Annotated in this window: 63 protein-coding genes, 2 tRNA genes and 4 pseudogenes (1 of these 69 cut by a window edge); 43 read left to right on the top strand and 26 right to left on the bottom strand. The window is 50.8% G+C overall.

Annotated features, from left to right (window positions below):
* The first annotated feature begins 98 nt into the window (after positions 1-98).
* A complete protein-coding gene (locus QNN86_RS00610) occupies positions 99-1,286 on the top strand; it encodes an MFS transporter (protein WP_199994842.1) in 1,188 nt (395 codons plus the stop codon).
* Here QNN86_RS00610 and QNN86_RS00605 read toward each other — a convergent pair.
* From QNN86_RS00605 to QNN86_RS00590, 4 genes are all read right to left on the bottom strand, one after another.
* Positions 1,263-4,037: a winged helix-turn-helix domain-containing protein gene (locus tag QNN86_RS00605; protein ID WP_408575087.1), complete on the bottom strand. Its 2,775-nt coding sequence runs from the start codon at positions 4,035-4,037 to the stop codon at positions 1,263-1,265. The two genes, QNN86_RS00610 and QNN86_RS00605, sit on opposite strands and share 24 nt — an antisense overlap.
* 307 nt (positions 4,038-4,344) lie before the next feature.
* Positions 4,345-4,626: a hypothetical protein gene (locus QNN86_RS00600; protein ID WP_181829478.1), complete on the bottom strand. Its 282-nt coding sequence runs from the start codon at positions 4,624-4,626 to the stop codon at positions 4,345-4,347.
* 49 nt (positions 4,627-4,675) lie between these two features.
* Positions 4,676-5,533: a DMT family transporter gene (locus QNN86_RS00595; RefSeq protein ID WP_414210503.1), complete on the bottom strand. Its 858-nt coding sequence runs from the start codon at positions 5,531-5,533 to the stop codon at positions 4,676-4,678.
* Positions 5,533-6,417 (bottom strand): MurR/RpiR family transcriptional regulator, encoded by an 885-nt coding sequence (locus tag QNN86_RS00590; RefSeq protein WP_408575082.1) that lies wholly within the window; start codon positions 6,415-6,417, stop codon positions 5,533-5,535. Before QNN86_RS00590 ends, QNN86_RS00595 begins: the two co-directional genes overlap by 1 nt.
* 76 nt (positions 6,418-6,493) lie before the next feature.
* Between QNN86_RS00590 and QNN86_RS00585 the strand changes: the two genes are divergently transcribed.
* A complete protein-coding gene (locus QNN86_RS00585) occupies positions 6,494-7,390 on the top strand; it encodes an oxidoreductase (RefSeq protein WP_408575081.1) in 897 nt (298 codons plus the stop codon).
* An 11-nt stretch (positions 7,391-7,401) separates the two neighbouring features.
* Positions 7,402-7,632: a hypothetical protein gene (locus tag QNN86_RS00580; protein ID WP_408575080.1), complete on the top strand. Its 231-nt coding sequence runs from the start codon at positions 7,402-7,404 to the stop codon at positions 7,630-7,632.
* Between the two features lie 166 nt (positions 7,633-7,798).
* Here the strand turns inward: QNN86_RS00580 and QNN86_RS00575 are convergent, their stop codons facing one another.
* The 4 genes from QNN86_RS00575 to QNN86_RS00560 form a co-directional block, all read right to left on the bottom strand.
* On the bottom strand, positions 7,799-9,067 hold the full coding sequence (locus tag QNN86_RS00575) for a tyrosine-type recombinase/integrase (RefSeq protein ID WP_200111854.1): 1,269 nt from the start codon (positions 9,065-9,067) through the stop codon (positions 7,799-7,801).
* Between the two features lie 161 nt (positions 9,068-9,228).
* Positions 9,229-9,304: transfer RNA gene (locus tag QNN86_RS00570), tRNA-Asn, on the bottom strand.
* Positions 9,305-9,403: 99 nt separating this feature from the next.
* A complete protein-coding gene (locus tag QNN86_RS00565; RefSeq protein WP_279277989.1) occupies positions 9,404-10,891 on the bottom strand; it encodes an EmmdR/YeeO family multidrug/toxin efflux MATE transporter in 1,488 nt (495 codons plus the stop codon).
* A 19-nt stretch (positions 10,892-10,910) separates the two neighbouring features.
* Complete coding sequence (locus QNN86_RS00560; RefSeq protein ID WP_228758145.1) at positions 10,911-11,045, bottom strand: DUF5951 family protein; 135 nt, start codon at positions 11,043-11,045, stop codon at positions 10,911-10,913.
* Between the two features lie 6 nt (positions 11,046-11,051).
* On the opposite strand from QNN86_RS00560, the gene QNN86_RS00555 reads away from it, so the two are divergent.
* Positions 11,052-11,127, top strand: a tRNA-Asn gene (locus QNN86_RS00555).
* A 316-nt stretch (positions 11,128-11,443) separates the two neighbouring features.
* Here the strand turns inward: QNN86_RS00555 and purT are convergent.
* A complete protein-coding gene (gene purT / locus QNN86_RS00550) occupies positions 11,444-12,622 on the bottom strand; it encodes a formate-dependent phosphoribosylglycinamide formyltransferase (protein WP_181617192.1) in 1,179 nt (392 codons plus the stop codon).
* A gap of 131 nt (positions 12,623-12,753) precedes the next feature.
* On the opposite strand from purT, the gene yebG reads away from it, so the two are divergent.
* The 4 genes from yebG (at position 12,754) to ptrB (ending at position 16,417) form a co-directional block, all read left to right on the top strand.
* Positions 12,754-13,044, top strand: coding sequence for a DNA damage-inducible protein YebG (gene yebG / locus QNN86_RS00545; RefSeq protein ID WP_115258185.1), 291 nt, complete (start codon positions 12,754-12,756; stop codon positions 13,042-13,044).
* 119 nt (positions 13,045-13,163) lie between these two features.
* On the top strand, positions 13,164-13,517 hold the full coding sequence (yebF, locus tag QNN86_RS00540; protein WP_181617191.1) for a protein YebF: 354 nt from the start codon (positions 13,164-13,166) through the stop codon (positions 13,515-13,517).
* Between the two features lie 93 nt (positions 13,518-13,610).
* The gene (locus QNN86_RS00535) at positions 13,611-14,270 is read left to right on the top strand and encodes a tellurite resistance TerB family protein (protein WP_181617190.1); all 660 of its coding nucleotides are present in this window, start codon (positions 13,611-13,613) and stop codon (positions 14,268-14,270) included.
* Between the two features lie 86 nt (positions 14,271-14,356).
* Entirely contained in the window at positions 14,357-16,417 is a 2,061-nt protein-coding gene (ptrB, locus tag QNN86_RS00530; RefSeq protein WP_181617189.1) for an oligopeptidase B, read from the top strand.
* On the opposite strand, the gene exoX is transcribed toward ptrB, so the two are convergent.
* From exoX to QNN86_RS00515, 3 genes are all read right to left on the bottom strand, one after another.
* Positions 16,414-17,076, bottom strand: a complete 663-nt coding sequence (gene exoX, locus QNN86_RS00525) for an exodeoxyribonuclease X (RefSeq protein WP_096756686.1) — start codon at positions 17,074-17,076, stop codon at positions 16,414-16,416. The two genes, ptrB and exoX, sit on opposite strands and share 4 nt — an antisense overlap.
* A gap of 23 nt (positions 17,077-17,099) precedes the next feature.
* Positions 17,100-17,756, bottom strand: a complete 657-nt coding sequence (locus QNN86_RS00520) for a carbon-nitrogen hydrolase family protein (RefSeq protein WP_181617188.1) — start codon at positions 17,754-17,756, stop codon at positions 17,100-17,102.
* Between the two features lie 106 nt (positions 17,757-17,862).
* Positions 17,863-18,087, bottom strand: a complete 225-nt coding sequence (locus QNN86_RS00515; protein WP_181617187.1) for a DNA polymerase III subunit theta — start codon at positions 18,085-18,087, stop codon at positions 17,863-17,865.
* Positions 18,088-18,231: 144 nt separating this feature from the next.
* Between QNN86_RS00515 and yobA the strand changes: the two genes are divergently transcribed.
* Genes yobA through QNN86_RS00500 form a run of 3 tightly spaced genes read left to right on the top strand, consistent with a single transcriptional unit; the run spans position 18,232 to position 19,838 of the window.
* Complete coding sequence (yobA, locus tag QNN86_RS00510; RefSeq protein WP_181617186.1) at positions 18,232-18,606, top strand: CopC domain-containing protein YobA; 375 nt, start codon at positions 18,232-18,234, stop codon at positions 18,604-18,606.
* Between the two features lie 4 nt (positions 18,607-18,610).
* Positions 18,611-19,483, top strand: a complete 873-nt coding sequence (gene copD, locus QNN86_RS00505) for a copper homeostasis membrane protein CopD (protein WP_414210502.1) — start codon at positions 18,611-18,613, stop codon at positions 19,481-19,483.
* 16 nt (positions 19,484-19,499) lie between these two features.
* Complete coding sequence (locus tag QNN86_RS00500; protein WP_181617184.1) at positions 19,500-19,838, top strand: YebY family protein; 339 nt, start codon at positions 19,500-19,502, stop codon at positions 19,836-19,838.
* Between the two features lie 336 nt (positions 19,839-20,174).
* On the opposite strand, the gene QNN86_RS00495 is transcribed toward QNN86_RS00500, so the two are convergent.
* The 5 genes from QNN86_RS00495 to QNN86_RS00475 all read right to left on the bottom strand — a co-directional run bounded on the left by QNN86_RS00495 (position 20,175) and on the right by QNN86_RS00475 (position 25,680).
* Positions 20,175-21,260, bottom strand: coding sequence for a tyrosine-type recombinase/integrase (locus tag QNN86_RS00495; protein ID WP_414210501.1), 1,086 nt, complete (start codon positions 21,258-21,260; stop codon positions 20,175-20,177).
* On the bottom strand, positions 21,229-21,501 hold the full coding sequence (locus QNN86_RS00490) for an excisionase (protein ID WP_181640991.1): 273 nt from the start codon (positions 21,499-21,501) through the stop codon (positions 21,229-21,231). The genes QNN86_RS00495 and QNN86_RS00490 overlap by 32 nt, the downstream gene beginning before the upstream one ends.
* A gap of 64 nt (positions 21,502-21,565) precedes the next feature.
* The gene (locus tag QNN86_RS00485) at positions 21,566-21,808 is read right to left on the bottom strand and encodes a DUF4060 family protein (protein ID WP_005121071.1); all 243 of its coding nucleotides are present in this window, start codon (positions 21,806-21,808) and stop codon (positions 21,566-21,568) included.
* Between the two features lie 39 nt (positions 21,809-21,847).
* Complete coding sequence (locus tag QNN86_RS00480; RefSeq protein WP_414210500.1) at positions 21,848-22,960, bottom strand: RecT family recombinase; 1,113 nt, start codon at positions 22,958-22,960, stop codon at positions 21,848-21,850.
* A gap of 11 nt (positions 22,961-22,971) precedes the next feature.
* Positions 22,972-25,680, bottom strand: coding sequence for a RecE family exodeoxyribonuclease (locus tag QNN86_RS00475; RefSeq protein WP_414210499.1), 2,709 nt, complete (start codon positions 25,678-25,680; stop codon positions 22,972-22,974).
* 118 nt (positions 25,681-25,798) lie between these two features.
* Here QNN86_RS00475 and QNN86_RS00470 point away from each other — a divergent pair, with 118 nt between their 5' ends.
* The 20 genes and pseudogenes from QNN86_RS00470 (at position 25,799) to QNN86_RS00375 (ending at position 36,099) form a co-directional block, all read left to right on the top strand.
* Entirely contained in the window at positions 25,799-25,963 is a 165-nt protein-coding gene (locus QNN86_RS00470) for a hypothetical protein (RefSeq protein WP_414210498.1), read from the top strand.
* 279 nt (positions 25,964-26,242) lie between these two features.
* Positions 26,243-26,479, top strand: coding sequence for a hypothetical protein (locus QNN86_RS00465; RefSeq protein ID WP_414210497.1), 237 nt, complete (start codon positions 26,243-26,245; stop codon positions 26,477-26,479).
* Positions 26,476-26,796 (top strand): hypothetical protein, encoded by a 321-nt coding sequence (locus tag QNN86_RS00460; RefSeq protein ID WP_414210496.1) that lies wholly within the window; start codon positions 26,476-26,478, stop codon positions 26,794-26,796. The genes QNN86_RS00465 and QNN86_RS00460 overlap by 4 nt, the downstream gene beginning before the upstream one ends.
* Positions 26,796-27,053 (top strand): hypothetical protein, encoded by a 258-nt coding sequence (locus QNN86_RS00455; RefSeq protein WP_414210495.1) that lies wholly within the window; start codon positions 26,796-26,798, stop codon positions 27,051-27,053. Before QNN86_RS00460 ends, QNN86_RS00455 begins: the two co-directional genes overlap by 1 nt.
* Positions 27,050-29,038, top strand: coding sequence for a DNA cytosine methyltransferase (locus QNN86_RS00450; protein WP_414210494.1), 1,989 nt, complete (start codon positions 27,050-27,052; stop codon positions 29,036-29,038). The genes QNN86_RS00455 and QNN86_RS00450 overlap by 4 nt, the downstream gene beginning before the upstream one ends.
* 35 nt (positions 29,039-29,073) lie before the next feature.
* Positions 29,074-29,256, top strand: coding sequence for a hypothetical protein (locus QNN86_RS00445; RefSeq protein ID WP_175310237.1), 183 nt, complete (start codon positions 29,074-29,076; stop codon positions 29,254-29,256).
* On the top strand, positions 29,256-29,429 hold the full coding sequence (locus tag QNN86_RS00440) for a DNA polymerase III subunit theta (RefSeq protein ID WP_164562703.1): 174 nt from the start codon (positions 29,256-29,258) through the stop codon (positions 29,427-29,429). Before QNN86_RS00445 ends, QNN86_RS00440 begins: the two co-directional genes overlap by 1 nt.
* Before the next feature lie 37 nt (positions 29,430-29,466).
* Entirely contained in the window at positions 29,467-29,955 is a 489-nt protein-coding gene (locus QNN86_RS00435) for a hypothetical protein (RefSeq protein WP_164562704.1), read from the top strand.
* A 194-nt stretch (positions 29,956-30,149) separates the two neighbouring features.
* Positions 30,150-30,746 carry a DUF1367 family protein gene (locus QNN86_RS00430; RefSeq protein ID WP_414210493.1) on the top strand — a complete coding sequence of 199 codons (597 nt, stop codon included), beginning with the start codon at positions 30,150-30,152 and terminating at the stop codon, positions 30,744-30,746.
* Positions 30,746-30,952, top strand: a complete 207-nt coding sequence (locus tag QNN86_RS00425) for a hypothetical protein (RefSeq protein WP_414210492.1) — start codon at positions 30,746-30,748, stop codon at positions 30,950-30,952. The genes QNN86_RS00430 and QNN86_RS00425 overlap by 1 nt, the downstream gene beginning before the upstream one ends.
* A 2-nt stretch (positions 30,953-30,954) precedes the next feature.
* Complete coding sequence (locus QNN86_RS00420; protein WP_414210491.1) at positions 30,955-31,563, top strand: recombination protein NinG; 609 nt, start codon at positions 30,955-30,957, stop codon at positions 31,561-31,563.
* Positions 31,560-31,697 carry a YlcG family protein gene (locus tag QNN86_RS00415; protein ID WP_016156248.1) on the top strand — a complete coding sequence of 46 codons (138 nt, stop codon included), beginning with the start codon at positions 31,560-31,562 and terminating at the stop codon, positions 31,695-31,697. The genes QNN86_RS00420 and QNN86_RS00415 overlap by 4 nt, the downstream gene beginning before the upstream one ends.
* Complete coding sequence (locus QNN86_RS00410; RefSeq protein ID WP_414210490.1) at positions 31,694-32,383, top strand: bacteriophage antitermination protein Q; 690 nt, start codon at positions 31,694-31,696, stop codon at positions 32,381-32,383. The genes QNN86_RS00415 and QNN86_RS00410 overlap by 4 nt, the downstream gene beginning before the upstream one ends.
* A gap of 190 nt (positions 32,384-32,573) precedes the next feature.
* Entirely contained in the window at positions 32,574-32,822 is a 249-nt protein-coding gene (locus QNN86_RS00405) for a hypothetical protein (RefSeq protein ID WP_181695498.1), read from the top strand.
* A 172-nt stretch (positions 32,823-32,994) separates the two neighbouring features.
* Positions 32,995-33,201, top strand: a complete 207-nt coding sequence (locus QNN86_RS00400) for a phage holin family protein (protein ID WP_110497822.1) — start codon at positions 32,995-32,997, stop codon at positions 33,199-33,201.
* Positions 33,179-33,433: pseudogene (locus QNN86_RS00395) on the top strand (glycoside hydrolase family protein); the annotation flags it as partial. The gene QNN86_RS00400 and the pseudogene QNN86_RS00395, both read left to right, overlap by 23 nt.
* A gap of 57 nt (positions 33,434-33,490) precedes the next feature.
* Positions 33,491-33,823 (top strand): annotated as a pseudogene (locus QNN86_RS00390) (DUF1983 domain-containing protein); the annotation flags it as partial.
* Complete coding sequence (locus QNN86_RS00385) at positions 33,823-34,134, top strand: hypothetical protein (RefSeq protein ID WP_181617362.1); 312 nt, start codon at positions 33,823-33,825, stop codon at positions 34,132-34,134. The pseudogene QNN86_RS00390 and the gene QNN86_RS00385, both read left to right, overlap by 1 nt.
* Positions 34,134-34,790, top strand: a complete 657-nt coding sequence (locus QNN86_RS00380; protein WP_414210489.1) for a hypothetical protein — start codon at positions 34,134-34,136, stop codon at positions 34,788-34,790. The genes QNN86_RS00385 and QNN86_RS00380 overlap by 1 nt, the downstream gene beginning before the upstream one ends.
* Before the next feature lie 64 nt (positions 34,791-34,854).
* On the top strand, positions 34,855-36,099 hold the full coding sequence (locus QNN86_RS00375; protein WP_414210488.1) for a tail fiber domain-containing protein: 1,245 nt from the start codon (positions 34,855-34,857) through the stop codon (positions 36,097-36,099).
* 179 nt (positions 36,100-36,278) lie between these two features.
* Here QNN86_RS00375 and QNN86_RS00370 read toward each other — a convergent pair.
* Positions 36,279-36,428: pseudogene (locus tag QNN86_RS00370) on the bottom strand (DinI-like family protein); the annotation flags it as partial.
* Positions 36,429-36,688: 260 nt separating this feature from the next.
* On the opposite strand from QNN86_RS00370, the gene QNN86_RS00365 reads away from it, so the two are divergent.
* A complete protein-coding gene (locus QNN86_RS00365) occupies positions 36,689-38,248 on the top strand; it encodes an EAL domain-containing protein (RefSeq protein ID WP_414210487.1) in 1,560 nt (519 codons plus the stop codon).
* A gap of 114 nt (positions 38,249-38,362) precedes the next feature.
* Here the strand turns inward: QNN86_RS00365 and QNN86_RS00360 are convergent.
* Positions 38,363-38,458, bottom strand: a pseudogene (locus tag QNN86_RS00360) (SOS response-associated peptidase); the annotation flags it as partial.
* Positions 38,459-38,942: 484 nt separating this feature from the next.
* Here QNN86_RS00360 and pphA point away from each other — a divergent pair.
* On the top strand, positions 38,943-39,584 hold the full coding sequence (pphA, locus tag QNN86_RS00355) for a protein-serine/threonine phosphatase (protein WP_182269683.1): 642 nt from the start codon (positions 38,943-38,945) through the stop codon (positions 39,582-39,584).
* Here pphA and QNN86_RS00350 read toward each other — a convergent pair whose 3' ends face one another.
* The 5 genes from QNN86_RS00350 to yebS form a co-directional block, all read right to left on the bottom strand.
* A complete protein-coding gene (locus QNN86_RS00350; RefSeq protein ID WP_045444034.1) occupies positions 39,585-39,776 on the bottom strand; it encodes a YebW family protein in 192 nt (63 codons plus the stop codon). It abuts the gene before it with no gap.
* A gap of 102 nt (positions 39,777-39,878) precedes the next feature.
* On the bottom strand, positions 39,879-40,115 hold the full coding sequence (locus QNN86_RS00345; protein WP_161959030.1) for a YebV family protein: 237 nt from the start codon (positions 40,113-40,115) through the stop codon (positions 39,879-39,881).
* A 100-nt stretch (positions 40,116-40,215) separates the two neighbouring features.
* Entirely contained in the window at positions 40,216-41,637 is a 1,422-nt protein-coding gene (rsmF, locus tag QNN86_RS00340) for a 16S rRNA (cytosine(1407)-C(5))-methyltransferase RsmF (protein ID WP_414210486.1), read from the bottom strand.
* 78 nt (positions 41,638-41,715) lie between these two features.
* Positions 41,716-44,349 carry an MlaD family protein gene (locus QNN86_RS00335; protein WP_414210485.1) on the bottom strand — a complete coding sequence of 878 codons (2,634 nt, stop codon included), beginning with the start codon at positions 44,347-44,349 and terminating at the stop codon, positions 41,716-41,718.
* Positions 44,318-45,601: a membrane integrity lipid transport subunit YebS gene (gene yebS / locus QNN86_RS00330; protein WP_414210484.1), complete on the bottom strand. Its 1,284-nt coding sequence runs from the start codon at positions 45,599-45,601 to the stop codon at positions 44,318-44,320. Before yebS ends, QNN86_RS00335 begins: the two co-directional genes overlap by 32 nt.
* Positions 45,602-45,729: 128 nt before the next feature.
* On the opposite strand from yebS, the gene QNN86_RS00325 reads away from it, so the two are divergent.
* The 4 genes from QNN86_RS00325 to htpX all read left to right on the top strand — a co-directional run bounded on the left by QNN86_RS00325 (position 45,730) and on the right by htpX (position 50,152).
* On the top strand, positions 45,730-46,227 hold the full coding sequence (locus tag QNN86_RS00325; protein WP_181617179.1) for a GAF domain-containing protein: 498 nt from the start codon (positions 45,730-45,732) through the stop codon (positions 46,225-46,227).
* Between the two features lie 96 nt (positions 46,228-46,323).
* Positions 46,324-47,010, top strand: coding sequence for an RNA chaperone ProQ (proQ, locus tag QNN86_RS00320; protein ID WP_181617178.1), 687 nt, complete (start codon positions 46,324-46,326; stop codon positions 47,008-47,010).
* A 19-nt stretch (positions 47,011-47,029) separates the two neighbouring features.
* Positions 47,030-49,078 (top strand): carboxy terminal-processing peptidase, encoded by a 2,049-nt coding sequence (prc, locus tag QNN86_RS00315; RefSeq protein ID WP_181617177.1) that lies wholly within the window; start codon positions 47,030-47,032, stop codon positions 49,076-49,078.
* A gap of 192 nt (positions 49,079-49,270) precedes the next feature.
* Positions 49,271-50,152, top strand: coding sequence for a protease HtpX (gene htpX / locus QNN86_RS00310; RefSeq protein ID WP_181617176.1), 882 nt, complete (start codon positions 49,271-49,273; stop codon positions 50,150-50,152).
* A 49-nt stretch (positions 50,153-50,201) separates the two neighbouring features.
* On the opposite strand, the gene QNN86_RS00305 is transcribed toward htpX, so the two are convergent.
* Positions 50,202-51,575, bottom strand: coding sequence for an MFS transporter (locus tag QNN86_RS00305; protein WP_182269686.1), 1,374 nt, complete (start codon positions 51,573-51,575; stop codon positions 50,202-50,204).
* Between the two features lie 175 nt (positions 51,576-51,750).
* Between QNN86_RS00305 and kdgR the strand changes: the two genes are divergently transcribed.
* Positions 51,751-52,542 carry a DNA-binding transcriptional regulator KdgR gene (gene kdgR / locus QNN86_RS00300; protein ID WP_181617174.1) on the top strand — a complete coding sequence of 264 codons (792 nt, stop codon included), beginning with the start codon at positions 51,751-51,753 and terminating at the stop codon, positions 52,540-52,542.
* Between the two features lie 112 nt (positions 52,543-52,654).
* On the opposite strand, the gene QNN86_RS00295 is transcribed toward kdgR, so the two are convergent.
* A complete protein-coding gene (locus QNN86_RS00295; protein WP_003833776.1) occupies positions 52,655-52,894 on the bottom strand; it encodes a YobH family protein in 240 nt (79 codons plus the stop codon).
* 163 nt (positions 52,895-53,057) lie between these two features.
* Here QNN86_RS00295 and mgrB point away from each other — a divergent pair, with 163 nt between their 5' ends.
* The 5 genes from mgrB to ftsI form a co-directional block, all read left to right on the top strand.
* On the top strand, positions 53,058-53,201 hold the full coding sequence (gene mgrB / locus QNN86_RS00290; RefSeq protein WP_181617173.1) for a PhoP/PhoQ regulator MgrB: 144 nt from the start codon (positions 53,058-53,060) through the stop codon (positions 53,199-53,201).
* Between the two features lie 74 nt (positions 53,202-53,275).
* Entirely contained in the window at positions 53,276-53,557 is a 282-nt protein-coding gene (locus QNN86_RS00285) for a YebO family protein (RefSeq protein WP_414210483.1), read from the top strand.
* 639 nt (positions 53,558-54,196) lie between these two features.
* The gene (locus QNN86_RS00280; protein ID WP_003034983.1) at positions 54,197-54,340 is read left to right on the top strand and encodes a DUF2627 domain-containing protein; all 144 of its coding nucleotides are present in this window, start codon (positions 54,197-54,199) and stop codon (positions 54,338-54,340) included.
* Positions 54,341-54,352: 12 nt separating this feature from the next.
* Positions 54,353-54,562 (top strand): transcription antiterminator/RNA stability regulator CspE, encoded by a 210-nt coding sequence (gene cspE / locus QNN86_RS00275; RefSeq protein ID WP_001062678.1) that lies wholly within the window; start codon positions 54,353-54,355, stop codon positions 54,560-54,562.
* Between the two features lie 219 nt (positions 54,563-54,781).
* Positions 54,782-55,575 carry the 5' end (the start) of a peptidoglycan glycosyltransferase FtsI gene (gene ftsI / locus QNN86_RS00270; RefSeq protein WP_096756705.1) on the top strand. The gene runs 952 nt beyond the window's last position, so the window shows 794 of its 1,746 coding nt (coding positions 1-794); its start codon is at positions 54,782-54,784; the stop codon falls past the right edge of the window.

Below are 55,575 nucleotides of genomic sequence, written 5' to 3'. Positions count from 1 at the left end.
GCATCAGAATTCAGACGTCTGAAAAAAGCGGTCAAAGAGTTGGGATTTCCGTCTGCTTATACTCCAGACGATATTGAGTTTAGAGCCAGGAGTGGTCAATGCGAACGGACAATCATGAGCTTTCTTCTGCCAGGATTCTTATGCTGGCGATTATTTGTTGTATTGTTGTAGCTAATATTTATTTTAATCAATCTGTCCTGAATTTAATTGCCGGATCCTTTCCCAATGAATGGGGGGCTGTTTCTTTGATCCCCATGGGCACCCAGTTAGGCTATGCGGTGGGCTTATTCTTTCTGATCCCACTGGGCGATTATATTGAACGTCAGCGGCTTATCCTGCGTCAAGCGCAGGTGCTTTTCCTGGCACTGATCGGCATGATGTTATCGCCAACGGCGACAGTGTTGGTGTTCTTCTCCTTCCTTACCGGGATGGCTGCAACAGTAGCCCAACAGATAGTGCCGCTTGCCGCCTCGCTCTCCAGAACTTCTGCACGAGGTAAAACCGTGGGTACGGTGATGAGCGGTGTCCTGGCAGGTATTCTTGCTGGCCGGGCTATCGGAGGCCTTATTGGTCAGTATTTCGGCTGGCGCGGTGTATTTTTGTCCGGAGCGATCATGACATTGCTGGCTATATTTTTCATCTTGCGCATTTTGCCTGCTCAGTCGTTGCCAACGCCAAAGTTTAACTATCTGGCGGTATTACGTTCATTAGGACAGCTGTGGAAAAGCGAGCCGCAGGTGCGTGGTGCAACTCTTACGCAAGCAATGCTGTTTGCCTCCTTCAGCGTGCTGTGGACCGTGCTCCCTTTCTGGTTAGCCCATCGCTACGATTACGGTGCAGGGGTAACCGGAACCCTGGCTGCTTTGGGGTTAATCGGTATTCTGTGCGCGCCTCTGGCGGGAAGTTTCAGCGATCGTCAGGGACCATTCCGAATGGTTGTTTTTGGTGTGATACTCATGCTGCTGGCTTGGGCTGTTTTTTGGAGATGGAACAGTATGGCGGGTATGGTGGTGGGCATTCTACTACTGGATGCGGGTGAACAATGTGTACTAATAGCTAATCAGCACACGATTTACTCTTTGCGTCCGGATGCCAGAAACCGCCTTAATACACTATTTATGTGCGTTATGTTTATTGGCGGAGCATGTGGCTCACTGACTGCCACCTGGATATGGGAGACAACTCATAACTGGGCGCTGATTTCTACAGCGGGGGCAGGGCTCGTGATCCTGGGGATGTTAATAACCGTGAGACGTAAATATTCAGGTCTCCATTCGGGCACATAGTGCCATAGCATTTCTTACATCCGTCGCCCTATCTGAGACATCAACATCATGCAAAGCGTCCTGTATCAATTGTTTAGCAGCCCATTTTTCCCCGGCTTCAGCCTGCAATGTCGCCAATGAATAAGCAATACGGAGGGCCCAGCCATGGGCCTGTTGCTGGTGCGCTTTGTCTAGGGCCTGCTCCAACAGCAGGCGTTGCTCCTGAGGAGGTAATTGAGTGGCAGAAAGACGCATCAGCTCAGGCGTGCACCAGTTTTCTTGATCCTGGCGGGCGGTTCTCAGCGATAACCCGGTATCAATTTCTGACAACAAGGGGGAATATTGCCAGTCTAATCCCATCGCCCGCAACGAGCTAAACAGTGTGGTCTGACTAACATCTGTATGACTGAACTGTTTGGCCCAAACAAGAAACAGCTCGCCGTATGTCTTCCAGAAATACAAATCATGCCTTTCTGCCAGATAAATAAGCCAGTTTGCGGCCCTTATAACCCAACGTGGATTACGATCCAGTGCCGCTGTCATACAAGCGCCTTCAGCCAGTGCACAGCAAAGAGAACAGACATGCTGCAAACGAGCGGCTTTTTTAACACCGCGCCATGCCATCTGTTTCGCGGCCTTATACTCACCCTGTAACCATAGTAAACGAGACAGAAAGGCCTGACCGGCGGTCTCTTGATCAAGACCAAAACGGAAAGAGTGACTTAATTCGCCATGTTCATACCAGTCAAGAGATTGCTGGAGATAATCACGCCCGACATAATGACGTCCCAAAAAATGCAGGGATACACCGAGAATACGCAGCCCGGTTGCCATCGCCTCCTCGTCACTAATGGACCGTGCTAGCTCGCACATAGATTGCGCATGCTCAAGCGCTTTATCCAGCTCGCCAGTACGGAGATAATACAACCATAATCCGTAATGAGCCTGTAAACGTATTTCTTTGTCGTCGAGCTTTTCTGCAAGTGCCAGCGCGGTTTTCCAGGCTGAATGTGTTTCAGGCGTAGGGCCTTTTGCCCAGGTTGACGCCTTACCTGCTACAGCGCTGAGATTCATTCTCTGGTGTAGCGTTAATACTACCCGAGAAGTATTTTCATAAAGCAGAGGATAGATATAGCGCTGACATTCATCGTAGAGTGAATATTCAATCCAAAAAGGGGTCATCTCTTGTAAGATCTCAAGCCCCTTAGAGGGATCTGCCCCCTCAGTCAACGTTTGCTGTAATACACTCCGCAAATCATTAAGCATATGACTATAACGTTCACGCCACTGTCCCGTTGGCAGCATAAACCAATCACCTCGGGCTTCTTCTACCAGATCTTTATAATAACCGGCAAAACGGGCCTCAAGACCGGTATATTCACCCTGTTGCCTGAGTTTATCGCATGCGAACTGGCGCATGGTTTCCAGCAGGCGGAAACGGGTCTCTGGTACCTGAGTACTGACCTGAATCAGGGATAAAGACAGCAATCTTTGCAGATCGTCAACAACCTGCCAGCGATGCTTGTCTTTAATAAGCAGAAAGTCGCTTACTGATTTCACACTGAACATATCGGTATAGATCCCCAGAGAGCAAAATAATCTTTGTTCACGTGTGTTGAGTAACTGATAAGTCCACTCCAGCGTGGTCAGTATTTTCTGATGTCTGGGCACCAGAGAGCTGTGCGTATTGCTCAATAGCTGGAAACGGTCTTCCAGTCGGCTATAGATCTCTTTGACACTCATGACTGGCAGACGGGAGGCCGCAAGTTCAATCGCCAACGGCAGACCGTCAAGATGACGGCATAACTCGCCAATCAACGACAGTTCGCTGGCTGATGGATGGAAATTATGTCGGTTGGCCTGCCCGCGTTCGATAAAGAGGCGGACACTGTCAAAAGTCAGTAACTGGTGGGTATCAGCCTCTTCGCTCTCAGGAACTTGTAATGGCGGTAGTAGATATTGTTGCTCGCCGGCAACCTGTAACGCTACCTGGCTGGTCAACAACAGTTTTATATGGGGAGCCAGGTGCAGGAGAAACGTAATAACTGGTTCCAGTTCACTAATTACATGTTCACAGTTATCAATCAGCAGTAAACATCGACGCCGTGCAAGCTGTTGCCGTAAATCGGCATCATTATGAATGGCAGCTAATGGAAGATGGAGCGCTTGTGAAATAACAGATAGCAAGCTGGATGCTTCGGTGATATGCGCCAGTTCAGCCACACATATTCCATCAGGAAAATGCGAGTGTGTAAGGCTGACGACTTCCCATGCCAAACGAGTCTTACCCACGCCCCCTGAGCCTGTAATCGTCACCAGACGGTATTGATCCAATAAGGCGCATAATTCCTGCACAGCTTTATCACGCCCCAGAATCGACGCTAGAAAAGGGGTAACAGCGGGCTCAGGTATTTCTGATTTAGAGAGCGGTTCAGTTGGCAGTTTATTGATATTAAAGCGATAACCACAACCAAATTCAGTAATCAGCAGATGGCGGTCATGACCCAGTATGCGGCGTATAGCTGAAATTTGTGCCTGAAGATTATTTTCTTCGACGATTTCATTTCCCCACACTTGAGTAAGTAAAGATTCTTTACTTACCGCTTTACCTCCAGCACTCACCAGAACAACCAGAACGTCAAAAGCTCTGGCAGAAATTCTTACTGGCTTACCCCGATGTAACAGAATCCTTAGCTGTGGCCAGATTTGCCAGTCAGCAAAGTGAATCTCATCAATTGATATCATGGTGTTGAGATCTTCTGTTTTGAGCATCACGAACTCTCGGTATGGAGTAAGCCATTTCTAACGAAAGTGGTCATCAGAATCAGGCTACATGTTGAATGTGCTGCATCGGCGTATAACTATTCAATACCACTTTTACCGTTAATGATTATAAAGCCAATAGTGCTATGTGGCATAGCTTTGCGATCAAGCTGGTTATTGCCATCAGGCCTGGCTGGAAAAGCACCTGCATGGATAATCATTCGACCAGGGATTAACCTTCCAATAGCAGCGTGTGTCCACAGAACATTTAAATAATGGTGGTACGGGATGCCAATGCCAGGACTGCTGGCCGTTTTTACAGTCTTATCTCATTGGCGCTAACAGCCACAAACAGCGGAAGCGGACTCGATACCATTACCATAATCGGGGCATATTGACGAATGATCCGTGCTGACAATGAGGCGAAGACTGGCGCATGCATCATTATTGCAAGCACTGTGGGGGATTCCGATGCCGCCATCGCGATATCTGGTTCCATATCCGTCGCTTGCAACACATCTTCCTGGCAACATTTTCGATGGCTTTGCGTGTTTCCTGCGAAGGTATATTTCCCTGCGCTGTTGCCTTTAAGGAACATAGCAACCCTGAGCCTTTGTCACTCATAGTATTGGCATCCAACGGAGCGATCAAAGGCTAATCATTGCTATGCCGGACAGCACCACTAATGCACCGGCAATCCGGCGTGCCAGATGATTTTCACGAAACAGCCAGTACGAAAGAAGAGAGCCGATAATAATGGATGTTTCCCTGAGAGGAGCGACGAGTGCCAGTGGCATGCTCTGCATGGCTGTCAGTACAAGGATGTAGGCAAGTGGAGAGCATACAGCAATGATAAGGATTGGGATGATATCCACACGTAAAGTAGTTGAAATTCGATATCGTCGTCGCATCGCCCCAGGGGTAAGAATAAGACTCTGTAGCAGGAGTGTGCTGGCGTAATAGCTCACTGGATCCAGGCGCAGAGAGATTATCGAATAACCGTCCCAGAGGGTATAGCCAGCGATGGTGGTCCCCGTTGCTGCCCCCCATAGCATTCCCTGTAGAGGTCGGCTTCCGCTCCTGAATGGATTACCAGTAACGACAAAAATACCTGCGATAATGAGAAGCGCGCCAAGTAAAGCGTTTGCTGAAAGCCGTTCACCCATGAGCTGGGTTGCAAACAGTATTGTCAGAACCGGCCCGCTCCCCCGGGCAATCGGATAAACAATACCAAGTTCGGCTCGCTCGTAGCCAGCCTGCAAGATTAGAGAATAAGCGATATGAAGTACAGACGAAATAACTGCCGCGACAGCGAGTCGCCAGTCGAACGCGTGTTGTCCATCAACTATCAGAATGAGGCTGATAGGAACCCATAGCAATGCTGAGGCACAGCTGTAGGTCCAGACGAACACAAGTGTGTCTTCCTTCTTATATTTTGAGGCTATATTCCAAACTGCATGAGCTACCGCAGCAGTAAGAATCATCGCAACCGCGCTTAACTGCATCAAGTTATATCCGGTAAATCAATGCCCGCCCGTTCAGCCCGGCGATTTTGTTCTTTATCTCGCAGAGTGAGGGCTGCGACCAGCGTATCAATAACGACGAGCTGAGCAAGCCTACTCCCCGCAGCGGCCATCTGTGCCGGTAGTGGCACTCCGCCAACAACGAGTGAAACATTGGCGAGTGTCGCCAGTGGAGTATCGTACTGGTTAGTTATTGCGATAAGCGATGCTCCAGCCGAGGATGCAGCATCAGCGACGGCGAGTGTGGATGATGTGCAACCAGTTGAACTGACGACGATGATTACGTCTCCTGGACTGAGGAGGCGGGCAGCAATCATGGCTGATAAATAATCCTGGATACTGATGGTTATCACACCCGCCGTCCGCAACCGAAAGACCGCATCAGCGGCAACCGTTGCAGAGGGGCCAGCACCAAATGCAAATACCTGGCGTGCACCCTGGATTAAATCGACCGCCTCATCAAGGGCGGAGATTTCGATAGCACCGCTGAGCGCAGTCAGCGCGTCTACACCAGCACGAATTGATGTTTCCAGCACCGATGCCAGCGTCGCATCCGCTGTGAGGACTTCAGGCGGGGCAAAGAACCGGGCAGTACCACGAGCCCGGGCAATCTCTATCTTAAGTTCAGTGAACCCGGTGAACCCGATTGCTCGTGCAGCGCGTATTACTGTCGGCGGTGATACACCAGCACGGGTGGCAACCTGTGCTGTCGTGCTGGTACCGACAAACAAAGGATCGACAAGCAGGAGATCGACAACTTTAGCCTCACTTGCAGCAAGTCCGCCGCTTCGGGCGTGAATGCTGCCAAGCCATTGCTGTAACCGCTGCTCGCCTTCTGAAATTCCATTACCAATTTCTTTATTCATGTGTAATATATTACATACCCTTTGTGAAGGGCACAACCACCACGTAAGTAGATTTTGTTGCAAGGAGTCCGCATTCATGAACGCTGAAATCAATACGATTGTCGCTGTTGTGGGTCCAGGTGCCATCGGCACCACAGTCGCGGCGGCGTTACACGAAGTCGGCCGCACACCGCTGCTGTGTGGACGTACACCCCGCGATCACCTGACCCTGCAAGACGGCGACCACTATGTCACCGTGCCCGGTCCGGTACAGACGAATCCGGCGCAAATCACTCGCACGGCTGATCTTGTCTTTCTGGCAGTCAAGTCCACACAAATCGACGCGGCATCAGAATGGCTCAAGGTGTTGACCGGCCCGGAGACGGTTGTATGCGTGCTCCAGAACGGGGTTGAACAGTTGGATAGGCTCGCGACGTACTCTCTGCCCGGACAGATCGTTCCTGCTGTCGTGTGGTTTCCCGCACAGGCGCAGTCAGATGGCTCAGTACGCTTGCGCGGCGAGGTACGCCTCAGCCTGCCAGACACGCCAGCTTCCTGCTCAGTGGCCAAAGCGCTACAAGGCACGCGGTGCTCCGTAGACCTGGCAGCGAATTTCAGCTCACTGGCCTGGCGCAAACTATTGCAGAACGCAGTGGCTGGACTCATGGCGCTCACGCACCGCCGCTCGGGCATGTTCGGGCGTGCTGATATCGCCAGGCTTACTCTGGCTTATTTACAGGAGTGCCTGTCCGTGGCACGAGCAGAAGGCGCAGAACTCGGTGACGAAGTGCCGCAGGAGATCCTCGATAAGTTCCGGGCGGCTCCCGCAGACATGAGCACTTCCATCCTCACGGATCGAGAAGCTGCCCGACCGCTCGAATGGGATATTCGCAACGGCGTAATTGCGCGTCTCGGCCAGGTTCACGGCATTCCGACGCCTGTCAGCGACATCTTGGTGCCTCTTCTTGCGGCTGCGAGCGACGGCCCCGGTTGACCCTGGAGCCGATGATCGCGCTATTACTTCTCTTCTTCCTCGCCTTCGGTGCTGGCGTGCTCAGCGGCGTTGTCGGTACTGGCTCGTCGCTAATCATGCTGCCCGTCCTCACACGTGGACTTGCCATTGGCATCGCATTGCTCGTCGGTTCGATGATTGCGAAACGTCTCGTCCAGAAACTCCAGACGCACACGTTCGGCTTCTCATTGATGCAGTTCTCGTCGCCGGGGCAGCAGGGATGATCCTCGCTCTCAAATGAAATGGCACGCTTGGACTGACGACGTAAGTGTGTTGTTATCGTGTAACAGCTTTCTACAGGCAGCGATGGGTCGAGATGAAGGGGCTAACAAGCTATTAGAAATGAATAAAGCCGTACCAGTGTATGCTGATACAGCTTTTTGTTATGGATCATGCCGCTTCGTTCTTTTTGCCCCGCCTTGTACTAAAAGGTGGTACGTATGCGAGCCGACATGTGTCCAGATAATCCGACCACCATTGCATCATCTCCTTGCGGGCTTCCAGATGCTCAGCCTTATGAATGTAGGCTGCTCGAACGCTATTACGTTCTTGATGGCTCATCTGCCGTTCAACCGCATCCTGCGCCCACAGTCCAGATTCCATCAGCGCACTACAGGCCATTGCCCGGAATCCGTGACCGCAGATTTCATCTTTTGTGTCATAACCCATCAAGCGCAGCGCTTTGTTGACCGTGTTTTCGCACATGGGTTTATACGGATTATGGTCACCGGGTAATATCATCTCCTGATGCCCGGATATTTCCCGTATCTGTTTCAGAATAGCGATGGACTGACGGGAGAGGGGAACGATATGCGGTGTGCGCATTTTGGCACCACGCCCGGAATAGCGGACACCGGGGATGGCTTCACGGGTGGCTGGAATTGTCCAGATTCTGTTCCTGAAATCGATCTCAGACCAACGGGCGAAACGCAGTTCGCTGGAACGGATGAACAGGTGCAGGGTGAGTGAGACTGCCAGGCGGGTTAATTCTCGTCCTTGCTTGTAGTCCTCAATGCGGGTTAACAGTTCTGGTAGTTTCTCCAGCGGGAGGGCAGGGTAGTGACGTTTAACGGGAGGAGCGATGATACCGTCCAGATTGGCTGCTGGATTGTGTTCTATCAACTCTTGATGCACGGCATGACGCATGATGTTGCACATATGCTGCCGGGTACGCGCCGCCACTTCCAGCAGACCTTTTTTCTCAATCCCTTTCAGCAGCGCGATGAAGTGGCGAGTTTTCAGTTCTGTGACTGTCAGGTGTCCAATGATCGGGAAGATATGGTTATTCATGCTGGCAAGCAGGCGGGCGGCATGGTTTTCTGACCATGAGCGGTTGCTTTTATGCCACTCTAGTGCCACATGCTTGAATGTTTTATCTGGTGAGGAAGTGGTTCTTTCAGCAGAGCGCTGTTGTGCGGGGTTGATATTCTGCGCCAGCAATTTACGGATACCATCACGTTGCTGACGAGCGTCGGCCAGAGATACATCAGGGTAGGCACCTAAGCCGAGGCGTGATTCTTTTCTATTGATGCGATATTTGAGATACCAGAGACGTGAACCGCCTGGATTAACTAAAAGGTACAGACCGTGAGAATCGGAAACTTTGAAGGGTTTTGCTGATGGTTTTAAGTTGCGAATTTTAGTGTCGTTAAGAGACATTTGGGGGTCACTCCGTCATCGAACCAACTTGACCCCAAATCTGACCACCAAATTCTCCCGATGCGGAGGGAAAACTAAAAATGCAACGGGAAGATATTTCACGCTAACTCATTGAATCAGAATCACATAGGGATTCGCAGAGTGGCATGAAATCAAGAATTTGGCTCCTCTGACTGGACTCGAACCAGTGACATACGGATTAACAGTCCGCCGTTCTACCGACTGAACTACAGAGGAATCGTGTGAACGGGGCGAATATTAGCGATGCCAGTCAGCGTTGTCAAAGCCTGAATGGAGAAATGCGATCGTTTGCCGAATATTTCTTCATTTCGTTGCTTATTCAGACGCAATGGGTTGTTTTATAGACTTTTCCCGTTCCGGACGTGGATACTTCCATAACCATCGCCCGGTGATCATGCGCCAGTAAAACAGCGCAGCACGCACTGCCCAGTCGAAGAACATCCCCATCCAAACCCCGACGACACCCCAATCTAAGACGATCCCGAGGGTATAACCTGCCACTACGCGACAGCCCCACATGCCCAGCATGGAAACCCACATCGCAAAACGGACATCGCGTGCCCCCTTAAACCCGGAAGGAAGAACCCATGATGCCGCCCATATCGGCATAAATGCCGCGTTGAGCCAAATCAGAACAACTATGACCTCTTTTACATCCTGATCGCGGGTATAGAACGAGGCCATTAATCCGGCAAAGGGAGCTGATAACCAGGCTATGGCGGTTAAACCTATTGTGGATAGCCAGAATACATGCCGCAACTGAATCTCAGCCTGGGCAATCTGTCCATTTCCCAGACGCCGCCCGGTAATAATGGTGGAGGCAGACCCCAGAGCATTGCCGGGCAGGTTAATCAGTGCTGCGATAGAGAAGGCGATAAAGTTACCGGCAATGACGCTGGTTCCCATCCCTGAGACAAACATTTGAGTGAGCAGTTTACCGCCGTTAAACAGTACTGATTCGATACTCGCAGGAATACCGATCCCCATCACCTCCCAGATAATGGCAAAATTCAACGGCTTAAAATAGCTCTTCAGGGGAATCCGCAGCGCTGGGTTAAAACCAATCATCAATACCCAGATAATGGCGACAGCGCCGATGTAACGAGAAATCGTCAACCCCAGCCCAGCGCCTTCAAACCCCAGCCCTGGCCAGGAAAAAATACCGTAGATCAGGATACTACTGATGATGATGTTCAGTATGTTCATACCGCCGTTAATCAGCAGCGGTATTTTGGTGTTTCCAGCACCGCGTAGCGCCCCACTGCCGATCAACGCAATGGCTGCCGCAGGATAACTGAGCACCGTCAGTTCAAGATACGTTAGCGCCAGCGCTTTAACCTCAGGTGTCGCTTCTCCGGCAACGACATTAATGATCTGTTCCCCAAAGTAATGAATGATCGCGGCCAACACGACGGCAAAAATTGTCATGATCACCAGCGACTGTCTGGCTGCTGCTCGGGCTCGACGACGATCGCGTTTTCCCAGACTAAAGGCCACGACAACCGTGGTGCCAAGATCGATGGCGGCAAAAAATGCCATGATGACCATATTGAAACTGTCGGCGAGGCCGACGCCTGCCATCGCTTCTTTGCCCAGCCAGCTTACCAGGAAGGTACTCAGTACCCCCATTAAGAGCACGCAGGTATTTTCCAGAAAAATAGGTACGGCAAGCGGGGTGATTTCGCGCCAGAATAGAACTTTATAACTCTTGCGTTTGGCGTACCAGGGCGTGCGGGAAACGACCTGGCGTAAGGCAGCGGAGACGTTCAAAGTGGACCTTAATGAAGAAAGTTGAAACCTCATTTCAAATGATGAGGGAGAATCAAAAAAGCTGCAAAGTTTTTTCCATATAAAATGTCTGTAAATGCAACAAACTGTCGAGAGAAGCACCAATTGATACGCATTGAAGGAAATGGGGTTTGACAAAAAAATTTTCGCCGCTAAGATAAGCCTCCACACCGATTCCTCTGTAGTTCAGTCGGTAGAACGGCGGACTGTTAATCCGTATGTCACTGGTTCGAGTCCAGTCAGAGGAGCCATATTTAAGAAGCCTGCTTAGGAAACTAAGCGGGCTTTTTGCTTTTAGCGCAGTACAGTCATTTTAGTCGGGATAGCAAGCCAGGCGTCGGATTCACATATCGAAAATTGTTTATCCAAAACGTTTTGCTGTGCGAAGGGTCCGATCCTTTTTGGAGAGAATACGGTCAACTAACGTCAGTTTCGTTTCCAGAGAATATTGTGATTTAGTCAAAAAAAACTGCACCTTATTCAGTTAGATAACCAATCTTGGGGTGCAGTCCACTACGCTTTTCGGTCCGACGGAATACCTTAAAACGGGCCAGAAGGCCCGATATTTTATCCTGCGACGTTCACCTGTGCGGCAGCATTCTTCGCCCGTTCAACCGCCTCGCCAACGCTTTCAGCTGTTGCCAGCACAACGCCTAAGCGACGTGAGCCATCAATTTCCGGCTTACCGAACAGACGAAGCTGCAAACCTGCGCCAACGGCACTTTCTACGTGATTAAACGTCACATTCCGACTGGTGAGTTGTGGCAGGATAACGGCTGATGCGGACGGACCATATTGGCGGATTGCGCCGATGGGTAATCCGAGGAACGCGCGGACGTGCAGCGCAAACTCGGACAGATCCTGCGAAATTAACGTCACCATGCCGGTGTCGTGTGGGCGAGGGGAGACTTCGCTGAAAATTACCTCATCACCGCAAACAAATAGCTCTACGCCAAACAATCCGTGACCGCCCAACGCCAGCACGACCTTGCGGGCAATTTCCTGTGCGCGTTTCAGCGCCAGTTCACTCATCTGCTGCGGCTGCCAGGATTCGCGGTAATCGCCATCTTCCTGGCGATGGCCTACCGGCGCGCAGAAGTGCACACCGTCAACGGCGCTGACGGTGAGTAGGGTGATTTCAAAATCAAAATTCACTACCCCTTCCACGATTACACGTCCCGCACCAGCTCGGCCGCCCTGCTGGGCATATTCCCAGGCTTCGGTAAGCTGCTCAGCGGAGCGAATAAAGCTCTGACCTTTGCCGGAAGAACTCATTACCGGTTTCACGATACATGGAAAGCCGATTTGAGCCACCGCATCTCGAAAGCGGGCTTCGCTATCGGCGAAGCGGAAAGAGGATGTGGGTAATAACAGCTCTTCAGCAGCCAGACGACGAATGCCTTCACGGTTCATGGTCAACTGTGTGGCGCGCGCGCAAGGCACGACGTTCAGACCTTCCTGTTCCAGTTTTACCAGCATATCCGTCGCAATAGCTTCAATTTCTGGCACGATATAATGGGGTTTTTCGCGCTCAACAACCTCGCGCAATGCCTCGCCATCCAGCATATTAATCACGTACGCGCGGTGGGCTACGTGCATCGCTGGCGCGTCGGGGTAACGATCCACGGCGATGACTTCTACACCCAGGCGTTGGCATTCAATCGCCACTTCTTTACCCAGTTCCCCTGAACCTAATAACATCACTCGCGTTGCTGCCGGACGCAGCGCTGTGCCTAATAACGTCATAAATTAATCCCCTGTTTTATCTGGGCGCAGTATATACGAAAACGTTTGCGTCTGTCTTTATTACCAGGTTGATTTTACGGCTGAAAAAGAATATACTGTACATAATTACAGGTAATTTGAGAGGCTGCACAATGGCGGTTGAAGTTAAATACGTAGTCATTCGGGAAGGTGAGGAAAAAATGTCGTTTACCAGCAAAAAGGAAGCCGATGCGTATGACAAAATGCTGGATACAGCAGACCTGCTAGACACCTGGCTGGAGCAGTCGCCGGTCGCGCTGGAAGATGAACAGCGTGAAGCGCTTTCTCTGTGGCTGGCCGAGCAAAAAGACGTGCTAAGTGCGATCCTGAAAAACGGCAAACTGCCGTCGCCTCAGGCAGTAGAAAACACGGCGTCCGACGGAGATGACACACAAGCAGCCTGATCCGACTTGCGCTCCCGGCGTTTTGTACCATGCTTTTCCCTGAATCATTGTGCTGTACCCAACTGATTTCGCGTTGCATTTCTGCGGCCTGAAGGACGAAGGGGATAAAGGAGAAAAGAATGAATAAAAGAAAAACGCTGTTAAGCCTGCTGCTGTTATCCGCCAGCGTATCGGCCTTTGCTGCAAATACGGAAAGTAAGACCGTTCAGTTCCCCAAGTGTGAGGGACTGAACGCCGACGGTATTGCGGCGAGCGTGAAACGTGATTATCAGCAAAATCGCATCGTGCGCTGGGCTGACGATCAGAAAAAACTGGGACAACTCGATCCCGTTGCCTGGGTTAATCCGCAGGACATTGTCGGCAAAGACGGGCAGTGGACGGTACCGCTTACCGTGCGCGGCAAGAGTGCGGATATTCGCTATCAGGTGAAGGTTGATTGCAAAACGGGCAGCGCAGAGTATCTGGCGCAGTAACCTGGTATTTGCGCATCTTTTGCTACAATAGACACTTCCTGACATCCCCTCGGGTACGCTGTGATAATTAATCGTCAGTACTTGAGGGGCAAAATGGCTAACTGGCTGAATCAACTGCAATCTCTTCTTGGGCAAAAAGGATCTTCCACGTCTTCTTCGGGCGATCAGGGACTGAGCAAATTGCTGGTTCCCGGCGCATTAGGCGGACTGGCGGGATTACTGGTAGCCAATAAATCCTCGCGCAAATTGTTGACCAAATACGGCACCAGTGCGCTGCTCGTTGGTGGCGGCGCGGTGGCTGGCAGCGTGCTATGGAACAAATACAAAGATAAAGTCCGCACAGCGCATCAGGATGAGCCGCAGTTTGGCGTGCAAAGTACGCCGGTGGATGAGCGGACTGAACGCCTGATCCTCGCGCTGGTCTTTGCGGCAAAAAGCGATGGTCATATCGATGCAAAAGAGCGTGCGGCCATCGATCAGCAGCTGCGTGAAGCGGGAGTAGAAGACCAGGGGCGTATCCTGATTGAACGCGCCATTGAGCAACCGCTGGATCCTCAGCGTCTGGCACAGGGGATCCGCAACGAAGAAGAGGCGCTGGAAATCTACTTCCTCAGCTGTGCGGCGATTGATATCGACCACTTTATGGAGCGCAGCTATCTGAACGCGCTGGGCGATGCGTTAAAGATCCCGCAGGATGTTCGGGAAGGTATTGAGCAAGATCTTAAGCAACAAAAACAGGCATTGCCGGGCTAAATAGTTACGGCGCAGGAGCATATTTCGCTTGCATCATTGCTGACTTTTGCCACCCTTATAGGATGATTAAGCAAAAGAACAATGACATGCTACCCAAAGCTCCTCGTATTCCACACGCCATGACGCAACATGGCGACACCCGCGTCGATAATTATTACTGGTTGCGAGATGACACCCGCTCGCAGCCAGAGGTCCTCGATTACCTGCAGCAAGAAAATGCTTATGGTCGCCAGGTTATGGCCTCGCAGCAGGCGTTACAGGATCGCGTGTTGAAAGAGATTATTGACCGTATCCCCCCACAGGATGTTTCCGCGCCGTATGTGAAAAACGGTTATCGTTACCGGCACATCTATGAGCCGGGTTGTGAGTACGCCATTTACCAGCGCCAGTCTGCGCTCAGAGAAGAGTGGGACGCATGGGACACGTTGCTGGATGGAAACCAGCGCGCAGCTCACAGCGAGTTTTATACACTGGGCGGTCTGGCAATCTCCCCGGACAACACCATCATGGCGCTGGCTGAGGATTATCTCTCGCGTCGGCAATATGGTGTGCGTTTTCGCAATCTGCAAAGCGGTAACTGGTATCCGGAAGTCCTCGACAACGTCGAGCCTGAACTCGTCTGGGCCAACGACTCGCAAACTTTCTACTACGTGCGTAAGCATGAAACAACGTTACTGCCGTATCAGGTCTGGCGACACACCGTCGGTTCGCCGTCATCCGAAGACAGGCTGGTATATGAAGAGGCAGACGATATGTTTTATGTCAGTCTGCACAAAACGACTTCGCAGCATTATGTCGTTATTCATATTGCCAGTGCGACCACCAGTGAGGTTCTGCTGCTTGACGCGGAGCTGGCCGACGCTGAACCGTTGATTTTTTTACCTCGGCGTAAAGACCATGAGTACAGCCTCGATCACTATCAGCATGCGTTTTATCTGCGATCTAACCGACAGGGTAAAAACTTTGGTCTGTACCGTACCCGTGTGCGTGATGAACAGACCTGGGAAGCGTTAATTCCGCCGCGTGAAAACGTTATGCTGGAAGGGTTTACGCTGTTTACCGATTGGCTGGTGGTGGAAGAACGTCAGCAGGGCTTAACCAGCCTGCGGCAGATCAACCGTAAGACGCGTGAAGTGGTTGGGATTGCCTTTGACGACCCGGCTTATGTCACCTGGCTTGCTTATAATCCCGAACCGGAGACGTCGCGGCTGCGCTATGGTTATTCATCCATGACGACACCGGACACGCTATTTGAACTGGATATGGACACCGGAGAGCGACGGGTGCTCAAACAGACGGATGTCCCCGGTTTTGATGCGACAAACTACCGCAGCGAGCATGTGTGGGTAACCGCCCGTGATGGCGTAGAGGTGCCGGTTTCACTGGTTTATCATCAGCGACATTTCCAAAAAGGGAAAAATCCACTGCTGGTTTATGGTTATGGTTCGTATGGCGCCAGTATGGATGCTGATTTCAGCAGCAGCCGTTTGAGCCTGCTGGATCGCGGCTTTGTGTATGCGATTGCCCACGTCCGTGGTGGGGGGGAGTTGGGACAGCAGTGGTACGAAGACGGTAAATTCTTGCAGAAGAAAAATACCTTCAACGATTATATCGACGTTTGCGACGCGCTGCTCAAGCTGGGCTACGGCTCACCTTCACTCTGCTACGGTATGGGAGGAAGTGCGGGTGGAATGCTAATGGGCGTTGCCATTAACGAACGTCCGGATCTGTTTCACGGCGTGGTTGCCCAGGTACCGTTTGTTGACGTAGTGACCACTATGCTGGACGAGTCAATCCCGCTCACCACCGGGGAATTTGAAGAGTGGGGCAACCCGCAGGATGTGGAATATTACACCTACATGAAAAGTTACAGCCCGTACGATAATGTCACCACACAGGCTTATCCGCATCTGTTGGTCACCACCGGGCTTCACGACTCCCAGGTGCAATACTGGGAACCGGCAAAATGGGTGGCGAAACTGCGCGAACTGAAAACAGACAACAATCTGCTGTTGCTGTGTACGGATATGGACTCCGGTCACGGCGGCAAGTCCGGACGTTTTAAATCTTATGAAGGTGTGGCCCTTGAGTTCGCCTTTTTGATTGGCCTGGCGCAGGGGACGTTGCCCGGCAACGCGGCCGTCTAGGCGTTATCCAGATAGTGCTTCAATGTTAACCGCAGTTCCGGGCTCATACTGTCAAGGTTATTAAACAGCCAGCGCAGATAGCCCGGATCGCGTTCTGCCACCTCGGAAACGGGTTTACCGCGGTATTTACCAAAGGTAAATGTGGTTAACAGCGCAGGGCGACCGGTGATCTCGACCATTTGCTCTGCCGACCAGCCTGAGGTGTTCATGATGTCGATCAGCAGTGCCGCGGTAATGTAGCAATCGTATAGCGCGCGGTGCTGATGCAAACCAACGGGCGTCTGTACGCTCAGCTTGCGGGAATTATACAGCGCCATGTTGCTGTATTTTATCCCCGGCCACAGGCGGCGGGACAGCTTCATCGTGCAAATCCATTCCCCAGGCATGTCAGGCAATACGCGACGGTCGAAACTGGCGTTGTGCGCGACGTACCACTCGCTACCGTAATAATGATGGATGACGTCTTCAATCCACGGTTTATCCGCCACCATGGCTTCCGTAATCCGATGTATCGCCATTGCCTGCGGGCTGATGGGGCGGTCGGGTCGCACCAGGTGGCTCATCGGATTCACAATTTTGCCATCAACCACATCGACAGATGCGATCTCAACAATGCCTCCCTGCAGACCGCAGGTTTCTGTATCTATTATGCGCAGCATGCCATGCTCCTGGCCGAAAACGCCTAGCGTAATGGAATGATATCTCCTTGCCAACCCTGAGAGGTGCGCTTGCCGGTTAAGAGCAGTGAGCCGCTGTCCGCGCGAACAATTAAACGGCCCCGTTCATCCCATAATGCGCTGCTTCCGCGCGCATTGGCCATCAGTACCGCAATGGCGAACTGATGCGAGAAACGTTGCAGGCGAGAGGTTGATGAGAGAAGTTCAGGTTCACTGACGCACTGGCAGGTAGTAAACAGTGAAAACGCAGGATCAATATCAATACCTTCTGGCTGACTGTCGACAACGCTGATGGTATTTCGCTGTCTGGCAATACAAGCGCCATGGCTCTGGTGGAACATTAAGGGGGAGGTCATCCACGGCGAAAAAAGCGCCATACCTTTTACAAAACGTTCGTTATGTTCAACCGGCAACCCCACAATAATGGTCATGCGATACGTCGCCGCGGCGTGGGCGAGGGGCTGCAACAGAGATTCATCGGGTGGGGCGGGCAGCTCATCGCTTTCACCCATACAACCTAATAGAGAAAGGGAGGGGAAAACCAGCAATTCACATTGGCATTTGGCCGCCGCCCTGATGAATTGCAGGTGATGGGCGACGTGTTCAGTTAGTGAGGTTTGAAGCGGTTCATACTGCGCTGCGGCAATTTTCCAGTGTGACATAATGACTTCCTTTTCATAGTGTCTACAATCATCTTCAAAGTATAGATTAAGAATATACTTATACTGTAGCAGCCAACATGTAAGGAATCGTAACGTATTATAAGGTTTATTTAACTTTAGGCTCGTAAGGTAAACGTGAAAGGGAAACGGACGCTAAACGATGCGCAATTAACCGTTCACGAAACCAGTCTCGCAGGTGTGCGGGTTGCTCACGCTCGACGACTTCGGCAACAACAGGCATGTTATAGCGCTCTTTAAAGGCGACGCCAGCGGCGGCCAGGTCAACATTGATCTTATCCATTTCAGATTGTTCGAGTTTGGCCAGATTCATGCGTTTCTCCTTATAGGTATCCCGTAGCGCGCAAAAGTTACTAAGAGTGTGCGCTAATGGCAAGCCTGAATTGATGATTCTCGACTCGTTCATTGTAGAAGGTTATTCTCTATAGATTAGACATAACAAAAAGGAATAGTTGATATGGCTTCACCTGCATCTTCACTTCGCTATGTACTGATTGCTCTCGTCTCCACGTTGATTTCTCCTGCCGCCCTGGCACATGCGCACCTGACGCAGCAAACTCCGGCGGCGAATGCGCAGGTTACGGCGACTCCTGAGGCGCTGACCCTGAATTTTTCTGAAGGGCTGGAGCCTGCATTCAGCGGTGCAACGCTGACAGGCCCACAGCAGCAGCTGATTAAAACGGGTAAGGCGACGCGTAATGAGCAGGATAAGACGCAACTGATCGTTCCGGTGGAACAATCGCTGGACGCCGGAAAATATACGGTTGACTGGCACGTTGTGTCGGTGGACGGTCACAAAACCAAAGGACACTATACCTTTAGCGTGAAATAAAACGATGCTGGCATTCACTTGGGTTGCGCTGCGGTTTATCCATTTCACCTCTTTAATGCTGGTATTTGGCTGTGCGCTGTACGGCGCCTGGTTGGCACCCGTTTCACTGCGACGTTTAATGATGCGCCGTTTTATGCGCCTGCAGCGCCATGCAGCGACGTGGAGCTTTATCGGCGCGACGCTGATGCTGGCTGTCCAGGGGGGATTAATGGGGGCCGGCTGGCAGGACGTTTTCTCCGTTGATATATGGGGAGCGGTTCTGCAAACGCAGTTTGGCGGCGTATGGCTGTGGCAAATTATCCTCGCTCTGGTTACGCTGGTGGTGACCCTCATTGTGCCGCGCAGTATGTCACGACTGCTGCTGATGCTGACGATTGCGCAGTGTATTTTATTAGCCGGTGTCGGACATGCGACGCTGCATGACGGCGCAACGCGGGCGGTGCAGCAGCTTAATCACGCTCTGCATCTGGTCTGCGCCGCTGCCTGGTTTGGCGGCTTGCTGCCCGTTCTTTACTGTATGAGAATGGCGCAAGGCCGCTGGCAACAACAGGCGATCGCCACCATGATGCGTTTTTCCCGCTTTGGGCATCTTTTCGTTATTGGCGTCCTGCTGACGGGCATCACCAACGGCCTGTTTATTGTCGGATTATCCTTTCCCTGGCATGCAGCCTATGGGCAACTTCTGTTGTTAAAATGTGTGCTGGTTGCGCTAATGGTGGCGATTGCGCTGGCGAACCGGTATGTTCTCGTACCACGTATGCAGCAGGATAATCGCTGCATGACTCTCTATTTTATTTGGATGACTAAGATTGAATGGGGAATAGGGGCCGTCGTGCTGGCAATCGTCAGCTTGTTTGCAACCCTGGAACCGTTCTGATGGACTGGCAAAACGTATGAAAAAATTGATTATCTCTGTGTTACTGCTGGCAAGTTCAGGCGCTGCATTGGCCGCGCCGCAGGTTATTACCGTCAGTCGCTTTGAGGTTGGCAAAGACAAGTGGGCGTTTAATCGCGAAGAAGTGATGCTGACGTGCCGACCGGGTAATGCGCTGTATGTCATCAACCCCAGCACGCTGGTGCAATACCCGCTGAACGATATTGCCAGACAGCAGGTAGCAAGCGGTAAAACGACCGCCAAACCGATCGACATTATCCAGATTGACGATCCGACAAAACCTGGCGAAAAAATGAGCCTGGCCCCGTTTATTGAGCGTGCAGAAAAGCTCTGTTAATTGTCAGATGTAGCTTTCTGATTTCCAATAAAAAACCGCAACGTTCTGGCTGCAGAACTTGCGGTTTTTGCATTCTAGCGGGTGACAATCGTCCTTTTTTTCAGGCCACTTTGGTCGCGGACTGGAAAACCTGGCGCTGTCATCTATTCTTAAATGGCAGGGTAACTTAGCCTGCATTAATGCCAACTTTTAGCGCACGGCTCTCTCCCAAGAGCCATTTCCCTGGACCGAATACAGGAATCGTATTCGGTCTCTTTTTATGTCTTTGTTTTTCATGGTGTTTTTCGGTGTTATCACGAAATCCCACGAAAATTACTCGAAATTTCCATATCCTGTCTAAACCATAACATATTCTGCACCGCGTGCGTCCAGGTATTTTTTGGTCATTGTTAAATTTTTATGCCCCAGCAGTCTCTGTGCGAAATCCTCTCCGCGCTCCCTTTCATACAGTCTGCTCGCCAAGCTCCTGATCTCATGGAAAGGAGGAGGGTTGGGACCAAACTTTAACTCTGTAGAATCCCTGATATCAGAAAATGCTTGGGTAATTCCGTCCGGAGTTAATGGCCCTGGCTTCCTGCCTCCACGTCTCACCGCTGAATACAGCATGAAGTCTGACGGGTTGTTTTTTCGGCAGCGATCGATAACATCCTGCAGCACCAAATCAGCAGAGTCCAGTCGCAAATCAAGCGGCAACGCTAATTTGTGACCTGTCTTTTCCTGCGTGACAAACAATCTTCCATCCCTGATATCGCTGAATCTGAACAACGATACGTCCTCTCTTCTTTGCCCGGTGACAAGTGCCAGTTCGCATGCGTTTGCAGCCCATTCGGAATGGGCGGTTGCGGCATCCCTTATTATCTCGAACTGTTCAAGTAGAAGGCGCTCGCGCTTCACTTTGGCCGTCGGTGTTCTTGTCGGCTCAGCCGGATTCCTTTCAATATGTCCCTCGACAATTGCTTCCCTGAAAATATCCAACAACACTGAACGTAGTCCGGAAGCCATGCTCTTCTTGTCACAGAGTATGTAACTCTCAAGAAAAGTAGATACATCCTTAGTGCTGACCGCCGATAGCGGCATACGTCCGAATTCATCACTGATAGTGGCAATCTGGTTGCGCCTGACCTTCATCGTGTTGGGCTTCAATTCTCTTCGCTCAAGAATTACTTCGTAGCGCTCAAGCCACGCTTTCACCGTAAATGTTGGTGTTTCCTTTATACGGTCCAGCAGCGCTGACGGAAGGTAATTTTGTTCGATGTAGTTATTGGCTTCGATGGCCTGAGAAATGGCGTCCTTTCTGTCGATCCGGCCAAGAGATAGTTCTTGACCGGTAATCGGGTTTCTCCAGCTATAAAGCCTGTCTCTTTTACGATAGGTCAGGTTACGGGGCAGGTTAGCGTCGTAACGTACTGGCCTTTTCGCCATGAGTCAGTCTCTCCAGTAGAGTGCCACCAGTTGGCAGTGGTATGCGTTTTGCTTTGGGACGAAGATTCTTTTTGCTCGGATCCACATAGATGGCGTCAGGCTGAACCTTATATTCTTTGCCATGAAGTTCCGGAGCAGGGTAAATACGCCCCTCCCGCGCCCAGCGGCGAAGTGTTGAAAGAGACGGTGGGGTTGAATAAGTTGAATTCGCCCATTCCAGCAGATTAAGAAGCTTGGCCATACTACCTCCGGCTTCCGGCAACTTATTATAGAGCCGCCGGAAAACTGTTAATGAAATATCGTTATCAACTCACCTGGCCAGGTAGCGCGCGCAACCTGCGCATACCTGTCATCGCAGTGGCCACATAGCTAGCCTTGCGGTTCACTACCTCCACCCAGACCTTCACACCTTCAACTCTCACCGTGTACGTCTCCTTCATCTTGCTGCGCCCGTAGTCGCCGTAGCGTTCGTGATGAGTGGCCAGTGCGATGTCGCATGCCTGACGCGCTAACGGGGATTGCTGATTGCCTCGGTTAATCAGTCGCATTACATCTCCTCAATGGGAGGGCGAACCCTCCCAAATCTGTTAGCCCACGTATTCCGGTTTCATATCTGCCAGGGTAATGCTGAACTGATCGTGCAGCTCGTCGCCCATGTGACGCTTATTGGTTGCCAGCACTCGCTCAACTTCGGAGAATCGCTCTGCTGCGCCCGGTTCATCCGGAGACGGCAGGGAGTTGATCGCGGCCTCTACCTTGTTACGTGAATCAACCAGGTAATAGCGCTTCACCGCTTTGTTCTTCAGCTCAGTGAACAGGGCAGAACCGAGCGTGACCTTCGCGCTTTCGATGTCAGCGCGCAGTGCTTTGGCGCTATCAACATCCTGCGCTGCATCGATGCGTTCGCGGAAATCATCGGCCAGTGAGCCGATATTTACCGATGATTCCTGTGGGCTCTGCGTGGTGGTGACGGTGTCACCTGAGATATCCGCGAGGCTAACGCGTTGCGGCGCCGGGTTAATCTCCTTCTCTGTGCGCTGCTCGACTTCATCCGGGGTATACACACCGAGAACGACCGCAGGGCAGTACAGTCGCGCCCAGTATTTAAGGGCCAGATAAGCGATCTGCTGTTTCGGGTTCGAAATCCACAGTGGAGAGTTACGTGTAATCACGCTGGAGAGGAATACCGGTTCGCCCCAGGTAATCTCACTTTCGCCGCGAATGACGGCACCCACACGAACCGACAGGCCTTGCTCGTCGGCGCTGTTCCAGCCCCGTACCATTTCTTTCTTGTCGTAAGTCCCACCGCCTTTTGCAGGCTTCTTCACGATCTCTTCGCGGCTGCTGGCGCATTTCGACCAGTCGCCTTCGTACTCATAGTGAAAGCGGCCAACGATGGCGTTAGAGCTGGAGATCACCGCGTTTACCAACTGAGCTTCATAGCCCAGCACACCGTTCACCAAGTGTGTTTTCTGCGCCACTGCGTAAGGGTTCATGCCCCATTGCATGGCCTGCATGATGATTGCCATGCAGTCGGCAGGATTCCCGCGAAGATGCTCGGGAACCGTGACGGCAGCCTGTGCCATCAGTCCCGCCACAGACTGAAGCTGCGTTAATGCCTGAACGTTGAAAATGGCGTTGCTGGCGGAAATAGTGTTCGGAGCCTGCTGTTCTGCAGTTACGATATTCATGTTTTCCATCGTTTTTCCCCTTATGCCTGAGTACGCAGCGCTTCAAGGCGGCGCAGGTCGAAGTCGTTCAGTTCGTCGGTGTAATCAGCGGTGATCGGCGCTGGCCATTCGCCAGTGTCAAAGCCGGTAGCGATAGCGCGCATTGATTTGCGGTACTCAAGCATGCCCAGTTCCAGCAGTTCGGCGGACGCCTCGATGATGGCAATCCAGTGGTAGTTCTCGTCTTTGTTGACAAAAATCCAGAAGAACTGGTCCAGTGCTGCGGTCTCGCAATACATGGCGGCACTCAGGTGGTAGTCACGGTCGATGATTTCCCGGTGCAGTTTGGCGCGAAGGCCTTCCTGCTTAACGTTCCACATGCTGATGGTTTTCAGGTCGGCACCAATGCGCACGCCGTCCAGGTCGATCTCAAGGTCAGGACGCACGCGGACTTCCAGACCGGTTTCATCGTCAAAGCCAAAATAGCTGACCTCAACGGCGCGACTCGGGTGCTGAAGCAGCATCCCGGCGGTTGGGTGCTGTAGCAGGGCTTTCTGAATGGCCAGTGCGGTGCTCAGTTGCTGGCGGGTGACCAGTACTTTCCCTTGCGGATTCTCGCGCCACGCATCCAGCAGTTCGTCGGCAAAGACGGCGTCTGGATTAACAGACTTAACGACCTGAATCAGATCAGCTTTAGTACCGGACACTTTCAGCGGCGCGGGTTTCTGCGCTTCCTGCGCCACCAGGTCGGGATTGATGATTGCCAGCTGCTCGAGTAACGAATCACGGCTGCCGCTGGTTTTCACCTGAGCAGGCAGAGTGGCGTTGTATTCCTTGATACAGGCTTTCATCGCCGCTGCGGTCTGCTTCTGGTCCGCTTCGATACGCTGGTACTCTTCTGGCAGCGACATGTAGCTCTGGCCAGTTTCCTCGAAGGACCCACCCAGTGGCACCTGAGCAGGCAGAGTGGCGTTGTATTCTTCCAGCAACGCTTTGATGTCGTCGGCGCTCAGCTGCGCCGGCAGGCTGGCGTTGTACTCATCGATAAACGCGCGGATTGTTGCCGTCGTGGTGAACGCGCCTTCCGGGATCGCCGGTTCAACGCTGAACTCTTCATCGAGCTGCTCTGGCTGCAGCGCAAGGCCGTGCACCAGGTTACCCATGTCCAGTACCGGAGAGCGCTCTTTCGTGATCGTTTTGGCGACGTGGCGTGCGTTGAAGTACATCAGGCTGACGCGGGCATCTTTTACCTGCGTGCTGCTGATCCCATTCGCTGCGTGATAAACCTCGTTCGGCAGACCTTCATAACGGCCTGGCTCGAAGTAGGCTGGATACACAACAGCCGGTTCTTCAGATTGCGCTTCTGGCTCGGTTTGCGCAGCAACTGGTTCGGTTTGGTTTACAGAATCGCTATTTTGGACGACAGAGTCCGCATTCTGGTTTACATCGGCTTGCTGGCCGGTATGTGACTCTTCACCAGTTTCCAGACTGCTTTCGCCTGACTGCACTTCATTACCAGCCTGTTCTTCATCACTGAAAGTTTCTTCCATCTGCACATTGCTGGTGGTTTCCTCTTTAACTGGTGAACGGTCATCTTTTTGTTGGTCGTTTGATGCGAGGTCTTCTGTGATCCATTTCGGGTCTGTAGGGTCACTAATCCCCTCAACATATTCGCCGCGGGAAGCTGCAAGAATTTTGTTTACCTCTTCAGCCGTTACTTTTTCCTGTTTCATAGGTACAGGCATAGACGAACGACCGCAGGCTATATCAACGAGCAACGGATCTGGGTTTGTGTGGTCGGTTTCCGTCAGTACTCTATTCAAATATTCTTGGTGTTTTACAGGATCAGCATAAAGCCCCTCTGGTGTGGTTTTTACTGTTGCGATGATGCAGGCACGTGAGTAGTCCAGGCCACCAGGAATTGAAACGAACCTCTCTCGAGTCGCCAGCCATTCGGGATCTTCCATCTTATTCATGATGGAGTTTGCCTGCAGTTCTATATCCAGAGGGACGTTGTAAATATCAAATTCGCGGTCACGGGCACGTAACGCCAGAGCAATCTCATGCTCCAGACCGAGAATGGTTTGCGGGTATTTACGGTCAGAGACAATGCCGCCGCCGGCGTTCGCACCTGAAGGTGTGCGATTAATGGTTGTTACACGGTTGCCTTTCTGCCATTCCTTGACCAGCAGGCCGCGATCGATGTATTCAGTTTTGAACCACACCGCCAGGAACTGGATAACTGTTGCCAGCTCCGGTTTTTTACCGTCGACAGGGAAGACTTTCTTAACGGCATTCACGACTTTATGAATATCGTGCTCAATGGCTTTTTTGAATGCTTCCACATTCTCAGCAGCCAGCAGTAGGTTCTGGATGTACGTGTCATCAGTGTCCATCTCAAGGCGGACAATCTCGTTTTTCTGCCCAGCGTCGATGTGATAGAGATATTCACCATCACCAATGAACTGAGCCAGTACGCGCTGGCGGAATGGCAGGGTGGCAACGACGATCAGGTTCGGCTGCTCTGACTGCTGAGATTGCTCTTCGGTACCGACTTCACCACCAACGACGCCATCTTCGGCCTGGCTGTTCTCGTCAAACTGGGTACCGTCAATAACGGTGAGATCTTGACCCGTTGTAACGTCAGCACCGCTGGTGGTTTCAGTTTTGAGTAGAGGAAACTTGCCACTGCACCAGTTTTCTACCAACTGATTGCGGTCAGCAGCTTCTGCGGTCACCCAGTCAGACATGAAAGCAGCGATCACTTCAGGTTCGTGTTCTTCACCCTGTTCGAAGATGTCTTTAATCGCCTGAATCAGTTTCCATTCAGCGTTAAGACTGAGTTCGCCAACTTCAGGGGTGTCGTTTTTGGCTTGCAGCAGGTTAGCAGAACTGGAGGCGAAGTTAGCTAACCCCGTTTTGTTGCCAAAAACAAACGGCTACTGGAATGAGCAAGAAAAAGCGTATGAAGAAGCCATTACGCTCGCCAAGCGGCAGATTAGCCTGGCGGGATTCAGTGTGGAGGATATGTGATGGGAAAGCGAGACTTTAAGCCAGAAGGCGCAACCTGTTGGCAAGGTGGTAGTTGCACCCATCGCGGAGTGACTCGACGTAATCGTTATGTCACTGGTGGAGATGGTCGGAAATTTGAATCTTGTCCGTATTCTGACGACTGGTATGCGCTGGGTGACACTCTGGATTCAGTCGGGCAACCATACAGATATCGAGTCACTGGTGATAAAGCCACAGAAATTACTCAGTTCTTCGACGAAGCAATCCGCGCCGCTGGCATTGGCGTGAAGGGGGAGTGAGATGTCAGACGTAACCAAAATGGAGTGCGTTCATTCCACTAATCCTGAGTGGTTTTCACCAGGTGATATTTATGATTCCGAGAAGCGCGGACCAGATATTTGTATTTGTGGTGACAACCTCGTGTCCGACCTTAACCCGGAAGACTGGTACGAAATGAGCCAGCGAGTCGATGGGCTATGGTTTATTACCGGCTTTCAGCAATCAGTATTGTTTAGAACCGTGAGGACTAACCCATGACAACTAACAAACTAACAGATGAGCGGCTGTCAAAAATTCTCTCTGAAACCCAAGAGACAATAAACGACCACAATCGTCGTTGTGTTCGTGGTTCAGTAGAAGTTGATGCGCGGTTGTTTGAAGTGATGCTGTTAGAGTTGCAGCTTCGCCGAGCTGTTACCGTGAAGCTGCCGGCAGGGTACAAAGTCCGACCTGGGCATCCAATTAACGAAGCAGAGCGCGGCGTAATGATCCCCAAAGATAACGGCCAATGGCTTTCGCGTTTCGACGTTGAGCATGCCCTGCGAGTGGCGGGCGTCAGATTTAAGGAGGACTGATGGAACCTCAACTGGAATACGCCACGAAACGTATCGTCGAACTGGAAAACCTGCTGCTGGTGGATGTGACCGAAACCGTCTGGCCTGCTGAGGTGGGAATGGTCTACAGCCAGGTTGAAATAGCCGGTTATCTCCCGGCGCATCACCAGCGCCGCCTGAAGCATCACATCAACCGTATGTGGCTGGAGAAAATGCCGGTACCAGCCATCATAAACGCCGCGCAATCACTGGCCACCGCTATGGAGAAATACGCGTGAGAGAAATCATCGTTGATAACTTTGCCGGCGGCGGCGGGGCGAGCACGGGCATTGAGCTGGCGATCGGCCGTAGTGTGGATATTGCGATTAACCACGACCCGAACGCTGTTGCGATGCACACTACGAACCACCCGGATACACTGCACTACTGCGAATCGGTGTTTGATGTCGATCCCATCGTAGCGACCGCTGGCCGCCCGGTGGGGCTGGCATGGTTTTCCCCTGATTGCCGTCACTTCTCAAAGGCTAAAGGTTCGAAACCGGTGGAGAAAGAGATCCGCGGGTTGGCGTGGATTGTCATTCGCTGGGCGCTGGCGGTACGTCCCCGCGTGATGATGCTGGAGAACGTTGAAGAGTTCCGCACCTGGGGGCCGCTTATCGAATCTGCTGATGGTGGGTTACGTCCAGATCCCCTGCGTACTGGTGAGACCTTCGAGGCTTTCTGCGGCATGCTGTCCGGTGGTATTCCTGCCGGTCATCCGGCGCTGGCGGAGTGCTGCGAGTTCCTGGGTATTACTGCCGACGGCGAACTGGCGCAGCAACTGGTGGCCGGGCTCGGTTACGCCGTTGATCATCGTGAGCTGCGCGCCTGCGACTTTGGCGCACCGACCATCAGGAAGCGTTTCTTCATGGTGATGCGCTGCGATGGTATGCCGGTGACCTGGCCGGAGCCGACTCACGGCGATCCGAAATCTCCAGCGGTGCGGAGTGGAAAGTTGGCGCCATGGCGAACAGCGGCAGAGTGTATCGACTGGACCATTCCGGCACCGTCGATATTCGACCGCAAAAAGCCACTGGCTGAAAATACGCTCAAACGCATCGCTCGTGGCATCCAGCGGTTTGTGATCGAGAGCGCGTCGCCGTTCATCGTTAAGTGCAACCACACGACGACCAAAGGGAAATACGACTGTTTCCGTGGTCAGGCGCTGGGAGACCCTTTGCAGACCATTACGAAAACCCATGGTTACGCGATTGCCGTCCCACACCTGACAAAGTTCCGTACTGGCGCAACCGGACAGCCCGTTACCGAACCTGTCCCGACGGTAACTGCTGGCACATCAAAACGCCCGGGCGGGAATGGGCATGCACTCGGGATTGTTGAGGCTGCACTGACACCATTCCTGGCGGGTAATGGTGGTAGTGAATACCAGGCTAAACCGCGCCCGCTGGAAAAACCTGCTCATACCATTCTGAAGCAATCCCGCGCCTGTCTTGTTGCGCCAGTGATAGCCCGCCAGTTTGGGGCTAGTGTCGGCCACCGGGCAGACGAACCGAGCGCAACCATCACCGCTGGTGGTGGCGGCAAATCTCAACTGGTAACACCCACGTTGATCCAGATGGGTTATGGCGAGCGTCCCGGACAAGAACCGCGTGTGCTTCGACTGGATAACCCGCTGGGGACCGTTACAGCTGGTGGGAATAAATTCGCGACGGTGAGTGCGTTCCTGGCGAAACACTATGGCGGGAATTACCAGGGCGCTGGTGTTGGCATGGATGAGCCTATGCACTCGGTTACGACAGTCGATCACCATGCCGCAGTTACGTCGCATCTGGTTAAACTGCGTGGTACCTGCCGGGACGGGCAGCCGACCAGCGAGCCAATGCCAACGGTGACGGCGGGCGGTCTGCACGTAGGGGAGGTGAAAACCACTCTTGCGGTCGATGAATACGACAAATTTCGCGCGCAGCAGACGCTTGAGTTTCTGCGTGAATACTGTGGTGAGGATTGTGATGGGCTGGTGACCGTTGACGGCATAACTTACCGCATCGTTGATATTGGCATGCGCATGCTGCAACCGCACGAGCTATACCGCGCTCAGGGCTTCCCTGAGTGGTACATCATCGATCAGGACTATCGGGGGCAGAAATACGCGAAGGATAAGCAGGTTGCCCGCTGCGGTAACGCCGTACCACCGCCGTTCGCTGAGGCGCTGGTGAGGGCTAATCTGCCGGAGCTATGCCAGTCGAAACAAATTGCAGCCTAACGTATAATCCCATCCATAACTCGAGGAATTTTTTTATGTCACACGAAGAAATGACTCCTGCCGAGAAATACAAAGCGGCGAGGAAGCGATATAAAAAACACAGGCTTCAATCCGATATAGCAAACGCTAAGCGATTTGAGGCTGATGATGTGGCCCCTGTAGATGGTTACAGATCTCCTTACGAAACGAGGAAAAAAAGAGGGAGAACTGCTGACTAATGTCTGACTGGAATATCGCAGCAAAATCCAAAGAAGAGCAGGACAAGGTTAACGTCGATCTGAGTGCGTCAGACGTCACTTTCAAAGAGTGTCGGAACTCTTGTGCGATTAGATTCTTTAATCTGGCGATGGACGTGCAACCTCAACATATCAATGATTCGCTATATAAATAGATTATAAATCTTAATGCTCATGATGGGGGATTTTAGCTTGGGTAATTTTCTGAGTTTTGTGGGTGTTCTGGTTTCTATAGCAAGTTGCTACTACGCCTATAAAGCTTTTACATCATCAAAGGAAATTTCATTTCCTGATAAAAAGCCAAGAGAAAACATTTGCACTTTAAAGCATTATTCAAGAGAAGCGAAAGCATTAGAGCGTTTTTTGAGCGAAAATACACATAGAAAGATCTATCTGAATATTGAACTGGATGGTGATGACTTTGAGTTGGGAGAGTCGGACGATTCCAAGTGGTTGGTGATTTGGACTGATAAATTCGAAGATGTACAACCTGAGGAAAAACCCAGCACAAGTAACTCTTCAGGTTATCAACTGACGATCACACCACATGAAGATGGATTTGGTCAGATTTACTGGTTTAGGGGAGCCTATAGGTTATCTGGTCATTTCTATATTGATGGATATCTTGGCCCATATCAAGGCCTGATGAGCGCGGTCATTTCCGCAGCAAAAACAGTTTGATTTTACATGAGTTTTTCATGCGCGGATTACTGTAATCATGTCTGTCAGCAGAAACAAATAGCGGCGTAATAAAACATTGCTAATTCAACCCGCTACGGCGGTTTTTTTCTTGCATTGATTTTCCATTATCAACTGTACATAATGTCAGTGTCAGCCTGAACAACTGACAACTTGATGCGCCACGGAGAGAAACCATGGCGCAGCTACAACTAATCAAGCAGTCTTCAGGTATCCTGATCCCGGCAACGCCCGAGACCAGTGATTTACTGCAATCAAAAATCAAACTCGGCGCCGTACTGGTAGCCGAATTTCGTCAGGTGAGGAATCCCGCATTCCATCGCCGTTTCTTTGCGCTACTGAATCTCGGGTTTGAATACTGGGAACCCACAGGCGGGGCGATCTCTTCCAACGAACGAAAATTGGTGACCGGGTACGCTAAATTCCTCGCGGCATTTGGTGGAAACGAAGGCGCTCTTTTGGATGCTGCCGAACAGTATCTGGACCGCATCGCTGATAAGCGCGCCGGTAGTATCAGCATCTGCAAATCCTATGATGCATACCGTTCATGGGTAATTGTCGAATCCGGCCACTACGACGCTATCCAGCTTCCCGACGGTACCCTTCGCAAACACCCTCGCAGCATAGCCTTCGCCAACATGGACGAAACCGAGTTCCAGCAGCTGTACAAATCTGCGTTCGATGTTCTGTGGCGTTGGGTATTGTCCCGGACATTCAAGGACCAACATGAAGCGGAAAACGCCGCATCTCAGCTCATGAGCTTTGCGGGGTGATGACCATGAAATATTCCTGGTTCCACCATCACGAATGCACAACCGAGCAGGCCGACGAGCTGGTGGCCACTTACCGCCTTCGTGGCGCCACGGTAGAACGCAGTCTTAATCGTGACAACATCACCTGGACTGTCAGTGTGCAGTTACCGGAAACCGAGAAAGCCCCGCGCCCAAGCCGTGCCTGGCAAAACAAGGCGTGGGGGTGAGCATGGCTAAGCTACCGCGCCGTAAGTGCGCTAACAAAGAATGCCGCCAGTGGTTCCACCCGGTGCGAGGCACGCAGACCGTATGTGGTTACGAGTGCGCCAGCGCCGTCGGGAAAGAGCAGACCAGAAAAGTCCGGGAGGATGCACGGCGCAAGGAGTCCGCCAAACAGCGCGCCACTGAGAAGAAAGAGCGAGCCGCCTGGCGCCAGCGCAAAGCTGCTGTGAAACCTTTGAAACACTGGGAAGATTTAACGCAGCGTGTCGTCAACGACTACATCCGCGAGCGTGACCATGTCCTTCCGTGTATTAGCTGCGGGACGTTCGAAACCGTCCAGTGGGAAGCAGGTCACTACCGATCACGCGGTAAGGCATCACATCTCCGCTATCACGAAGACAATATCAGTAAACAGTGTCACCACTGCAACGTGCAGCTGTCGGGTAATCAGCAGCAGTACCGCCTTGGTCTTATCGAGAAAATCGGGCCTGAGTGCGTCGAGGCACTCGAAAACAATAACGTCCCACACCGATACACCATCGAAGAACTCGAAATCATTAGGAAGCACTACAGCGCGCTTCGCCGTGGGTTAATTAAGAGCAGGGAGGCCGCATGACATTTGAATCCTATTTTGCCGATCACCTCCGCGTTCGTTGGCAACGATTGCGCTTATACCACTTTCCCGGCTCTGTGCTGACGGACTACCGAATATTGAAGAATTACATCAAAACCATAGGCGGTGCTGTATGAACACTCAATTTCTCGAATACGTGCGCCAGCAGCTGATAGTGGCCACCGCCGATCTGAGTGGTGCGACGAAAGGGCAGTTAATGGCCTGGCTTGAGAACGCGCAGTTCGATACCGGTACCTTTAAGCGGAAGAAGATGAAGGTGAAGGATGAGGTTACTGGCGAGATGATAACTCTGGATAACCCGCCAATCCCAGGTAAACAGTCGCATGCCAAGGGATCGCATATTCCGCTGGTGCAGCCAGTTGAATACTCCACCGCATCGTGGCGCCGCGCACTGATGACGCTCGAAGAGCACCAGAAGGCCTGGCTGCTATGGAACTACAGCGAGAATGTGCGCTGGGATAATCAGGTGCTGATTACTCAGTGGGCATGGTCGAAATTCTGCGAGCATCTGGCCGGAAAAAAGGTGGCGAAGAAGACCATTGATCGTTTACGGCAGTTGATATGGTTGGCGGCGCAGGATGTGAAAGCGGAACTGGCCGGGCGCGATGCCTATCAGTATGGTGATCTCGCTGCGCTGGTGGGCGTTAACAAAACAAACTGGTCTCAGAATTACGTGGAACATTACGATGCAATGGTCAGTCTGTATAAGGGGCTGGACTCACAGTCGCTACATCATGTTTCGCGATCACGTTCACAACAAAAGGCAGCAAATTATCAGCAAGGTATTGCAGAAATGAACTAATTAGCATATATTTCGTGTGAATCTGATATTGTGCCATTGTTGTATGCACTGGCAGTGTCACGCTAACCCGCCTTGTGCGGGTTTTTTGTTGTTTAAATATTGTGATGTAGTTCATATTTAAGGGCCTCCCGGCCGGGTTATGACCATTTCCGAACTGGTAAAATAGACAAACACAACAAGGGAGGTAGATATGAACTTAACACCGCTTCAAATCGATATTCTCAAGCTTCTTGCGATGCAGGGCAGAAATGCTAATGCCATACAGAGAACCTCCTTCCCAGGTGTTCTGGGAGATAATGTTAATGATGCGATTTATTCCCTACGCCAGCAAAATTTTATCACTGCAGTACAAAGCAAAGCTAATGACGATTGGCTGGCCTTGAAAATTACGCCAGACGGGAAAAGCTTAATAAATCAGATGGGGTGGTTAGTGAATTAATTTATACCCATCATAGTATCGAACCAATGATTTTGAGCCCTGGCACCCGCTGGGGCTCTTCTATTTCAGGCTCACGGGAATCATCCGCTACGTGCTTTGTTGATAAATTCAGCCCGTGAAGCCTGACCCTCATTTAAAACACACAGCACCCGCAAACAGCGAGGTGAGAGATATGCATCGCATGGAAAAATTCACTAATGGTGCCGCAGTTGGCGCGGGAACCACGACGACCCTATTTGGTGCCCTCTCACTGAACGACTGGGCGCTGGTCGTAGGTATCGCCTGCACAATTGGAACGTTCGTCATCAACTGGTACTACCGGGACAGGGAGTACAGAAGAAAAGCAGGAGGCGACGATGTCCCCAGCACTGAGAAGTAAACTTATTGCGGCAATGGGCGGCGGTGCTATCGCTATTGCCACCGTCATGCTGTCCGGTAAGGATGGACTGGAGGGGCGCGAATACGTTGCTTATCGCGATGTGGTCGACGTTCTCACGGTCTGCGATGGTCACACTGGTTCCGATATCACCCGCAACAAGCGCTACACCGATAAAGAGTGTGATGCGCTGACCCGGGCAGACCTGAAGAGGATTGCCCGACAGGTCGATCCGCATATCAGGGTGCCGGTTAGCGAAACGCAGCGAGCTGCAATCTACTCCTTCGCCTACACCCGCGTCGGGTTTAACGCTAACCAGTTCGTCCTGATGAGTGGCAGCGGTGATACGCAATATTCTCCATTCGCGGTGGTCAATGGCCAGGTGTTTATCAGTGATGCATTTATTCAGTATGGGCATATAACGCTGGCAAAAATTGGTGAGCTGCGGTCCGCTAATTATGTAACGGGAAAAACAGGGACCATTATGAAATCAGACGGAACGTTTGAGGTTAACGGGGCTGTGGCAGGTGAGGGGGCGTCGAGAATGAGTAATCTCAACTATAGCGTCAAGGACGGGAATGGGGTGCTTCGTGTTCAGATCGGGAAAATAACAGGGGTGTTCTGATGGCATGGGGTATTCAGACGTGGGATGCAAACGGTGTCAAAAATAACTACGGGGTCAAGCCAACAATGGTCCTGGGTAGAGCGACCGTCACAAGTTTTTCTCAGTCAGGCACCTGGTCTTTCGCCATCAGAAGCGGGTATGTTCTTAAATACGTTCAGGCCCCGCTTGAAAACGTTAATACAGGGCTAAGAAGGATATTCACTGTAAGCGGAGGAACAATTACGTGCTCCCCGGCGGGTACCGGGCAATATGAGATTAATACGGAGCCAGCCATTGCGGCAGTCCTCGTGTTCTATCAGGAGAAAGCATAATGGCTTATGGGGCATATCTTTCCACTGATGATGGTGTTGAGTTTTTTACGACTGAGACAACATCGATTGCTTTAGACCAGAAACTGACTGCCAGTGGCTCTGGTCAGTTTATAACGGTTAATGCGACAGTAAAGACTGAAGACATTATCCTTCCCTTTTGTGTCACAACGGGCGGCCCGGCATTCTTTGAATATTCCATTACCGGGAATAATGTAACCATATCAGCAAGGCAGACGGTTGGTCTGTATAATAACATTGACCTCGAAGTCTATCTGTTTACCACTAAGGCTCAGATACCGCCATCGTGGGGTATGGCTATTTGGGACACTAATGGCAAATGCGTTCTCACAAATGAAACGAAGATATTAACCGATATAAGACAGATAGGCGTACCGGGGGGAAGTGCTAATAACGGCGCTAATATCAATTATACGCTACCCGGTAAATATGCAATCGTGCCTCAGGCAGCAGGGTATCGGGTTGCGGTCTCATCGTCAGGGACATTACAAACGCCTATAGGCATGTGCTGTTATTTTGACGGGGTTAATTCAATTATTAGCGCCAGGTTTGGTGAGATCCCCCCCGGCTCCTGGACGCCGAGCGGAGTCGATTTCCACACAACAACGACCGCAATTAAAACGGCCAGTTACGATTAAATCAAACCCCAGGAAAAACCCTGCTCCGGCAGGGTTTTTTATTATCTGAATTCAGGAGAAATCAATGTCAGCAGGAACATTAACCCTGACGAATAACTCTGCTGCGGTCGCTGGCAGCGGAACCGCATTTACCACAGAACTGGCGGCCGGTGATTTTATTGTCGTTACGGTCGGTGGCGTTCCGTACACCCTCCCGGTTAAGACCGTCAACAGCAACACATCTGCGACACTGGTGAGTAATTTCACCGGACCAACGCAATCAGGTTCGGCCTGGTATGCAGTTCCTCGTATTGCGATGAACCTGGTCACCGCTGCTGCAGTAACACAAGCTGCAGAAGCCCTGCGCGGACTGAACTATGACAAACAGAACTGGCAGCAGGTATTCAGCGGCACCGGAACCATCACTGTCAGGCTGCCTGATGGAACAACATTCATCGGCCCTGCGTGGAACGGTATTGTTCAGACACTTGATGGCAAGGCAGACCTGGTAAGCGGCGTGGTGCCAAAAGCACAGGGCGGGACGGGGTTATCAAGTCCCTTTGGCGCCGGGGCAGGTTCTTTCTGTGAGGGGAATGATGTCCGCCTTAACACCATCGGCGGCAAATCCGGAGGCCAGATAACCAGCCCTTTTGGCAAGGTCAACGCATCGCCGGGGAGCTTTGACTCCCTCTATGCCGGAAACCGCAACTACGGTCTCTACCATGAACAGATGAATGTACAAGGTAAAGGCTATCTGTATCCGCACATGAGTTTCAAGATGTACTGGCCGGGTAACTACGGTGGGGCATTTACGTGGTCAGCATGGTCAAACGAAATGAACCCCGAGTATGTCCTCTCCTGGACTTATGAATCGGGAACCACACCGCACATGTGGCGGTTTAATGGCAATAATGGTAACGCCACCGCCACCGGGAACTGGGTTAACGGCGGTTCGACCGTCAAAATTAAAGAGAAAGTCGAAGACATCCAGAATCCGCGCGAAACGATGCGGATAATCCGTGCATGTACCTGGCGACTGAAAACAAAAAATGCTGACGGACGTTTCGGCATCGGTGTTCTTGCTGAAGGACTGTATGAGGCATACCCGGAGGCGAAAGTCACTGCCGGCGATATTGAACTCAGGGACGGTACTGTAGTTAAAGATGCCTTATCTGTGCAGGCTGGCGATTCCGGCGTACTGGCCGCTGTTCACCACGCAGCCATTATTTCCCTGATGGATGAAAACGAAGCGCAGGAAGACGAAATTAATCAACTGAAAGCAGGCATGGAAGCGCTGAAGATAATTGTTGAACAGCTCACCGCCAGATAATTCAGTTCTGGACGCTCAGCAGGCAATATCATAAAGCGAAATAACAATGGGGAGCTGCCGCAACCACACCGTATGCAGGAGCATGGCTGCGGCCGCCTGGCGAACGCTCGATAGTGCGAGTATTGAATGATTGCCAGTCACGGCGGATTGTACTTAAGCAATATGACGGTTCAAGGCGTTTAATCTGAAACCAGCCACATATCAGCCTCTTCAAACATTTCCTGCACAGTACGGCTTATCTGTTCCTTCTCGTGCTTGCTGGCGTCAGTGTTGATTGCCGGAAGTGTCATCATCGGTTTTACCCGGACATCAGCATCGGGGGAAGAACGCTCCCTCATCATACTCAGCCCCCTTGAATGCTATCATGTTCACGATGTTTGTACATGTAGGGAGACATGTACTTGATTGAAATGGAGACATAAATCTCACTTATATAGTTTTGTACTATAGTATGATGTCCATTTCTAATGGAAAGTATAAAGAAACAACTATTGTTGCCGATAATCTATTTTAATTGTATGTTCAACATTGTAAATTGATAGTGGAATGTATGTTGTCACAAAGGGTTAAGATATATTAAGAGGTTTGTGTGATAAAGAACTACAAATTGACTAAACTTAAGCCCTATGTGATATCAATCACATTTTCATTTTTGCTGTTTTTGTCGTTAACTGAGATTTCTACTTATTATATATATAAGGAGCGTATCGGTTCATATACAGAACGAGTATTGAATAGAAGTGTTAGTCTCATTCAACAAATTGATGAAATAAATGATGGTTATGAGGTGTTTGATGCTTATAGTCCCTGTAGTGAACTACAGCTTCATGCTGTAAGAATCGCTCTATGGCCTTATGCACTTATAAAGGATATATCATTTATTTCTAATGGGGCAATTACTTGTACTGCGTTGTGGGGCAAGTTGCCAGCACCATTATTACTCAACATATACGATAGAAAAGTTGAAAAGGATAACTTGACGTGGTTTTTTGGCGTGTTGTTGGAAAATAATGTTAAAGCTGATTTACTAAGCAACCAAAAATTAGCTATAACGATTTCACCATTTGCTTTTAACAGATTTGCTACAGACCATGAAGAGAAAGGATTTTCAGCAATTGTCGGCAATAGAGATCATTCTCTTCATTTGTTTAGGTTTGGTGATCTGGTCGATCTGCTTGAGGAGGCTAAACATGATAAATCCTATCAGTTAGGACTTATTACTACGCAAAGTTGTAATGGAAAATATGACATCTGTGTCATGGGAGGAGTTAAATTCACGTGGGTGAGTTTCGATAATTGGTTAATGATTTTGTTGATTGCATTTACATCTATTGTAACAGGTGTTCTTTTAGGCGTTGTTTATAATCAAAAGGTTGCACGCAAACAATCATTAGTATCAAGATTAAAAAATGCCATAAGAAATGAATCATTATATCTTGTATATCAACCTATTTATAAAATAAAAACCGGTAAGGTTATTGGTGTAGAGGCACTAATTAGATGGGATGACCATGATATTGGTAGCATTCCTCCTGATATTTTTATCCCTATTGCAGAGAGACATAATTTAATTCAAGATGTAAGTAATCTTGTATTTCGAATGGTAGTAAAAGAAGCTAGGTCTCTTTCTGAAAAATTTAATGTCTTTATAAGCATTAATGTTAGTTCTCAAGACCTTTTGTCTGAATCTTTTCAAAGAAAAGTGTTTCAGATGATCGATGAATTAAATATAAAGCCCGGAATGATAATGATGGAATTAACAGAAAGACAGAGTGCGGATCTAAATTCACTCCAAAAGGTAATTTCTTTATTTAATGATAAAGGTATTTCAATAGCCATTGATGATTTCGGGACGGGCTATTCAAATTTAAACTGGCTGTCAAGTTTACAAATAGATGAAATTAAAATTGATAAATCAATTACAGACTCTATCGATGAATACTCTATAAGTAATAATTTATTATCAGGATTGGTAGAGATTTTTAAAGATATAACTCATAAGGTCGTATTCGAAGGTGTGGAAACATCAACTCAGGTTAATTATTTAACTGAAATGTTCCCTGAGTGCGGTGTACAGGGATGGTATTACTCAAAGCCGTTATCTATAGATAAATTGACAAAATTAGTCGAGGATGCCAATTTGCCTTAATATTTATTACTTTATTTTCATTGTTTTCACATTCTATATAACACGCGTAACCGCGAGCTATATAAATTTAACTGCAGAAGGATTTTGATATCTTGCCGCATTCAATCAGCTAGTTGGTTCAAAATTGTATGGAATGTCGCGTTCACCTTCTTCAGCGAGCAGGGCAAGATAGTCCTCTCGTGTCATTGACTGTGAAAAACGTCCACACATAGAAACCTCCAGCCATATGTCAGACTGAAAGTATAGGGCAGGAAGAAAAAGTGGTGCGCACCGGTAATGATTTAAAAGGAATTTGTAAGGTAAATCGGAATGATGGTTTTGTGAATTGATGAATTCTTAAAAATGGATGGGCGCTCGTTGAAAGCGATCCCGAATTTTTCCCGACGACGCCACGAAACCAATAGCAACTGATTGATCTTGAACGGGTGCAATAGTAAGTATCAGGAGGTGTTTTTTAGTGGGTTTTTGATGTTAACTTATTGAATTTTATAGGTTGTTGCGTTTTGAGTTGTAAACAGGAATCGTATTCGGTCTCTTTTTATCTGTCGAATACGATGCCGTCCAAGGCAAAACACTGCGTGTCGCATGCTGTATTCTTGCCAAACCATACCATACTCCGCCCCTCAATCGTCCAGGCTTTTTTGCTGCTATTGTTAAATTATTATCAGAGCGATCGCTGCATCCGTGAGGTCAAATGGAACACCATGGCCCTGTCTACCAGAAAATAGAAGGTACGCGCTGGCGCCACGTCTGGGTGGTGGGGGATCTCCACGGCTGTTTTTCCATGTTGATGGTTAAATTACGTCATTACCGGTTTGATCCGTGGCAGGATCTGCTGGTTTCTGTCGGTGATGTGATTGACCGTGGGCCAGACAGTTTGCGCTGTCTGCTGTTACTGCGCAAAAACTGGATGGTAGCGGTCAGGGGGAATCATGAGCAGATGGCGCTGGATGCGCTGACAACGGGAGAACAGTTGCTGTGGCAAATGAACGGGGGAGAGTGGTTTACCCATTCCGCACAACCGGCGGCGAGGCATGCGCTTGAGGCGTGTCAGCAATTACCCTGGATTGTGGAACTGCGCTGTCAGAATGGTGTGCACGTTATTGCCCATGCCGATTACCCGGATGATGAATATCAATGGCAAAAGCATGTCGATTTACAGCGGGTATTGTGGGATCGCTCGCGGTTGATGAACAGAAGTGGCGGAGTTGGTGGTGCGGACCATTTCTGGTTTGGTCATACGCCGCTGCGCCATCGGCTGGACGTTGATAACCTGCACTATATCGATACCGGCGCAGTATTCGGCGGCGAGCTTACGCTGGTGCAATTACAATAATCAAAAATCGCTATATTCCTGCGCAGGTCGCCAGAAACTGTCGATATAGCCATCTGCCGGCAGGCATCCACCATTGCGAATCCGCTGATCGTCCATCGAAATAAGGCACTGCTGCTCCGTATTGTAGACATCGACCACGATATCTTCACAACCGCCATCCAGATAGCAAACAAAAAGAACCAGCGTGAACATTCCATCCTCAAATTGTACTGCCGTACACATAGTGTAGAAGAGGTTGCTGCGAGGGGGAAAGGAATAGATAAATAACCCGTCTGGCGACGGGTTCTTTTTGAATCAGGCAAAACGCATGATCCAGGCATCTGACTTACGATCGTAGTGCTCACGGAATAGAACAGAATGTTCGCCATTAAGGAGGGCCGGGACGCTGGTATCGGCATCCCAGGCGTCCAGTTGCATACATAAATCCGGATCGGATTTACACGGAATGGTTAACGTTCGATCTCCCGGCGATTCGCCATGTAACTCGGCGTCGTCGATTTCAAAAGCGCCAATGCGCACACTGGTTTTCATCATCGTGCTCTCCGTCAATTTGCTGGTTGTGGTACGACCAGTTAGGCCGTCCATTTTTCAGCGTAGTCAACGTGAGCAAAAGCGCCAGTAAAAAGGTGCGTTATCCTGTAAAGAGTTTGCCATCCCGGACAAGATCGCGTGGATAGCTGTTCTTCAACCGTGAACCGATCCGTTTTGCCAGCCCAACCGGCTGGTGCTGGAAAGTGACCAGCACATCGTCGGTGGCAGGCGCGGTCTGCGGGTAAACATCTCTGCCGCGATACCACTCTTCTGCTTCTTCAAGGTTCAGTTCGAACGCGTTGCGATGATGCGGGTTGGCGAGAGCGATGACGGCCTCATGTTGCCAGCGATACCCTTTATTGTGGGTTTCCGCCAGCTTAATCCCGAGGCGGGAAAACCGCACTTTACCAATCAATGATTCAATCTCTACAGGGAACAACCAGACTTCTTTATCACGCTGCCAGAGGCGCAGATTTTCTTCCCATTGTAATCCGCTGGCGTTAGCCGCTGCGGTGATTTGCGCGGTTTCACGACCTTTCAATGGGCTGAACGGGAAATTGCCGACCTTATATTTAGGGGTAGGCAGAGGAGGGATAGCGGCTGTTTTTCGCAAACGGGCAACAAAGAATCCTTCGCAGTCGTAAATTTGCGGGAAGACATGCAGAAAACCTTCTGGCGTCAGCGCGCGTTCGGCTTCCGGGAACAAATCACCCAATGGGAGAAACTCTACGGCGTCCGGATAGGACTCCTGCAGCCACTGCATGACGAGTTCATTTTCATCACGGTTCAACGTGCAGGTGGAATACACTAGCGTGCCGCCGGGGCGTAAGGCATGAAACGCGCTGTCGAGCAGTTCGCGCTGGGTGGCGGCAATTTCAAGATTACTGTCGATGGACCAGTTTTTCAGCGCATCGGGATCTTTACGCACTACGCCTTCACCGGAGCACGGTGCGTCCAGCAGAATGGCATCGAAGGATTCTGGCAACGCTGCGCCAAATACGCGTCCGTCAAAGTGGGTGAGGGCAACGTTGGCTATCCCGCAGCGGCTGATATTGGCATGCAGCACTTTAACGCGACTGGCGGAAAACTCATTGGCCAGGATCGCGCCCTTATTCTTCATTTTTGCGGCGATTTGCGTGGTTTTTGAACCCGGCGCGGCGGCTACGTCCATCACCCGATCCGGAGTGTTCCCCTCGGCAAACAGCGCGGCAACCGGCAGCATTGAACTGGCTTCCTGAATATAAAACAGCCCACTTAAATGCTCGGCGGTGCTGCCCAGTGGGACTGACTGCTCTTCGTCACGCTCGATCCAGAACCCTTCTTCACACCAAGGGATCGGCGTGAGCGACCAGCCGTAAGGTGCCGTTAAGGCGAGGAAATCGGCAACGGAGATTTTCAGCGTATTGACACGAATGCTGCGTCGTAACGGACGCTGGCAGGCGGCGAGAAAATCATCGAAAGAGAGCGTGGAAGGCATTGCTTCCCGCATTTGAGTCAGAAAGGCGTCAGGAAAATAAGCCACTTGTTACCACCGGAAAAAAAACAGGCGCGAAGTGTAGCATATTTGCTCCGACGCGAGTACGCCGGAGCAGGAAGGATATTAACGCGGCAGGGCGGTTCCCCATTCACGCCACTCTTTGGGTTCGCTTTCCAGCAACAGGAAGTGTTTTCCTGCCTGTGCTTTCGGCGCCAGTGGCGTACCCGGTGGAGTGGCGAAGGCAATACCACCGCGAATGAACTGATTAAAGGTCCCGGTTTTCACCACGCCGCCGGTCAGGCCGAAGTCGAGGTTGTAGCCGGACGCCAGCCAGAACACGGAGTTATTACGCACCAGATGCTGATAGCGCTGGCTGATGCGCATGGCAATCATCACGCGGTCAGAAAGCGAACCCAGCGTCAGCCCGGTGACGGTACCCACCTCGATACCTCTGAACAGAACCGGAGTGCCGATATTCAGCGACCCGGCTTCCGGCGCCTCGACCACGATGCTCAGGCCATCAAGATAACGCGAGTCGGTAATAGTGGCTTCCTGAAGCTCAAAATCACGGCGTGGATTCCCGCGACCCGGCTCCACGTTAATATAAGGCTGCAAGATGGTATCGAGGTGCTCCACGCCTGCCGCTGAGATTTGCGGGGTAATCACCGAGAAGCGAGTTCCGCTGCGCGCAAAGGTCTGGACATATTCCGGGTACAGTACCGCTTTTGCCTGCACTTCATTGCGTGCGGTGATGAGTTCCAGGGTTTGGATTTGACCGATATCGATGCCCAGATAGCGAATGGGCATGCCCGCGGCGAGTTTCCCGGCGTCAAAGGCGTGCAGGGTAATCTGGCCGCCCACGGCACGTGCGGCGGTTTCTGAGGCGTACAGGATCCGCTTGTCCCCTTTGCGCTGGCTGGCGCTGGCACCGCTCAGATTGTCGAAGCTAATTGCCCCTTTGAGTGCGCGTGATAGCGGAGAAGCCTGCACGGTCAGACCGCTACCGTTAAGTTGAACTTTTGCGCCGCCTTCTGCCCAGAACACGCTGTTGTTGGTCAACAGGTTGCGGTATTCCGGTTTGATGTGTAAATCGATATCAAACGCATCGGCGCGGGGGCGAACGTTAATCACTTCCCCCACTTCGAATTTACGGTACAGCACCACCGAACCGGCCTGCACATCGGGCAGCGTTTCTGCGCGCAGACTGAGCGTGGTGGTAGGCAGATCGCTCAGGCTGTTTTCAATCGCCTTCTCCAGGTTGGCATACAGCGGATAGCTGGTTTTCATTTCACCTTTGGTGCCGGGTAAAATACGAATACCGCCGCTAATCCATTCGCTGGCGCTGGCTCCTAAGAACTCCACGCCGTCAATGCCTACTTTGACGTCAACCCGACTGTTAACGACAAATTTGCTGTCACCCTGTACCAGATCGCGATGCTGGGGTTCGATGGCAACGGTAAATGAGACGCCTTTGCTGGACAGCGTACGTTCAATCACTTGTCCAACCTGGACGCCATGCAGGATCAGCGGTTGACCCGCCTCGATGCCGTAGCTTTCCGGTGCGGTCAGGGTGAGGGTCATCACGCCGGGATCGTGGAGTAAGGATTTTTCACCGGGAACCACCACAAACTGACTGCGGGGTTCGCCTTCGCCAGGGACCAGTTCGAAGGTTTTACCGGTTAACAGCGAACTGAGGTTCGCATCACTCAACGACAATTTGGGGCTGTGTAGTTCAATGCGCGTATTGTCCCGCAGCAACGAGACAACGCTCGGATCTACGGTCATTTCGCCGGTGACTTTGCCTCCTGGGATTAGTTCCAGTTTTGTCAGCTCGCCGACCTCCAGGCCCTGGTACATCAGGGATGTCGATCCCGCTTTTAGCCCATCTCCACTGGGAAGTTCCAGCTTCACGATCACACCGCGCTGGCTGTGGGCAAGGTCTTGATACAGACCAAATGTGTCATCAGCGGCAGCCGGCTGTGAATCTTCCGGTGAGTCAAAGGCGATGGCACCATTGACCAGTGCGGCCAGACTTTCCAGCTTAACCTTCGCTCCACTGAGGCTGATATCCGCATTGACCCCAGACACGTTCCAGAAACGGCTGCCTTTTTTGACCAGATTAGTAAATCGGCGCTCAATTAGCACATCGATGGTTACGCCCTGATTATTGGGGTTAATGGTGTAGTCATATACCCTGCCTACCGGTATTTTGCGGAAATATACCAGCGAGCCGCTGTTGAGGGAGCCGAGGTCAGGTGCATGCAGATGCAACATTAAATCGCCGTTATTCAGGCGATACTTGGGCTGCGTATCCAGGGCGACGAAATGATCTCTCGGCTCACCGGTTCCGGGCATCATGCCAATATAGTTCCCGCCGACCAGCGCATCGAGTCCGGAGACCCCCGCCAGCGACGCTTTCGGTGTAACCAGCCAGAACTGGGTATCTTTACGCAGAGCATCTTTCATGCTGGCTTTGATGCTGACGCGAACTTCAATCTTGCGCAGATTTTTGCTGAGACTGATATCCTGCACCGTGCCAACTTCGACACCCTGATAGCGAACGGGAGTCCGGCCTGGCACAATGCCATCCGCAGACATAAAGTCGATAGTTACAGTGCTGCCACGATCTTCATAGCTTCCCCAGATCAACCACCCGGCGATCATTAGGGCGATGAACGGCAGCAGCCAGAATGGAGAAATGCGGCGTTTTGTTTTAATCTGCGCTTCAGTCTGCGAAGCGGGCGTTTCCTGACTCATGTGCATCCCAAAGTAAGCGGCTGTCCAGCCATTCCACAGCAAGAATAGTCAAAATTACCGCTGCGCCGAAATAAAACGCAGCTGGTCCCATAGTAAAAGCCAGTATCTGGTCGCGATTAATCAGCGACATGGTTAAGGCAATAACAAACAGATCCAACATCGACCAGCGGCCAATCCAGGTCACAATGCGCAGCAGCAGAATGCGCGTGCGTAAGCCCTGTTCACATTTAAAATGGATGCTAATCAATAGAGTAAGCATCACGATCACTTTGGTGAAAGGCACCAGAATACTGGCGATAAAGACGATTGCTGCGACGCCAACATTGCTGTTTGCCAGCGACATAATACCAGACAGGATAGTGTCTTCCTGCCGGGAGCCGTTAACGTAAATAACCGAGATGGGCAGCAGATTAGCAGGCAGCAGTAGGACAATCGAGGCCAGCAGCGCGGCCCAGCACTTTTGTACGCTTTGATTCCTGCGCCAACGCAACGGAATATGACAACGCGGGCAGCGCCCCCGGGCATCCGGATAGCCTGTAAAGTGACAGCCAAGGCACACACGAAGCTGCTCATCGGGGCGCCGGGCGGGCCTTTGCGGATAAAAACGCTCCCACAATTGTTCCACATTGAGATGCGACAGCGTCAGAATGCTGAGGATCACCAACGCAATAAATGCATACAGCCCCACGCCCGGCAGCAAAAAAGCATAGTCCTGTACTTTGATCGAGGCGACGCCGATACCGACCAGGTAAATATCCAGCATGACCCATTCTTTGAGCCTTTCCAGCATCAGCAAAACCGGGCGCAGATTCATACCCAGTATGTTGCCCAGCCACAGGTAGGCGATTGAGGTAACCAGTATTATCGGCGCGCCCATGACGCAAAATAGCACGAAGGATGCGGTCAGCGGATCGCCCTGACGGGTCATCTGCCAGATGCCCTGAACCACATTGGCGTCAATGCGAATGCCGAGTAAAAAGATATGTAACAGCGGCTCTCCCCAGGCAAAAGGCATCAGCAGCAGCATGGTGAAGGCCATTGCCGCCAGTCGCGTCAACGACCAATCGCGTCCGTCACGGATTTTTGCCTGGCAGCGGGGACAGTATGCACTTTGGTGCGAACGCATTTTTGGCAAGCTAAATAGCATGTCGCATTCGGGGCAACGCTGGTAGTGCGCACGGGGTAGCGCCTCACCGACGGACCTGATCGCTATTTTTTTGGATGGCTTGATGCGTGGAGTATTTAGGGCCATGTATCGCGGATCAAAGTGTTAGAGTAATGTTATCTTAACCCATGACGGGAATGATCTTGAGCATTAACGCATTTAATGTTTATTTTAGTAGGCTGCAGTTTTAAGTAAGACAACTAAGTGATTACATAATGAACAAAATAGAGCTATACACGGATCTGAACCGTGATTTTCACGCATTAATGGCAGGTGAAACCAGTTTTCTGGCAACGTTGGCAAATACCAGCGCCTTGCTGTACGAACGTCTTTCAGAAGTGAACTGGGCGGGGTTTTATCTGCTCGAAAACGACACGCTGGTGCTCGGTCCCTTCCAGGGAAAGATTGCCTGCGTGCGCATCCCTGTTGGGCGGGGCGTATGTGGTACCGCGGTGGCAAAGAATCAGGTTCAGCGTATTGAAGACGTGCATGCCTTTGACGGACATATCGCTTGTGATGCCGCCAGCAATGCGGAAATCGTTCTGCCGATCACGGTCGAAAATCAGATAATCGGCGTGCTGGATATTGATAGCACCGCATTTGGCCGGTTTACTGAAGAGGATGAACAGGGGCTGCGTACGCTGGTGGCGCAGCTTGAAACCGTGCTTGCAATGACGGATTACAAAAAATTCTTTGCGACCGTCGCAGGATAATCAACGGATAACGTAGCAATTACTGATGGCGTCATTATAATGACGCCTGTTCATGCCTGCGCTTGTTGGCTACGTCCGTTGTAATCAGGAAATTTCATGGAAAATCAACCTAAGTTGAATAGCAGTAAAGAAGTTATCGCGTTTCTGGCCGAACGCTTCCCGCAGTGTTTTAGTGCGGAAGGCGAAGCGCGCCCGCTGAAAATTGGCATTTTTCAGGATCTGGTAGAGCGTGTTGAGGGGGAAATGAACCTCAGCAAGACACAGCTTCGTTCTGCCTTACGTCTCTATACTTCAAGCTGGCGCTATCTGTATGGCGTTAAGCTGGGCGCAACGCGTGTTGATCTCGACGGCAACCCATGCGGTGAGCTGGATGAGCAGCACGTCGAACATGCGCGCAAACAGCTTGAAGAAGCAAAAGCTCGCGTTCAGGCGCAACGTGCCGAGCAACAGGCGAAAAAACGTGAAGCGGCTGCTGCTGCTGGTGAAAAAGACGGCGCACCGCGTCGCGAGCGTAAGCCGCGTCCTGCTCCACGTCGTAAAGAAGGTGTTGAGCGTAAACCTCGCGCTGAAAAACCGGCCGCTCAAGCACCGCGAGCACCTCGCGAAGAACAGCATACTCCAGTGTCTGATATTTCAGTGCTGAAAGTAGGGCAGTCCTTAAAGGTGAAAGCAGGTAATAATGCGATGGATGCCACCGTATTAGAAATCACCAAAGATGGCGTCCGTGTACAGCTGAATTCGGGTATGTCTTTGATTGTACGCGCAGAACACTTGGTGTTCTGAAACGGAGGCCTGGCCTGGCATGAACACTTTTTTTAGGCTTACTGCGTTAGCTGGTCTGCTTGCATTAGCAGGCCAGGCACTCGCTGTGGAAGACATCACGCGTGCCGATCAACTCCCTATACTAAAGGAAGAAACGCAGCACGCGACGGTGAGCGAACGTGTTACCTCACGCTTTACGCGCTCTCATTATCGCCAGTTCGATCTGGATCAGGCGTTTTCGGCTAAAATTTTTGACCGCTATCTGAATCTGCTCGACTACAGCCATAACGTGCTGTTAGCGAGCGATATAGAGCAGTTTGCTAAAAAGAAAACCGTTATCGGTGATGAACTGCGCACGGGCAAGCTGGATGTCTTTTACGATCTCTACAATCTGGCGCAAAAGCGCCGGTTTGAACGTTACCAGTACGCGTTAAGCGTGCTGGCGCGTCCAATGGATTTCACCGGTAACGACACGTTTAACCTCGATCGCAGCAAGGCCCCATGGCCAAAAAGCGAAGCCGAGCTAAACGCATTGTGGGACGGCAAGGTTAAATTTGACGAACTGAGCCTGAAACTGACCGGTAAAAGCGATGCTGAAATTCGTGAAACGCTGACCCGTCGTTACAAATTTGCTATTCGTCGTCTGGCGCAAACTAACAGTGAAGATGTGTTCTCACTGGCGATGACGGCGTTTGCGCGCGAAATCGATCCGCATACCAACTACCTGTCTCCGCGGAATACCGAACAGTTCAATACAGAAATGAGCCTGTCTCTGGAAGGTATTGGCGCGGTTCTGCAAATGGATGATGACTATACCGTTATTAATTCAATGGTAGCAGGTGGTCCGGCAGCCAAAAGCAAGGCGATAAGCGTTGGCGATCGTATTGTTGGTGTCGGCCAGGCCGGTAAAGGCGTCGTTGATGTCATTGGCTGGCGTCTCGATGACGTCGTTGCGCTGATCAAAGGGCCAAAGGGTAGCAAGGTTCGCCTTGAAATCCTGCCTGCAGGTAAAGGCACCAAGACACGTACCGTTACGCTAACGCGTGAACGTATTCGTCTGGAAGACCGCGCCGTTAAAATGTCGGTCAAAACCGTTGGCAAAGAAAAAGTCGGCGTACTGGATATCCCTGGTTTCTATGTTGGTTTGACGGATGACGTTAAAGTTCAGCTGCAGAAGCTGGAAAAACAGAATGTCAGCAGCGTAATCATCGATCTGCGCACCAATGGTGGTGGCGCACTGACTGAGGCCGTCTCGCTTTCTGGTTTGTTTATTCCTTCTGGTCCGGTTGTTCAGGTTCGTGATAACAACGGCAAAGTGCGGGAAGACAGCGATACCGATGGCGTTGTTTATTATAAAGGCCCGTTGGTGGTGCTGGTTGACCGTTTCAGTGCCTCGGCGTCTGAGATTTTTGCCGCGGCAATGCAGGATTACGGCCGTGCGTTAATCGTCGGGGAACCGACCTTTGGTAAAGGCACCGTGCAGCAGTACCGTTCTCTGAACCGTATCTACGATCAGATGCTGCGTCCGGAATGGCCAGCGCTGGGTTCCGTTCAGTACACTATCCAGAAATTCTACCGTGTTAACGGTGGCAGCACGCAACGTAAGGGCGTGACGCCGGATATCATCATGCCGACAGGCAATGAAGAAACTGAAACCGGTGAGAAGTTCGAAGATAACGCCTTACCGTGGGATAGCGTTGATGCAGCAACCTATGCGAAGTCAGATAATTTAACGCCGTTTGGCCCTGAATTACTGAAAGAACATAATGCGCGTATCGTTAAAGATCCTGAATTCCAGTACATCATGAAGGATATTGCCCGTTTCAATGCCCTGAAAGATAAACGCAACATCGCGTCTCTGAATTACGCTCAGCGTGAGAAAGAGAATAACGAAGATGATGCCCTGCGTCTGGCGCGTATCAACGATCGCTTGAAGCGTGAAGGCAAACCGCCGCTGAAGAAACTGGACGATCTGCCGAAGGATTACCAGGAGCCGGATCCGTATCTCGATGAGACGGTGAAAATCGCGCTCGACCTGGCGCGTCTTGAAAAAGACAAGCCAGCGGAACAGTCAGCGACTAAACAGTAATATCCAACAGGCACAAGAAATTGTGCCTGTTTTTTTAACAAGCGCATGAAGACGTCAGTCTGATACGATAAAATGTAAAGTTGTGTCTTTCTGGTGACTTAGCACCTATGGATGCTTGAAAATAGCCATAAGACCCATACGATATGGGTAATCGCATAGTGCGTTTTGTTAAATTGAGGTTAAAAGAAAATTATGATGCGAATCGCGCTCTTCCTGCTGACGAACCTGGCTGTGATGGTCGTTTTCGGGCTGGTATTGAGCCTGACAGGGATCCAGTCAAGCAGCGTTCAAGGCTTGTTGATTATGGCACTGCTGTTTGGTTTTGGTGGTTCCTTCATTTCGCTGCTGATGTCTAAATGGATGGCGTTAAAGTCCGTTGGCGGGGAAGTGATTGAACAGCCGCGTAATGAAAGAGAACGCTGGTTGATGAATACGGTGGCGAATCAGGCCCGTCAGGCTGGGATCGCTATGCCGCAGGTGGCTATTTACCATGCGCCAGATATTAACGCATTTGCTACCGGTGCGCGCCGGGATGCGTCGCTGGTGGCTGTTAGTACTGGCTTGTTGCAAAACATGAGCCCGGATGAAGCCGAAGCCGTTATTGCGCATGAAATCAGCCACATTGCCAATGGCGATATGGTCACCATGACGCTAATCCAGGGCGTGGTGAACACCTTTGTTATCTTTATCTCGCGTATTCTGGCGCAACTCGCCGCTGGCTTTATGGGCGGAAACCGTGAAGAAGGCGAGGGTAGTAACGGCAACCCGTTAATCTACTTCGCTGTAGCGACGGTACTGGAGCTGGTGTTTGGTATTCTGGCGAGCATCATTACCATGTGGTTCTCACGTCATCGTGAATTCCATGCGGATGCGGGCTCTGCCAAGCTGGTCGGTCGTGAGAAAATGATTGCTGCGCTGCAGCGTCTGAAAACCAGCTATGAGCCTCAGGAAGCAACCAGCATGATGGCCTTCTGTATCAACGGTAAATCTAAATCGTTGAGTGAGCTGTTTATGACTCACCCACCGCTGGATAAGCGTATTGAAGCGCTGCGCAGTGGGGAATACCTGAAATAACCCGCAGCAGGTTAAATAATGAAGAAGCGCGTCGTTAGACGCGCTTTTTTTACGCCTGAATCCGAGGTTGGGTGATCCGCAGTCCGCTGACAATAGCGGCAAGCGTCGCCAGAATGCCAGCCGCCAGCAGTGACAGGTGGGTACCGCTGTCGCCAAACTGATTCAACATCAACGCCACTAACGCGGCACCGGTGCTTTGGCCCAGTAAACGCGCAGTTCCCAGCATCCCGCTTGCGCCACCGCTGCGTTCACGCGGCGCGGAAGTGATGATGGTATGGTTGTTTGGTGACTGGAACAGACCAAAGCCCGCACCGCACAGAATCATCGGCCAGATAATATTGAAGTCCGACGGGGCGGAGGGCAGCAACACCAGAGAAAATAACCCGCACGCCATCACCAGCATACCTAATGCCCCTAACAGCCCGGCGTGGACGCGCTCAATCAGGTAACCCGCCAGCGGTGCCATAACCATGGTGGCCAGCGGCCATGGGGTCAACAACAGACCAGTTTCAACTTCACTACGACCCAACATGGTTTGTAAAAAGAAGGGGAGAGAGACCATGGCCAACATTTGCGCGCAGAATGAACAGATCGAGGTGCCGATGGAGAGCGAAAAAAGCGGTATGCGTAGCAGATCAACCGGTAACAGCGGTACAGGTAGTGACAGCTGTCGACGGACAAAGAAATATCCCACCACGAGAAGTCCCGCCAGTTCAGCCCCGATTAGCGTGAGTGACTGTCCCTGGGCAAACCCACTGAGTGCAGTTATCAGCAAACCGAACGTTAACGCATTCATCACCGCGCTGGGTAAATCAAAACGAGGTTTATTGCTGCGCGCAGCGTTTGCGGGCAAAAAGCGCATAGCCAGCAGTAGAGCAATAATTCCAAGCGGTACGTTAATCAAAAACAACCATTTCCATGAGGCAATGGAGAGGATCGCCGCGGCAATAGTCGGACCCGCGGCAGACGAGACCGCCACGATGAACGAATTAATACCCATTCCGCGCCCCAGTTGGCGTTGAGGGTAAATAAGCCGGATCAGCGCCGTATTCACGCTCATTAATGCGGCTCCGCCAAACCCTTGTGCCACGCGCGCCAGCGTGAGCATCTGCAGGGAATCTGATAATGCGCAGAAGAGAGACGCGAGCAGAAAAACGACAAGTCCGCATTTATAAATACGTCGGTATCCAAACATGTCGCCCAAAAAAGAAAATGAGAGTAGTGAAACCACTATCGCAATTTGATAGGCATTAACGACCCAGATTGAACTGGCCGCGGAGGCCTGAAGATCGGTGGCAATCGTCGGCAGGGCAACATTGGCAATTGCACCATCCAGTACGGCCATCGAAATACCCATAATAATGGTTAATATTGCGCCATATCGTTGGGGCAGCGGCAGGCCATCGGCCTGAAATTTATCCATAGGAAGTCAATATTGTCGGAAATTATGATGAGAATAATAATTTTAGCATTGATATTTAGGTGTTATGTCGCAGATTTGTAACTAAGTGGGCAAAGATGGATTGCGAGCATCGGTACGTGAAATTATAATAAAAACCGGTTCTGATTTTTATAAAACACTCGTAATGAGGTGATAAATGGCTATCGCAGATCTGGATAAACAACCCGATTCTGTTTCTTCCGTGCTGAAAGTTTTTGGCATTCTGCAGGCGCTGGGTGAAGAGCGCGAAATTGGTATAACCGAATTGTCGCAACGCGTCATGATGTCAAAAAGCACCGTTTATCGCTTTTTACAAACCATGAAAACGTTGGGTTATGTGGCCCAGGAAGGTGAGTCTGAGAAATACTCTCTGACTCTGAAACTGTTTGAGCTGGGCGCACGCGCGTTGCAAAACGTCGATCTGATCCGTAGCGCTGATATTCAGATGCGTGAACTGTCGCGTTTAACTAAAGAGACGGTACACCTCGGTGCACTGGACGAAGACAGCATTGTCTACATCCATAAAATCGACTCAATGTACAATTTACGCATGTATTCTCGCGTAGGTCGTCGTAACCCGTTATACAGCACGGCGATCGGTAAAGTGCTACTAGCATGGCGTGATCGCGACGAAGTAAAACAGATCCTTGAAGGCGTGGAATACAAGCGCAGCACCGATCGTACAATCACCAGCACTGATGAGCTGCTGCAGCTGCTGGATAAAGTGCGTGAGCAAGGCTACGGTGAAGACAACGAAGAGCAGGAAGAAGGGCTGCGCTGTATCGGCGTTCCGGTCTTTGATCGTTTCGGCGTCGTCATTGCAGGTTTGAGTATTTCATTCCCAACTCTGCGTTTTTCTGAAGAACGCTTGCACGAATATGTCGAAATGCTGCACACGGCTGCGCGTAAAATTTCAGAACAAATGGGTTATAACGATTACCCATTCTGATTTGATTAATACGCAGTAGCTCAAAAAGCCCCAGGTGTTGGTACCGGGGCTTTTAAAATGCACAAAATTACCGCAATCTGGCACAATAATAGCCAATTCTCTTGCTGCAATATTAGCCGTTATCGATAATAACGGTGCTTTTCCTTAACAGAGGACAGTCCGACAGGCCGATAATACCGCTGTTGGTATGCACGTACTGTGCTGTACTGGTGCCTCGTGCCGTCAGATACTGACATTGCAGACCCAGCCCTGCTGCGTTCTCTTTGCTTCCTATCAGTACGCCGTAGCCACTGAGCAATAAACCAATCCAAACCAAAGCCAACAACACAATTGCGCGAATAATCAGACGCATTACAACCTCTTATCTTTTCTCGTTATTATAAGATTAGCCCGTACACTGAATGAAACAAGTGAATCATTCCTAAAAATAATTATGCTGCTAAGGTTAACGTTGGGTTTAGGTACCGCATGATAATTTAGTCGCATAGGATGTGGATTCAGAGAGTGGAGTTGGAGTGAAAAAAATTCGGTGGGTGGTCCTGATCGTTGTCGTACTGGTATGCATGCTGATGTGGGCGCAGGTGTTCAACATCATGTGCGATCAGGACGTACAATTTTTCAACGGAATTTGTGCCATCAATAAATTTATTCCCTGGTAAGCGCATTTTAGCAACAGTTGATTACCTTCTTGTGCGGCAGTGGTAAACTACGCTGTCTACATTGAGGTGGTAAAATGAACGAAGTTTTGAACTCTGGCGCGCTAAGTTTTGCGTCTTTAGTGGTATCGGTGGTGGTTCTGGTTATCGGGCTTGTGCTGTGGTTCTTCATCAATCGGGCAAGCTCACGAACTAATGAGCAGATCGAGTTACTTGAAGCGTTGTTAGATCAACAAAAACGACAGAACGCATTGCTTCGTCGTCTTTGTGAAGCTAACGAACCTGAAAAAGCCGCAGAACCTGCAGTGAAAAACCAGGATGAAGATGAAGGTATCATTCGCCTGGTAGCAGAACGCTAGTAGCCGGAAAGACAGGATGAGCAGCTGACGATACTGTTCGCTGATACTTCATCCTGTCACAACCCCTGTCAGATCATTTTCTTCTTTAACTTCTGTGCAGTTCACGTGGTGCTCTGTCGATATCGCGCTTCCATCCATTCACACTGACCGATTAATTCCTTTTCTTTGCCCAGCGTTAAATATAATTACCCATACGTTAATAATATGATTATGTCATTTTTGTGATAGCGATCGTTTTTATTATCAGCGAAACGTTTCTCTTACTTTTTTTGTGCTCTGTCATCATTCTTTCATTATTTTCCTGCAAAACCAGAAGACGGATCTCATTTTTACCGTTGTGACAAATTATGCATTACTAAGCATAAAAAATGATATTCAGCACACGGTGCATCAGTGAGTCTGGAACAACCTCACAAGGTGAGCTATGGTAGACATGTCGCGGCTGCTGCGTATGCCAGCCGGGGCAGGGCGGGAGCGGTGAGAATATATCCAGACTCGGTCTGGCGCATAACTGTGCAGTTGTCGTGAGATGAACTTCGGGATTTGTGCGACCGATCGAGACACGTTTAAAAATGGCTTGCCATTATTATCGTTGTATGTGATAACACGTTTTGGGTTAAACGAGGTACAGTTCTGTTTATGTGTGGCATTTTCAGTAAAGAAGTCCTGAGTAAACACGTTGACGTTGAATACCGCTTCTCTGCCGAACCTTATATTAGTGCCTCAAGCAGTAATGTCTCAGTTTTATCTATGTTATGCCTGCGGGCGAAGAAAATACTCTAAGGAATTTTGCAAATGGCAAAGATTAAAGGTCAAGTTAAGTGGTTCAACGAGTCTAAAGGTTTTGGTTTCATTACTCCTGCTGATGGCAGCAAAGATGTGTTCGTACACTTCTCTGCAATCCAGGGTAACGGCTTCAAAACTCTGGCTGAAGGCCAGAACGTTGAGTTCGAAATTCAGGACGGCCAGAAAGGTCCGGCTGCTGTTAACGTAACAGCTATCTGATCGAAACCACTGATTTGAAGCGCTCAGGCGCAGCAATTTCAGATATAAAGCCTCGCATTTGCGGGGCTTTTTAATTCAGATTACGTCAAAGTATTTCAAAATGCCGTCCCATTAGCGCTTTGTTGCAAAGGCGTGATATTCGTAGCATTCTTTTCCCCGCTTTCTGTCGCTAATTCTCGTTAAATCAGTCACCTGAAAAACTATCTTGCTGGAGAACAGGTGAAAAAGAAAAACGACGGCGATGCACGCAATTTTACGCCCGTACGTTTTGCCCTGCTTTGCGCGGCAATTTTATTGAGTCTGGGGCTGCTCCTTGGCAGGGTTGCGTGGTTGCAAATCGTCACGCCGACCAGTCTGGTGAAGCAGGAGGACATGCGCTCGTTACGTGAAGTAACGACGGCATCACCGCGTGGAATGATTACCGACAGAGAAGGGCGACCGTTGGCGGTGAGCGTACCGGTTAATGCTGTCTGGGCCGATCCAAAAACGATTATTAGCAAAGGTGGTGTCGGGTATAACGAGCGCTGGCAAGCGCTGGCAAAAACGTTGAATTTGTCGCTTAGCGCACTGGCGGAACGCGTTAATAGTAACCCCGCCGGACGGTTTATCTACCTGGCGCGCCAGATTTCACCCCAACAGGCGCAGTGGGTTGATAACCTGAATCTTCCGGGGATTAATCTTCGCGAAGAGTCCCGTCGTTTCTATCCCGCTGGCCACGTTGCCGCGAATTTGATTGGCTTCACCAATATTGATGGCCAGGGTATTGAAGGGGTAGAGAAAAGCTTTAATAGCCAGTTGATGGGCAAACCCGGCTCGCGGTTGGTGCGTAAAGACAAATTTGGTCATGTGATTGAGAACATCACGGAAGTGATGCCGGTACCCGCGCATGAGTTACAGCTCAGCATCGATGAACGCTTGCAGACGGTCACCGAGGATGCGCTGGACAATGCCGTGACGTGGAATAAAGCCGAGTCGGGGGCGGCGGTACTGATCAACATCGCCACTGGGGAAAT

It is taken from the genome of Citrobacter sp. C348 (assembly GCF_047467975.1).
Taxonomy (GTDB): Bacteria; Pseudomonadota; Gammaproteobacteria; order Enterobacterales; family Enterobacteriaceae; genus Citrobacter; species Citrobacter gillenii.
This window is presented reverse-complemented; position numbering and strand designations above follow the sequence as displayed.

Bases quoted from the DNA above. Each gene is read 5' to 3' on its own strand.
- QNN86_RS00610 (WP_199994842.1), top strand. From the start codon at position 99: ATGCGAACGGACAATCATGAGCTTTCTTCTGCCAGGATTCTTATGCTG.
- QNN86_RS00605 (WP_408575087.1), bottom strand. From the start codon at position 4,037: ATGCTCAAAACAGAAGATCTCAACACCATGATATCAATTGATGAGATT.
- QNN86_RS00600 (WP_181829478.1), bottom strand. From the start codon at position 4,626: ATGTTCCTTAAAGGCAACAGCGCAGGGAAATATACCTTCGCAGGAAAC.
- QNN86_RS00595 (WP_414210503.1), bottom strand. From the start codon at position 5,533: ATGCAGTTAAGCGCGGTTGCGATGATTCTTACTGCTGCGGTAGCTCAT.
- QNN86_RS00590 (WP_408575082.1), bottom strand. From the start codon at position 6,417: ATGAATAAAGAAATTGGTAATGGAATTTCAGAAGGCGAGCAGCGGTTA.
- QNN86_RS00585 (WP_408575081.1), top strand. From the start codon at position 6,494: ATGAACGCTGAAATCAATACGATTGTCGCTGTTGTGGGTCCAGGTGCC.
- QNN86_RS00580 (WP_408575080.1), top strand. From the start codon at position 7,402: ATGATCGCGCTATTACTTCTCTTCTTCCTCGCCTTCGGTGCTGGCGTG.
- QNN86_RS00575 (WP_200111854.1), bottom strand. From the start codon at position 9,067: ATGTCTCTTAACGACACTAAAATTCGCAACTTAAAACCATCAGCAAAA.
- QNN86_RS00565 (WP_279277989.1), bottom strand. From the start codon at position 10,891: ATGAGGTTTCAACTTTCTTCATTAAGGTCCACTTTGAACGTCTCCGCT.
- purT (WP_181617192.1), bottom strand. From the start codon at position 12,622: ATGACGTTATTAGGCACAGCGCTGCGTCCGGCAGCAACGCGAGTGATG.
- yebG (WP_115258185.1), top strand. From the start codon at position 12,754: ATGGCGGTTGAAGTTAAATACGTAGTCATTCGGGAAGGTGAGGAAAAA.
- yebF (WP_181617191.1), top strand. From the start codon at position 13,164: ATGAATAAAAGAAAAACGCTGTTAAGCCTGCTGCTGTTATCCGCCAGC.
- QNN86_RS00535 (WP_181617190.1), top strand. From the start codon at position 13,611: ATGGCTAACTGGCTGAATCAACTGCAATCTCTTCTTGGGCAAAAAGGA.
- ptrB (WP_181617189.1), top strand. From the start codon at position 14,357: ATGCTACCCAAAGCTCCTCGTATTCCACACGCCATGACGCAACATGGC.
- exoX (WP_096756686.1), bottom strand. From the start codon at position 17,076: ATGCTGCGCATAATAGATACAGAAACCTGCGGTCTGCAGGGAGGCATT.
- QNN86_RS00520 (WP_181617188.1), bottom strand. From the start codon at position 17,756: ATGTCACACTGGAAAATTGCCGCAGCGCAGTATGAACCGCTTCAAACC.
- QNN86_RS00515 (WP_181617187.1), bottom strand. From the start codon at position 18,087: ATGAATCTGGCCAAACTCGAACAATCTGAAATGGATAAGATCAATGTT.
- yobA (WP_181617186.1), top strand. From the start codon at position 18,232: ATGGCTTCACCTGCATCTTCACTTCGCTATGTACTGATTGCTCTCGTC.
- copD (WP_414210502.1), top strand. From the start codon at position 18,611: ATGCTGGCATTCACTTGGGTTGCGCTGCGGTTTATCCATTTCACCTCT.
- QNN86_RS00500 (WP_181617184.1), top strand. From the start codon at position 19,500: ATGAAAAAATTGATTATCTCTGTGTTACTGCTGGCAAGTTCAGGCGCT.
- QNN86_RS00495 (WP_414210501.1), bottom strand. From the start codon at position 21,260: ATGGCGAAAAGGCCAGTACGTTACGACGCTAACCTGCCCCGTAACCTG.
- QNN86_RS00490 (WP_181640991.1), bottom strand. From the start codon at position 21,501: ATGGCCAAGCTTCTTAATCTGCTGGAATGGGCGAATTCAACTTATTCA.
- QNN86_RS00485 (WP_005121071.1), bottom strand. From the start codon at position 21,808: ATGCGACTGATTAACCGAGGCAATCAGCAATCCCCGTTAGCGCGTCAG.
- QNN86_RS00480 (WP_414210500.1), bottom strand. From the start codon at position 22,960: ATGGAAAACATGAATATCGTAACTGCAGAACAGCAGGCTCCGAACACT.
- QNN86_RS00475 (WP_414210499.1), bottom strand. From the start codon at position 25,680: ATGTCTGACTGGGTGACCGCAGAAGCTGCTGACCGCAATCAGTTGGTA.
- QNN86_RS00465 (WP_414210497.1), top strand. From the start codon at position 26,243: ATGTCAGACGTAACCAAAATGGAGTGCGTTCATTCCACTAATCCTGAG.
- QNN86_RS00460 (WP_414210496.1), top strand. From the start codon at position 26,476: ATGACAACTAACAAACTAACAGATGAGCGGCTGTCAAAAATTCTCTCT.
- QNN86_RS00455 (WP_414210495.1), top strand. From the start codon at position 26,796: ATGGAACCTCAACTGGAATACGCCACGAAACGTATCGTCGAACTGGAA.
- QNN86_RS00445 (WP_175310237.1), top strand. From the start codon at position 29,074: ATGTCACACGAAGAAATGACTCCTGCCGAGAAATACAAAGCGGCGAGG.
- QNN86_RS00440 (WP_164562703.1), top strand. From the start codon at position 29,256: ATGTCTGACTGGAATATCGCAGCAAAATCCAAAGAAGAGCAGGACAAG.
- QNN86_RS00430 (WP_414210493.1), top strand. From the start codon at position 30,150: ATGGCGCAGCTACAACTAATCAAGCAGTCTTCAGGTATCCTGATCCCG.
- QNN86_RS00425 (WP_414210492.1), top strand. From the start codon at position 30,746: ATGACCATGAAATATTCCTGGTTCCACCATCACGAATGCACAACCGAG.
- QNN86_RS00420 (WP_414210491.1), top strand. From the start codon at position 30,955: ATGGCTAAGCTACCGCGCCGTAAGTGCGCTAACAAAGAATGCCGCCAG.
- QNN86_RS00415 (WP_016156248.1), top strand. From the start codon at position 31,560: ATGACATTTGAATCCTATTTTGCCGATCACCTCCGCGTTCGTTGGCAA.
- QNN86_RS00410 (WP_414210490.1), top strand. From the start codon at position 31,694: ATGAACACTCAATTTCTCGAATACGTGCGCCAGCAGCTGATAGTGGCC.
- QNN86_RS00405 (WP_181695498.1), top strand. From the start codon at position 32,574: ATGAACTTAACACCGCTTCAAATCGATATTCTCAAGCTTCTTGCGATG.
- QNN86_RS00400 (WP_110497822.1), top strand. From the start codon at position 32,995: ATGCATCGCATGGAAAAATTCACTAATGGTGCCGCAGTTGGCGCGGGA.
- QNN86_RS00385 (WP_181617362.1), top strand. From the start codon at position 33,823: ATGGCATGGGGTATTCAGACGTGGGATGCAAACGGTGTCAAAAATAAC.
- QNN86_RS00380 (WP_414210489.1), top strand. From the start codon at position 34,134: ATGGCTTATGGGGCATATCTTTCCACTGATGATGGTGTTGAGTTTTTT.
- QNN86_RS00375 (WP_414210488.1), top strand. From the start codon at position 34,855: ATGTCAGCAGGAACATTAACCCTGACGAATAACTCTGCTGCGGTCGCT.
- pphA (WP_182269683.1), top strand. From the start codon at position 38,943: ATGGAACACCATGGCCCTGTCTACCAGAAAATAGAAGGTACGCGCTGG.
- QNN86_RS00350 (WP_045444034.1), bottom strand. From the start codon at position 39,776: ATGTTCACGCTGGTTCTTTTTGTTTGCTATCTGGATGGCGGTTGTGAA.
- QNN86_RS00345 (WP_161959030.1), bottom strand. From the start codon at position 40,115: ATGAAAACCAGTGTGCGCATTGGCGCTTTTGAAATCGACGACGCCGAG.
- QNN86_RS00335 (WP_414210485.1), bottom strand. From the start codon at position 44,349: ATGAGTCAGGAAACGCCCGCTTCGCAGACTGAAGCGCAGATTAAAACA.
- yebS (WP_414210484.1), bottom strand. From the start codon at position 45,601: ATGGCCCTAAATACTCCACGCATCAAGCCATCCAAAAAAATAGCGATC.
- QNN86_RS00325 (WP_181617179.1), top strand. From the start codon at position 45,730: ATGAACAAAATAGAGCTATACACGGATCTGAACCGTGATTTTCACGCA.
- proQ (WP_181617178.1), top strand. From the start codon at position 46,324: ATGGAAAATCAACCTAAGTTGAATAGCAGTAAAGAAGTTATCGCGTTT.
- prc (WP_181617177.1), top strand. From the start codon at position 47,030: ATGAACACTTTTTTTAGGCTTACTGCGTTAGCTGGTCTGCTTGCATTA.
- htpX (WP_181617176.1), top strand. From the start codon at position 49,271: ATGATGCGAATCGCGCTCTTCCTGCTGACGAACCTGGCTGTGATGGTC.
- QNN86_RS00305 (WP_182269686.1), bottom strand. From the start codon at position 51,575: ATGGATAAATTTCAGGCCGATGGCCTGCCGCTGCCCCAACGATATGGC.
- kdgR (WP_181617174.1), top strand. From the start codon at position 51,751: ATGGCTATCGCAGATCTGGATAAACAACCCGATTCTGTTTCTTCCGTG.
- QNN86_RS00295 (WP_003833776.1), bottom strand. From the start codon at position 52,894: ATGCGTCTGATTATTCGCGCAATTGTGTTGTTGGCTTTGGTTTGGATT.
- QNN86_RS00285 (WP_414210483.1), top strand. From the start codon at position 53,276: ATGAACGAAGTTTTGAACTCTGGCGCGCTAAGTTTTGCGTCTTTAGTG.
- QNN86_RS00280 (WP_003034983.1), top strand. From the start codon at position 54,197: ATGTGTGGCATTTTCAGTAAAGAAGTCCTGAGTAAACACGTTGACGTT.
- cspE (WP_001062678.1), top strand. From the start codon at position 54,353: ATGGCAAAGATTAAAGGTCAAGTTAAGTGGTTCAACGAGTCTAAAGGT.